This window comes from Alteraurantiacibacter buctensis (assembly GCF_009827655.1).
GTDB classification, from domain to species: domain Bacteria; phylum Pseudomonadota; class Alphaproteobacteria; order Sphingomonadales; family Sphingomonadaceae; genus Alteraurantiacibacter; species Alteraurantiacibacter buctensis.
In genome coordinates, this window is record NZ_WTYV01000002.1 from 342671 (window position 1) to 398485 (window position 55815).

Here is a 55815-nt window from a genome sequence, read left to right on the forward strand (position 1 = left end):
GAGATGTCGGCGATGGTGAACCGCTCCCCGGTCACGAAAGGGCGGCCATCGGCCAGCACGCTGTCGAGGTAAGCCAGCCGCTTCTCCACCTGGCCAAGCTGGTCGGCGATGGTGGCATTGGTGTGCTCGCCGCTGAACACGCGGGTGCGGAAAATGGTGCCGATGGGGGTGGCCAGGTCCGCCTCGCCGAAGTGCAGGAACTGCAGGTGGTGGGCATAGTGCGCGGCATCGGGCCGGGGGCCGACGGCGAGGGCAATGGCCCGCTCGTTCCCCGCCACCAGCCGCCGGCCGGTGATGTAGAGCAGGATGGCGATGCTCTCGAACATGGTGATCGGGTCATCCGCATCGTCGTCAACGATGGTGGGGACGCTGCCCAGCGGGTTTATGTCCAGGAAGCTCTCCGGCACCGGAATGCCGAACTTTTCGAGGGCGTAGGGCTCCTCCATCTCCTCCATCAGCCAGACGATCCGCTGGCTGCGCGAACTGGGCACGTGATAGATGGTGATCATCGTCTTACCCCTTTGCGTGCGGGCTGTTCTTCAGCAGGTCGTCCACCACACTCGGGTCGGCCAGGGTGCTGGTATCGCCCAGGTTGCCCACATCGTTCTCGGCGATCTTGCGCAGGATGCGCCGCATGATCTTGCCGCTGCGGGTCTTGGGCAGGGCGGGGGCGAATTGCAGCACGTCGGGCGTCGCGATGGGGCCGATTTCCTTGCGCACCCAGGCAATCAGCTCGCGGCGCAGCCCGTCGGTATCCTCCACCCCGTCCATCGTGGTGACATAGGCATAGATGCCCTGGCCCTTGATATCGTGCGGCATGCCGACCACGGCAGCTTCGGCCACCAGGTCATGCTCCACCAGCGCGCTTTCGATCTCAGCCGTGCCCATACGGTGGCCGGACACGTTGATCACATCGTCGATCCGGCCAGTGATCCAGTAGTAGCCATCGGCATCGCGGCGGCAGCCGTCGCCGGTGAAATACTTGCCGGGATACTGGCTGAAGTAGGTCTGGATGAAGCGCTCGTGATCGCCATAGACGGTGCGCATCTGGCCGGGCCAGCTATCGGTGAGGACCAGCGCGCCTTCGGTAGCGCCGTCCAGCACGTGGCCGTTGGCAGGATCGACCACCTGCGGCTGCACGCCGAACAGCGGGAAGCTGGCCGCGCCGGGCTTCAGCGCATGGGCACCGGGCAGCGGGGTGATCATGTGGCCGCCGGTTTCGGTCTGCCACCAGGTATCGGCGATGGGGCAGCGGCCATCACCCACCACGTTGTAGTACCATTCCCACGCCTCGGGATTGATCGGCTCACCGACCGAACCCAGCAGGCGCAGGGACTTGCGGCTGGTTCTTGTCACCCAGTCATCCCCTTCGCGCATCAGCGCGCGCAGGGCCGTGGGGGCAGCGTAGAAGATCTCCACCTGGTACTTGTCCACCACCTGCCAGAAGCGGGAGTAGTCCGGATAGTTGGGCACGCCTTCGAACATCAGCGTGGTGCCGCCGTTCATCAGCGGGCCGTAGACCACATAGCTGTGGCCGGTGACCCAGCCGATATCCGCCGCGCACCAGTAGATCTGGCCGGGCGAGTAATCGAAGGTATATTCGTGCGTCATGCTGGCCCACACGGCATAGCCGCCGCTGGTGTGCAGCACCCCCTTGGGCTTGCCGGTGGAGCCGCTGGTGTAGAGGATGAACAGCGGATCCTCGGCGTTCATTTCCTCTGCCGGGCACTCGGCGGGCAGGTCTGCCACGGCCTTGGCCCAGTCCACGTCGCGGCCTGCCACGAAGGGCACGTCCGCCCCGGTGTGGCGCAGCATGATCACGGTATCCACCCGCACCTTGTCGCAAGAGGCATCCACGTTGGCCTTCAGCGGTACCTTCTTGCCGCCGCGCAGGCCTTCATCGGCGGTGATGATGACGGTGCTGGCGCAGTCCTCGATCCGGCCCGCCAGCGCGTCGGGGGAGAAACCGGCAAAGACGATCGAATGGACCGCGCCGATGCGGGCGCAGGCGAGCATCGCCACGGCGGCTTCCGGCACCATCGGCAGGTAGATGGTCACCCGGTCCCCGCGCTTCACGCCGCGGTTCTTCAGCAGGTTGGCGAACTTGCCGGTCGCTTCGTAGAGTTCGCGATAGGTGAGCTGGCGGGCGGGGGTATCGGGATGGTCCGGCTCCCACAGGATCGCCACGGTATCGCCGCGCTCGGCCAAATGCCGGTCAAGGCAGTTGGCGGCCAGGTTCAGCGTGCCGTCCGCGAACCAGCGGATGCGGAAATCGTCAGCCGCGAAGCTGGTGTCCTTGATCTGGGTGGGGAGCTTCAGCCAGTCCAGCCGCTGCATTTCCTTGCGCCAGAACCCCTCCGGATCGGCGACCGACTGCGCGTACATCTGCGTGTAGCGGTCGGCAGTAATCTTCGCCCCGGAGGCCCATTCGGCCGGCACCGGGTGGAGGGCGTGTTCGTGCATTATCGGCTCCCAATTCCTGTGGGCGGACTGGTAGGAAATCTGCGGGCCTAGCGCCAGAGGGCATCCAGCGCGGGCAGCAGGTGATCGCGGTGTTCGGCGGGAACCCGGGCCAGCAGGTTCTGCTCGAATTCCTCGATGATGGCGTGAGCCTTGCCCACCAGCGTCTTGCCGCTGGCAGTCAGCGTCAGCCCCTGGCTCTTGCCGTCGATCGGGGTGCGGTCGATCCAGCCGGCATCTTCCAGCCGCTTCAGCAGCGGCACCATATTGGCCCGCTGGATATCCAGGTGGCGGCCGAGGGCGCTGGCGGTAATCGCGGGGTTCGCTTCCACCAGCAGCAGGACGGAGGCGTCCACCTGCTTCAACCCCAGGTCCGCCAGCCGCGCGCTGAGCTGGGCCGCCGTGGCGTGGGCTGCGCGGCGCAGGGCATAGCCGGGATACTGGGGCAGGGGATCACGCATGGCAGGCAGGCTAACAATTGCTGTTGCCCATAGCAATCCCGATAGCTATGAATGATAACAATATTCACCGCGACGGCGACTCGGGTCCGGGTGTCCGCCGCAATGAGGAGAGAGCACCATGGCCAAAGCCCCGTCGCAACCCGATCCCCGCCCGCAATCCGAAACCGTCAAGTACGAGATCGTCGATGGCGTGGCCTGGGTCTATTTCAACCGCCCCGACAAGCGCAACTGCATGAGCCCCAACCTCAACCGGCAGATGAAGATCGTGCTGGAAGAGCTGGAATTCCGCGATGACGTGCAGGTGCTGGTGCTGACCGGCGAGGGCTCCTCGTGGTCGGCGGGCATGGACCTGCTGGAATACTTCCGCCACGCCGAGCAGGAAGGCCTGCACAAGGTCCGTCAGCACCAGCGCGAAGCCTATTCGTGGTGGGAACGCCTGCGCTGGTACGAGAAGCCCACCGTGGCGATGATCAACGGCTGGTGCTTCGGCGGCGCTTACGGCCCGCTGTATGCCTGCGACCTGGCGTTCTGCGCCGACGAGGCCCAGTTCGGCCTGTCGGAAATCAACTGGGCCATCCTGCCCGGCGGCGGGGCCAGCAAGGTGGCGGCAGAGCTGCTGCCGTTCCGCGATGCCATGTATCACGCGATGATGGGTGAAAACCTCACCGGCCCGCAGGCCGCGGCGCTGCGCATGGTCAACGAATCGCTGCCGGCCGACAAGCTGAAGGCCCGCGTGCAGGAAGTGTGCGATGTGCTGAAGAAGAAGGACAGCCAGGCCGTGCGCGCCACCAAGTGGGCCATGCGCCGGGTCATGGAAATGACCTATGACAACGCCGAGGACTACCTGATCCGCGCGCAGGAAGCGCTGAACCAGTTCGGCGGCCTGGAATCGCGCAAGGAAGCGACCAAGCAGTTCCTTGACGAGAAGACCTTCAAGCCGGGCCTTGGCACCTTCGACAAGACGAAGCTGCAGAAGGACTGAGCCTGATCAATGAACGAAGCGTCACCCCTGCCCATAGGCGGGGGTGACGTTTTTCGCGTGCCGGTTTAGGACGCGCTGCCAATTCCAGGGAAGAGAACCGCCGATGACCACCCGCCGCTTCACTAATGAACAGATCGACCGCCTGCTGCGCCCCAAGTCGGTAGCGGTTATCGGCGCATCGGACCGGCACGGGGCCCTTGGCTGCACGCTGCTGAACAACCTGGTGCAATACAAGTTCGACGGGGCGATCTATCCGGTGAACCCCAAGCGCGACGAGTTGCAGGGCCTGAAGGTCTATCACACCGTCAACGACCTGCCGCACGGCGTGGACTGCGCGGTGCTGGCGATCCCGCGCCCCTTCGTGATCGAGACCGTGCGCGACCTGGCCAAGAACGGCTGCGGCGCCGTGGTGATCTATGCCGCCGGGTTCTCCGAAGCAGGCGAGGAAGGCGCGAAGGACCAGGCCGAACTGGCCCGCATCGCGCAGGAATACGGCATCGTGATCGAAGGGCCCAACTGCCTGGGCTGCACCAACTATGTCGAAGGCATCCCGCTGACCTTCGTGGAAACTAACATGAAGCAGCCCGGCCCCGGCCAGCGTGCCGTGGGCATTGCCAGCCAGTCGGGCGCGCTGGCGGCGGTGCTGGCCACCACCCTGCACCCGCGCGGCTGCTATGTCTCCACCTCCGTTTCCACCGGCAACGAGGCGGCTTCGGGCGTGGAGGACTATGTCGAATGGCTGGTTGACGATCCCGCCACCCACGTCATCGCCATGTATGTCGAGAACTTCCGCCGCCCCGCCGCCTTCCTGGCGGCAGCGCGGCGTGCGCGGGCGGCAGGCAAACCGATCGTGCTGCTGCACCCGGGCAAGAGCGCCAAGGCGCAGGAATCGGCCGCCACCCATACCGGTGCGATGGCGGGCGACTATGCGCTGATGAAGGCCAAGCTGACCCGCGAAGGGGTGATCTTCGCCAATACGCTGGAAGAGCTGGCCGACATCGCCTCCATCGCCGTCACCTGCAAGAGCCTGCCGGGCGCCAACATGGCGGTGCTGGGCGAAAGCGGCGCGCTGCGTGGCCTGGCCTTCGACATCGCTGACGAGATCGGGCTGGACCTGGTGGACCTGAACGATGCCAACAGCCCGAAGATCCGCGCCGTGCTGCCCGATTTCGTGCCGGTGTCCAACCCCACCGACATCACCGCCATCGGCCTGTCGGAGCCGGTGATCTACACCAACCTGCTGCGCGCGCTGCTGGAGGACGAGCGGATCGGCAGCGTGGTGGCCAGCATCATCCAGTCCGATCCGATCACCAGCAAGATCAAGTTCCCGCCGATCCAGGCAGCGATTGCCGATGGTGACCTGACCAAGCCGCTGGTCTTTGCCGGGGTGGACGAGGGCGCCAACGTGCCGCAGGAATACATCGACGGCCTGGCCGCTGCCGGCATTCCCTATTTCCGCTCCACCGAGCGGGCCTATCGCGCCATCGCGCGGCTGGCTGACCTGTCCAAGCGCGATCTGACCGACCGTTCGGGCGAACCCGTGGTGCTGCCGGCATTGGCGGACGAGCACGGCGTGATCCCGGAATACAAGGCCAAGGCCCTGCTTGCCCCGGCCGGCATTGCCTTCCCCAAGAGCCAGTTTGCCCCCGATGCCGATGCCGCCGTGGCCGCCGCCGAGGCAGTCGGCTATCCCGTGGTGATGAAGGCCCAAGCCGCCGCGCTCGGCCACAAGAGCGACGCGGGCGGGGTGATCCTGAACCTCAAGACGCCTGACGATGTGCGCGCCGCCTTCGAGCGGATGTATGCCAGCGTGGCAGCCTACAACGCCAGCATCGCGCTCGACGGCGTGCTGATCGAGGCGATGGGCAAGATGGGCACCGAGATGATCGTGGGTGCCAAGTCCGATCCCGAATGGGGGCCGGTGGTGCTGGCCGGCTTCGGCGGCGTGACGGCGGAAATCCTGAAGGACGTGAAGCTGTTCACCACCGACCTCGGCCGTGACCAGGTAGTCGAAGGGCTGCTGTCGCTGAAGCAGGCACCGATCCTGAAGGGCTATCGCGGCAGCCCTGCGCTGGATGTGGAAGCACTGGCCGATCTTATTGTGCAGGTGGGCCAGGTGATGGCGGGAAACCCCTCGATCCGCGAGATCGACCTCAACCCGGTGATCGTGCATCCCAAGGGTCAGGGCGTGGTCGCGCTGGATGCGCTGATGTTGGTGGATTGAGGCTTGCCCTGCGTCCTCATCATCCACGAGGTCGCCGAATACGCGCACTGGAAAGCGGCCTTCGATGCCGCCGTCGGCCTGCGCCGCGATGCGGGTGAACTGAGTTATCAGCTGCTGGCCTTCGATGATGATGCCAACAAGGTGGTCCATTTTTCGGAATGGACCAGCCTTGCCGCCGCGCGGGCGTTTTTCCAAAGCGAGGTAGTGGCCGAAGTCCGCCGCCGCGCCGGGGTGAAGGAACCGGAGTTCTGCTACCTTGAGCGGCTGGAAGCGGGCACGCTCTAGTTCGGCGCTGCCCGCCGCCCTTCGGTATAGCTGATCCTGATCCGCACCCAGGCGCCGATCAGGCTCTGGTTGCCCCTGCGCGGCGGGCGCACCTGGAATTGCCAGGCGGTGGCCAGAACCGCGTTCATCATGTTGGAACTGGTGGGATACTGCTCGATTCCCACGCAATCCGTCACCGCCCAGCGCGGCGCTGTCTTGCAGGCGATCAGCGCCCAGGCGGGCGGGTCCACGGTGGACAGCGCCGGGCCAAGCTGGGCATCGGTCGGCTCGCGATACCAGCGCGCGGCATAGAGCGGGCTGCCATCGGGCGCGGTGCCGACCACCTGGCTGTCGCCTTCGTTGCGCGCGGCGCTGCCCGGCGGGCCATAGGTGCCGCCACCCTGGCGGATCACGGCGCGCGGACGGTTGGGCGTGGGCGTGGCTTGCGGCTGCGGCTGGGGTTCCTCGGCGGGCGGTTGCGGCGGCGGTGCGGGCGTGCGGATGGGGCTGGGCAGCGGCGGCAGGGCCGATGGCAGCGGCTGTTCCACCGGCGCGGCACCGGGCGTCACCGGGCTGTCGGGCGTGGGTTCTTCCTCGCTGTCGGCCGGATCTGGGTTCTCGGTCTGGTCACCCACGTCAATTGTGGTGAGCGAGGAGAACACCGGCGGCTCCTCGCGCTTCGTCATCCCCAGCGTCAGCAGGATCGCCACCAGCGCCAGTTCCAGCAACAGCGTCAAGGCAATGCCCAGCGCCCTGTCGCCATAGCGGGTCCGCAAGCCGGCAAGGCCACGCGCAGGCGGCTGGTCAAGGTCCGGATCGGGTTGGGGAAGGCTCACAGGGGCGGTGCTCGGGAGCGGGGGATAGGGCAGGCGCGCGCTGGCGTAAATAGCCGCGCTTGGCTAGGTTGTGGCCATGCAGACTGTTCGCCTTGGCCGCACCGAAGCCTTCGTCTCCGTCGCCGGCCTGGGCTGCGGGGGGCACAGCCGCCTGGGGATGGCGCGCGGGGCCAGCGAGGGGGAGGCCGCCCGCGTGGTGAGCCACGCGATAGAGCGCGGGGTGACCTTCATCGATACCGCCCGCATCTATGGCACCGAGGGCGCGGTGGGCCGGGCCATTGCGGATCACGACCGCCCCAGCCTCTACATCTCCACCAAGAGCTGGGTGGGCGAGGGCGGCTCGCAGGAAAGGCCGCGCCTTTACTCGGCCGCAGAGTTCACCGCCAACCTGGAAGACAGCCTGCGCCGCCTTGGCACCGATTACGTGGACCTGTTCCACTTCCACGGGGTGAGCCTGGAGCAATTGCCCCACGTCCGCGAGGTGCTGCTGCCCGCAGTGCGCCGCCAGCAGGAACTGGGCAAGGTGCGGCATATCGGCCTGACCGAGATCTTCCGCTTCGATACCGGCCACGCCATGCTGCGCGAGGCCCTGCCGACGGGTGATTTCGATGTGGTGATGGTGGGCTTCAACCTGCTGAACCAGACCGCGCGCGCTACCGTATTCCCGGTAACGCAGGCACTGGACCTGGGCACGCTGATCATGTTCGCCGTGCGCCGGGGGCTCAACAGCGTGGCCCATGCGGCACAAGCCGTGGCCGAGCTGGTGGCTAAGGGCGAGGTGGACGAAGGCGCGCTCGATCCGGCGGACCCGTTCGGCGCTTTCACCCGACACCCCGACATCGCCGGCCAGCTTGACCTGGCCTACCGCTTCTGCCGCCACGAACCCGGCGCGCAGGTGGTGCTGACCGGCACCGGCAGCACCACCCACCTCGACGAGAACCTGGCCGCGATCCAGCGTCCGCCGCTGCCGGAGGAGGTGCGGGCCACGCTGATGCGTGTCTTCGCCCGCGCCACCTCTGCAAGCGGCGAGTAGCGGGGCCTAGAGCCCCACCACCCCGCCACCATCGCGGGTGATCACCACCACGCCCGAGCGCGGGCGGCCGCTGGCGGTGCCGGCCTGGCTTTGCGGCCAGTTGCTGCTGGGTGCTGCGGCGGAACCGTCTTCGCCCGGGTGTTGGATACCCACGAACAGGGTGCGGCCATCGGGCGTGGAGTCCACCCCGGTGATCTCGCATTCCTTCGGGCCAACCAGGAAGCGCTTCAGGTTGGCGGCAGTGGCCGCCTGGCCGATGAAGGTCGCCTGCTGGCGGGTGGTGCCGCCGGCATCGGTATTGGTGATCGTGCGCGCAGCCCCGTCACCCACGAAACCCGGCAGGGCCGCCAGCATCTGGTTGTTGGTCCGGTCGGTGAACGAACCGTCGTCGGTCTGGAGCCACAGCAGCGGGCGGACCTGGCCGGACACGTTCTGGCTGCGGGCGAACCACAGGCCATCTGGGCTGGCGAAGTCGTTATCGGCATTCAGGCCCGAAAGGTTCACCTGCGCCGGGGCATCGGCGCTGTCCGCCCCGAACAGGTAAATGTCCCACAGGAAGGTGGTGGCGGCCTGGTTGTCGCCGCCCTCGCGGATGCGGACGATGTGGCCATTGGGGTTGCCGGCAGAGGTGCCGCTGCCAACCTGCGAAACGTAGTGACGCGGGTTGGCTGCATCGGTGCCCGCCAGCGGCCGGCCCCCGGCATTGTTGTTGGTGAGGGTGAGGTAGACTTCGCCGGTCACCGGGTTGGTCGCGGTCCATTCCGGCCGGTCCATCGGGGTTGCGCCCAGCGCGTCAGCGGCGAGGCGGGCGTTGACCAGGATATCGGCCTGGCTGGCGAAGACATAGGCCGGTTCGCTGCCTACCGCAGGACGATCGGGCACCTGGCCATAGACCAGCGGCAGCCACTGGCCGGTGCCATCGGCATTGAACTTCGCCACGTAGAGCGTGCCTTCGTCGAGGTACTTGTCACCCACGGCGAGGCGATCGGCGCGGGTGGCGTCGGCGGCTTCCCAGGGGGCGGCAGAGACGAACTTGTAGAAGTACTCGCGGCGGGCATCGTCGCCCATGTAGATCGCCAGCCGCTGGCCGGGGATCGCGCGGCCGGGCCAGGCACCCTCGTGGCCGAAGCGGCCCAGCGCCGTGCGCTTGCGCGGGCGTGACGAGGGATCGTAGGGGTCGATCTCGACCACCCAGCCCATGGTGTTCGGCTCGTTGCGATAGTCGGCCGTGGCGCTGGCGCCCGTGGCGCGGGCATCCCAGCGGGCGAAATGGTCTGCCGTGGGCGTGGTCGAGGACCAGGCGTAGTTGCCGGTGGTGCTGTTGATGCCATAGCGGCGCAGCGCCGTCAGCTCGCGCGCGGTGCGGGCGGCGTTGTCAGTGCCGGCGCCAGAGTTGTCGCGGCGGAAGTAGCCGGCCCAGTTCTCCTCGCAGGTCAGGTTGGTGCCCCAGAAGCTGTGGCCGTTGGCGCAATTGTTGATGGTGCCGCGGCCCTGCGTTCCGTTGGTCGAATGCCTGGTGACCAGGAAGCTTGTGCCGCGCACCGGACCCTTGAAGTCCACCGGGGTGTTGGGGGTGATGCGGCGGTTGAAGCTGCTGTTGGTGACCACCGCCCAGTTGCGGTTGGCGGCTGCATCGCGCACTTCGATGATGCTCACGCCGTGCGCCTCGATCTCCTTGATCGCCTCGGCCGCAGGGCGCGGGCCGGCAGCCACGTTGGTCGGGCCGGAGGGGTGCAGGTACTGCACGCTCAGGTTCTCGTGGTTCTGCACCAGCAGGCCGCGCACGTTGCTGCCATCGTCGCGCGCGCCGGCGGCGTTGAGGCCGTAATAGTAGAGCGCGTCACCATGGTCGCCGATGCGGTTGGCGAAGTCGGTATCGGTGCCGTCGTTCTTGTAGGCGGGAGTGCTGGCGGTCAGCGGATCACCCAGCGCGGTCAGCACCATCGCGGTGTAGCCGGCGGGCACGGTGACCACGTCGCTCAGCGTCTTGGCCACGGCGCCGAAGCTGAGTTGCGCGGGGTTGACGGTGACCACGGTGGTATCGCTGACGCCGCCGCTGAGGATCTGGAAGGTCAATTGGGTGGTGGCGCTGACCGCCGGCGCGATGAAGCTGAGCTGGGTGGGGGTATTGGTCAGCAGCGGAACCGCAGGCCCGCCAATCTGGATGAAGGTGGTGCCGCCGGTCGCGCCACCGGTGCTGGTGGCGTTCAGCGTCACCAGATTGCCGGTAGTGGTCGTCACGTCGGCCCCGGCGTTGACCGCGGGATCGTTGGCCGGGTCGTGCCCGTCATCGCCGCAGGCGGCCAGGACCGAAGTGCCCAGGAAGGCCATGGCGCTGGCCTTCATGCTGCCCATGATCGTCTGGCGGCGTGAAAAGCGCTCATCGGCGAGCTGGTTGAGCGTCGGCAGGGCCGAGCGGTTGGTGTCGATATCGCCGTCTGAATAGCCGGTCACGATGCGATCCATTGTCTGTAATCCCCTGATCAAAAGCCGGTTGGGCCGGGGGGAGGACTAGGGGGGCTGCGTGAAACCTTCGGGTCGATTCCCTGACCGCCATCTGTGCGAAATGCTGCCGGATTGCTGCCGCGCCGCGTCCTTTCCGTGACAGGCCGGGCGGGATCGTTGACTGTCATCAAAGCGTCATCGATGCGGCGCACGCAGAAGACGGACGAGGGGCAGGCGGGGATCATGGGCCAAGATTCGGGCGAAAGGGTGAATGGCTGGCCGATGGGCCACAACCGGCCGGAGGTGACCGCCGGAGATGACCTGTGCCATCTGGCCGAGATTGCCCTGGCGCTGGAAACCTGGCCCGCCCGCAACCCGGTGATGCGCGCCGCGCTCGACCGGGCGAGGGACGAGGTCTTGCGGCTGGCGCAGCAGCAAGAGCGGGAGCCCGCCGCCTAGGCGAACAGGTCCGCCAGGTCAGCCGAGGGGCCCAGCACGTCGCCGATAACACCCGAGACATTGGTGGCGAAGGCCAGGGCAATGTGCAGATCGGGATAGACCACCAGGCTGGCGCGTGCGCCGATCATGCTGCCGCAGTGGTGCCAGCGCAGCCGCCCGCGCGAATCGGTGTCCACCCGCCAGCCCAGTCCCATTGCCGCGTGGGTGCCATCGGCCTGCGTGCGACAGGTGAACAGCACCTGGCGCAGGGCATCGCTGACGGGAGAGTGCGCTCCGGGCAGGTGGGCCGCGCCGAAGCAGGCAATGTCCGGCATTGCCGCAATCAGTCCCCCGCCCGCCCAGCTGTAGCCGGGGTTCAGCGGCAGGGCGGGGGCAAAGCCGTCCACCGCGTCGGGCCAGTTTGCCTGCGGGTTCGTCTTTTGCAACGCCGCCCGCTCCGCCGCACTGGAATAGGGGCGGGCGCGGTGCTTCAGCAGGCGGGCGCGATCGTCCGCCGCCAGGCTGGGCATGGCGAAGGGGCCGGCAATCTCGTCGGTCACAAGTTGCTGGAAACTGGCCCCGGCTGCCGCCTCCAGCACGATCGCGGCCAGCGAGTAGCCGAAGCTGGAATAATGCACGGCTGCGCCCGGAGGTGCGACCAGCGGATCGTTGATGAACAGGGCCAGCACCTGCGCGCTGTTCCAGGTGGAGCGGGTGTGGATCGAGCCGTAAGGCTGTGCCGGGTCGGTATCCCTGGGCAGGTAATGCCGCACCCCGCCACGATGGGTCAGCAGTTGTGCCAGCGTGGTGGCGCGGTGGTGGGCGGGCAGGTCCGGCAGCCAGTAGGCAATGGGGGTATCCAGATCGACCAGCCCGCGCGCGGCCAGGAGGGCGCTCAGCGTGGCGGTGATCGGCTTGCTGACCGAGGCGAGGCGGAAACGGTGGTGCGGCATGGCCACCACGTCATGCTCAAGGTCGACCGTGCCCAGTGCGCCCTGCCACACGATGCCCTGCGTCCCGGCCACTGCGGCCGACAGGGCGGGCACCCTGAAGCGGGCAAACATCCCCTCCAGCCAGCCCTGCGCGCCCGCCGTATCACCCATTTGCCCGCAGTCTCCCTCAGTGCATTACCCAGATAATACACCAGAGAGAGGGGAGCAAGGGCCGGTCATTAAAGCCCGCGCACCGGCTCCTCGCTGGGCCACATGCGCGGGGTGCCGATGGGCAGGAAATCGAACATCGCGTTGATCGCGTGGATCGATCCGCCCCACACCTTGAAGGCTTCCATCGTCACCAGCGCCCGGCCAGGGCCATAGCTGTCGGTGTAGCCGAAATTCATCCACATCAGCACGGTGCCGTTTTCCTCGTCCACTGCCACCACGCTGGGGATCAGGCCGGGGTGGACCATGATCCGCTGCAGGTTTAGGCCGCATTCGGCCCCGCGGCAGCCCTGTCCCGCGGTGATCACGCCGTTCTCCACCCGGTAGGTCTCGGGCGCAAAGGGCACGCCCGCATCTATGAAGTTGCCCGTCCGCAGCCCTTCGGCATAGCGCAGGGCCACGGCCACCATGTCGGCGCGCGACATCTGCATGCCCGCCGGCACCGGGTCATCCATCCCGCGCACCGGCTCGCCTAGCACGCGCGGCTGGAAGGGGCTGTCTGGCGTCACGTGGTGGACCACGGTCTCGATCCCGGCGATGCGCCCGTCCTCCACGTGCAGCGCCAGGTTGACCAGCACCGGCACGTCGCCCTGCAACAGGTGCACGTGCGAAGCGGCCACCTGCCGTTCCACGTCGAGGTAATCGTGCCGGAAGGTGCCCTTGCCGGTCACGCCCTGCCAGAAACCTTCACCCAGCCGGGAGGGGTTGCCGTCTTCGGTCACGCGCAGAGCGTCTGCCAGCGGCAGGCCTGAGGGATCGTGCGCCAGCACGGCATCGACATACTGCGTGACCAGGCCGCCCAGGCACGTGCGGTCGCATTCGCTGGCCGAGGCGGCACCCGGTGCGGCCAGCGCGAGCAGCCCGGCCACGGCGCCGGCAATGGTCCTGAAATACATCGTCTCTCCCCCTTGTCCCGTTATCGGGCGGGAGGATCAGTCCATCAGGCGATCATTTCAAGAAAAAACCATTTCAGAACGCCGCCAGCCCGGTAATCGCGCGGCCCAGGATCAGCGCGTGGATATCGTGCGTGCCTTCATAGGTGTTGACGGTTTCCAGGTTCAGCATGTGGCGCATCACCTGGTATTCCTCGGAGATGCCGTTGCCGCCGTGCATGTCACGCGCCAGGCGGGCGACATCGAGCGCCTTGCCCACGTTGTTGCGCTTGACGATCGAGATCATCTCGGGCGCGAAGCGGCCTTCGTCCATCAGGCGGCCGACCCGCAAAGACGCCTGCGCGCCCAGCGTCAGCTCGGTCAGCATGTTGGCCAGCTTCAACTGGTGGAGCTGGGTGCCCGCCAGCGGCTTGCCGAACTGCTTGCGGTCCAGGCCATACTGGCGCGCGGCGTGGAAGCAGAACTCGCCCGCGCCCAGGGCACCCCAGGAAATGCCATAGCGCGCGCGGTTGAGGCAGCCGAAGGGCCCCTTGATGCCTTCCACGCCCGGCAGCAGGGCATCGCCCGGCACGGCCACATCGTCCATCATGATCATGCCGGTGGTACTGGCCCGCAGCGAAAGCTTGCCGCCGATCTTGGGCGCTTCCAGCCCCTTCATCCCCTTGTCCAGCACGAAGCCGCGCACCTTGCCGCCGTGGGCCTCGCTCTTGGCCCAGACCACGAAGACATCGGCAAACGGGGAATTACTGATCCAGGTCTTGGCGCCGGAGATCCGGTAACCATCGCCGTCCTGCTTCGCCACGGTGCGCATCCCGGCGGGGTCGGATCCGGCATCGGGCTCGGTCAGCCCGAAGCAGCCGATCAGCTTGCCGCTGGCAAGGCCGGGCAGGTACTTCTGCCGCTGGTCTTCCGAACCGTAGGCATGGATCGGGTACATCACCAAGCTCGACTGGACGCTGGCCATGGAGCGATAGCCCGAATCCACCCGCTCGATCTCGCGCGCCACCAGGCCATAGGCAACATAGCTGGCCCCCGCGCCGCCGTATTCCGGCGGAATGGTCACGCCCAGCATCCCGGCCTCGCCCATCTGCGGGAACAGCTCGCTGGCATCGGCCTCCTTCGCGAAGTCCTCGATCACGCGCGGTTGCAGCACGCCTTGCGCAAAGCCGTGCGCGGCATCGCGGATCATCCGCTCCTCGTCGGTCAGCTGGTCATCCAGGTTCAGCGGATCGGCCCAGTCGAAGGGCACCATGTCGGCCATGCAGAAAGTCTCCTTTGAAACCGCCTTTAGCGATCTCCATCCGCCGCGCCAATGGGGCTGAAAGGTCAGTTGTTGCCGAAGCGCTGCGCGAAGGCGGCCTTGTCTCCTGCGGCCAGCAGCTTCGCCTGCTCCACCCAGCTTTCGCGCCGGATGCGGCCCTGAAAGCGGCCGAGCTGCGCGTCGATCCGATCGATATCGGCATCGGTCCAGGCGGCGATCTGGGCGAAGGTGGTGACTCCCTGTTCCGCCAGCAGAGCCTTGATCTTGGGCCCCAGGCCCTTGATCAGCAGCAGGTCATCCCCGCCGGAAGGGGCCGCGGTGGCAACTGTCGGGGCCTCCGGTCCGGGCAGCGTCACCGGGGTGGCATCGGGTTCCACCAGCGGGACGGCAGCCACATCGGTCGGAGCAAGTGTTACGCCGGGAACGACAGCAGGCGGGGCATCGATCAATGCCTGGTTGCGGCGGGCGGGGCCGTCAGCCTCGTCGGGCGTCAGCTCGATCCGCGTGCGCCGGTTGGCCATGACCAGCCACAGCACCACCACGGCTGCCACCAGCAGCGCCACCACCAGCAGCGCCATGTTAGATTGCACCAGATCGGCCATCGCCGTCTCTCCCTCGTCGCGGTTCAGGGCAGGGAATTAGAGGCAGCGCCGCCAGCCTGCAAGGATCAGGGGGCAGCGGGTGCCGCCGGCTCGTCGTCCGCCTTGATCTGGCGGCGGAACAGCACGCGGTCTTCCGGGCCGAAGCCCCATTTCCATATCACCCAGCCGTAGACGGCCAGGATCGCCGGGATGCCAAGCACCAGTTCCAGCCATTCGGGCAGGCGGATCGCCACCTGGCCCACCAGCACCGCCGCACCGACGGCCCAGACCAGCGGCCAGCGCCAGTTGTTGACCGGGTGGCCCAGGATGCGGCTGAGCATCACCGCCTTGATGATGGAGGCCACGCCCAGTGCCAGCATCAGCGCGGCAGCGGCGGCAGCGGCGCGGAAATACTCCACCCGCTCGGGCGAGTTGAACTCGATCCGCTCCACCAGCAGCATCAGGGCCACGGTCAGCACGCCTTGCAGCACGATGGTGCCGATGGAGACCCACAGGTTGCGCAGGCGCGCGACATAGACCAGCGCCGCCTCGCTCACCACGGCAGTGGCCGCCACCACCTCGGCCGCCAGCAGGAAAGCCAGCGCCCCGGTGCCGGGCACGAAGGTGCCGCCTGCGCCGAACAGGCCCATCAGCCCTTCGCCCGGAATGCCCAGCGCCAGGCCGATGCCCGCCTGCGCGGCCACGATCCAGAAGCCCACCTGGCACACCTGCCGGGCAATGGCGGCATAGTCCTTCTCCTTCAGCCGGGCGGTGATCACCGGGCCCAGCACCGGCTCGAAACTGGTTTTCAGCTTCTGCGGCAGGCTGGCGACCTGCTGGGCCATGTAATAGACGCCCACGGCCACCGGCCCGGCAAACAGGCCCAGGATGAAGATATCCAGCCGCCGCGTGCCCCATTCGATGGCATCGGCCACGGCCAGTGGCAGGGCGCGCACCGTCATGCGCCAGATGCGCGCCGGGTGCGGGCGATAGCGGCGCGGCAGGCCGTAGGTGCGGAAGAACGGCCACAGCGCCGCCAGCAGGCCGGCATAGATCGACGCGACATAGGCCAGCACCAGGCCTGACTGGCTGGTGGCCGGGATATAGAAGAACACCGCCGCCAGGATCGAGATGGTCCACGGCTCCACCACCGCCCGTGCGCGCACGGTGGTGCCCACGTCGTACTTGTAGGCCTGCGCGGCCAGCACGATCTCGGTCAAGGCAAAGCCGGGCAGGGCCAGCACCACCCAGCGATCCAGCGGGGTATAGATGCCGCTGGGAAACAGCGGGGCGGGAAACCAGAACAGCGCCAGCCCGCACAAGGCCGACAGCACCAGGCAAACCAGCACCGAATCGGCGATGAGGTTGGCAGGCCGGGCCACCCCCTCGGCCAGCCGCTGGGCGAGGCCGCGCTTCTCGCCGATCGAGCAAACCAGCGCGAGCAGCTCCACGATGACCAGGGCGGAGGCAAAGCGGCCCACGCTTTCCGCGCCATACAACCGCCCGGCCACGAACAGGAACGGGATGCGCGCCACCAGCCGCAGCACGAAGCCCATGACATTGGTGCGCCCGCCCTTGGCCAGCGCGGCAATGTCACCCTGTGGTGGCCCGGCCTTTGCCTCGTCCGAAGCGCGGCTCAACGCGGCGCCCCTTCGGCCTGGTTCTCGGCCTTCAGGGGCCGGGTGAGCATGTCCTGCACCACGTGGGCGGCCGATGCCCCGGCCAGCATGGCGCAAACCGCGTCCACGATGGGCATGTCCACGCCCTGGGCGGCGGCAAGCTGCTGCAGCACCGGCGCGGTAAAGGCGCCTTCGGCCACGGTGCGCCGGTCGCGCATCAGGGCTTCGGCAGCCTGGCCTTCGCCCAGCGCCTTGCCCAGGCTGAAGTTACGGCTGGAAGTGGACGAGCAGGTGAGCACCAGGTCACCCAGCCCGCACAGGCCCGACAGCGTGTCGCGGCGCGCACCCAGCGCCTCGCCAAAACGCAGCATCTCGGCATAGCCGCGGCTGATCAGCGCGGCGCGGGCGTTCTGGCCCAGCTTCAGGCCTTCCACCACGCCGCAGGCGATGGCCAGCACGTTCTTGACCGAGCCGCCCACTTCCGCGCCGGTCAGGTCATCCGAATAATAGGGCCGGAAGGCGGGCCGGGCGATCTGCGGGGCGAGCCGTTGCCACTGCTCCTCCCCGCCGCCGCAGGCCAGGGTGACGGCGGTGGGCAGGCCGGCGGCCACCTCATGCGCGAAGGTGGGGCCGGACAGGACGGCGATGGAGCTGGCGGGGCAGGCGGCGCTGGCCACGTGGTTCATCAGGCGGCCGGTACCGGCCTCGATCCCCTTGGAACACAGCACCAGGTCACGCGGAGCCTGCGGCAGCCGGGCTAGGACGCTGCCCAGGTGCTGCGCGGGGGTGACCGCCAGCAGCACCTCGCACGCGGCAAGATCGGCCAGTTCGGCCGTGGCGCGGATGGCGGGCGAGAGTGTGGCAGAGGGCAGGAACAGCTCGTTGCGGTGGGTGCGGTTGATCGCCCCGGCCAGCCCGTCCTCCAGCGCCCACAGCAGCACCGGGGTGCCGTCTGCTGCCAGCATCTGCGCCAGCGCCGTGCCCCACGCGCCAGCGCCGATGACGCCGATTTGCGATGCTGCATTCATGCCTTGTACCCCGCGCCGCGCACCAGTTCTGCTGCCGGATCGAGTGGCCAGCGCGGGCGGGCGGATACGTCCAGCGGATCGGCCGCGTGGCCCGCGGCCAGCTTCTCGATCCCCGCCCAGGCGATCATCGCGGCATTATCGGTACACAGCGCCATCGGCGGGGCGATGAACGGCAGGCCGTGGTCCGCCGCCAGCCCCTCCAGCGCGGCGCGCACCGCCTTGTTGGCCGCCACGCCGCCTGCCACCACCAGCGCGGTGACCGGTTCCATCGTGGCAAGGGCAATGCGGGTGCGATCCAGAACGCAGTCGATCGCGGCCTGCTGGAAGCTGGCGGCGATATCCTCGGGCCGGTGCTGGCCGCTGTCCACCGCGCGCAGCACCGCGCTTTTCAGGCCGGCGAAGGAGAAGTGCGGCTCGCCGCTGCCCACCAGCGGGCGGGGCAGGGGCACGGCCCTGGGGTTGCCGGTGGCGGCCAGCCGCTCCACCGCCGGACCGCCGGGATAGCCCAGGCCCAGCACCTTGGCGCTCTTGTCGAAGGCTTCGCCCAGCGCATCGTCGATCGTGGTGGCGAGGCGCTGGTATTGCCCCACGCCCGCCACCCGCAGCACCTGGCAGTGCCCGCCGGAGACGAGCAGCAGGGCATAGGGGTATTGCAGAGAGGCATCGGCCAGTCGCGGGCTCAGCGCATGGCCTTCCAGGTGGTTGATCGCCAGCAACGGCTTGTCCCCCGCCATGGCCAGCGCCTTGGCAGTGACCAGGCCGACCATCACTCCGCCGATCAGCCCCGGACCGGCGGTGGCGGCGATCGCGTCAAGCTCGTCCAAGCCAACTTTGGCTTCGTTCAGCACCTTTTCGACCAGCGGAACAAGCCGTTCGGCATGGGCGCGGGCGGCAATTTCGGGGACCACGCCACCATAGGGCGCGTGCTCGGCCTCCTGGCTGGCGATGGCCTGCGCCAGGATGCGCCGGTCACCGTCTACCAATGCGGCGGCGGTTTCGTCGCACGAACTCTCTATGCCCAGCACCAGCACCATCGTGCCGCTTCCACTGGACGCAATCGCCGTCTAGGGCAAGGCCGACGCTTATGACCGCACATGTGAAATTGAGGCTGGGCACCCGCAATTCGCCCCTGGCCATGGCCCAGGCCCACGAGGTGCGCGCACGCCTGTGCGCCGCGCACGGCTGGGACGAGAGCGCGATCGAGCTGATCCCCGTGACCGCCAGCGGCGACAAGGTGCAGGACCGCGCCCTGGCCGAGATCGGCGGCAAGGCGCTGTGGACCAAGGAACTGGACCAGTGGCTGGGCGAGGGGCGGACGGATATCTCGGTCCACTCGCTGAAGGACGTGGAAACGCAGCGCCCGGACGTTTTCGAACTGGGTGCCATCCTGCCGCGCGCCGACAAGCGTGACCGGCTGGTAGGTGCCAGTTCCATCGCCCTGATTCCGCGAGGGGCCACCGTGGGCACCAGCGCCCCGCGCCGGGCGGCGCAGCTGCTGAACCTGCGGCCCGATTGCAGGGTGGTGCTGTTCCGCGGCAACGTGGCCACGCGCCTGGCCAAGCTGGCGGCGGGGGAGGCGGATGCCACCTTCCTGGCGGCGGCGGGGCTGGAGCGGCTGGGGCAGACCGGCACCGGCCACCCGCTCGATCCGGCGGACTGGCTGCCCGCACCCTCGCAGGGAGCAATCGCGGTGGAATGCCGCAGCAACGATGCCGTCACCCGCGCGCTGGTCGCCGCCATAGACCATGCCCCCAGCCGCGCCGAGGTGATGGCCGAGCGGGCCTTGCTGGCCGAACTTGGCGGCAACTGCCATTCCGCTGTTGCCGTGCTGTGCGACCATGCCGATGGCGAGCTGGCGATGCGCGTCTTGTTGTTCAGTCCTGACGGGGCAGAGCGGGTGGCGGGCGAGGCACGGTTTTCCGCATCCGACAGTGAGGGACCCGCTCGCCTGGCGCGCGACCTGCTGGCGCGGGCCAGCGAGGCGATCACTGTCCATTTCGGGCACCACGGATGAAGCCGGTCGTAGTCATGCGGCCCGCACGGGGATCGGCCAGCACGGTCAGGCTGGCAGCGGCGCAGGGGCTGGAAGTGCGCGCATTTCCCCTGTCCACGATCGACCCGGTTGCCTGGGATCCGCCTGCGCCGGAAACCGTCGACGCCCTCCTGCTGGGCAGCGCCAATGCCCTGCGCCATGCAGGTCCGGCGCTGGCACTCTACCGCGACAAGCCAGCCTTCGTGGTGGGGTCGACCACCGCCATGGCGGCGCGGCGGGCAGGCCTGCGCGTGCAACTGGCGGGCGAAGGTGGCCTGCAACAGGTGATCGACGCCGTACCCCACCGCGATACGCGGCTGCTGCGGCTGGCCGCGCGTGAGCATGTGACGCTGGACCTGCCTCCAGGGATCAGCATGGACACGCGGATCGTCTACGAAACGCAGCACCTGCCGGCACCGCCCGGTCTGGCCGAGCTGCTTCGCACGCCCGCGCTGGTGCTGCTCCATTCTGCCGGCTTGGCCACCCATTTCGTTGCCGAGTGCGACCGGCTGGGGATCGCCCGCCAGCTCATCAGCCTGGCCGCGCTGGGCCCGCGCATCGTGGCGGCGGCGGGCGATGGCTGGGCCGAAGTCCGCTCTGCCGCAAAACCCGCCGAAGCCGATTTGTTGGCCTTGGCGCGGGAGATGTGCCAATAAACCGCCAGCCTGGGGCTGGGCCAACCGGACCGGGCCAACAGCACCACAGGGCTCGCAAGGGTAATTGATGGACGAAACCCGCTATACTCCCGGACAGACCGCCACCCGCCGGCGCGGATCGTTGCGCGGCCTGCTGCTGGGCCTGCTTGTCGCCTTCCTGCTGGGCATCGGCATCACCTTCCTGCTGGTCCGCGGCGGCGAGTTCCGCGTAAGCGACCTGATCAGCGTGGATCGCGCCGATCCCCCCGTGTCGCAGGCCCCGCTGACCGGCCCTGTCACCCCCACGCCCACCGTTCCGGCTGCTCCGGTATCGCCCGCGCAGGTGGCGCAGCGGATGCAGCAGGTGGAACAGCAGGCTGGCGGGATCGATGCCCGCGTGGCCGCGCTGGAGCAGCAGCTCTCGCACCTGCAGATGCAATCGCAGGCCGCCGCCAGCTTTGCCGCGCGCTCGGAGAACCTGCTGATCGCCTTCGCCTCGCGCCGGGCGCTGGAGCGGGGCCAGCCGTTGGGCTATCTGACCGATCAGTTGCGCCTGCGCTTTTCGGAAACGCACCCCAATGCCGTGCAGACGGTGATCGCGGCTTCTGAAAACCCCGTCTCGCTGGACGAACTGCTGGTGCGGCTCGATGCGCTGGACAGCCAGTTGCGCCAGGTACCGCAAGAAGCGGGGCTGCTGGCGCGGATTACGGGACAGGCATCGCGGCTGTTCTCGGTCCGCAGCGCCGATACCCCATCGCCACAGGCAGACCAGCGGCTGGCCCGCGCGCGGATGGCGCTGGCCAACGGCCAGGTGGAACGCGCGATCAGGGAAGTGGCGGCGCTGCCCGGTTCCTCCCGCGCGGCTGACTGGCTGATGCAGGCCCAGGCCTATGCCGATGCCCAGCGCGCGCTTGAGGTGCTGGAGGCTGCCTCGGTGGCCGAACCGCGTGCCTTGCCGACGGCGGCGACGGCGAGCGGGCAGGCGGCAGCCGGGACGGGTGGTTTCTAGCCCTTCAGCAGTGCCGGCACCTGGCCGGATACGCCGCGGGCCTCATCCATGAACCAGCGTTTCAGCGGCGGGGTGCGCTGCACGATGCCCATGCCCAGCCGTCGCACGGCGCTGGGCAGGCGGCCCGGAATGCCGAACAGCCGCGTCAGGCCATCGGTGGCGCTCATCACCATCAGCGAATCGAGCGCGCGCCACTTCTGGTAGCGGGCCAGCAGTTGCGCATCGCCGGGATCAAGGCCCAGCCGCATGCCTTCCACCAGCACCTCTACCAGCGTGCCCACATCGCGCAGGCCCAGGTTCAGGCCCTGCCCCGCAATCGGGTGCATGCCGTGCGCCGCATCGCCGATCAGGGCCAGGCGCTGCGCGGTGAGGGTAACCGTGTGCTGGAAGCTGAGCGGCCAGGAACTGATCTCGCCATGCAGGGCCAGCCCGCCCAGCACGCCGTGGGTGCGCTGTTGCGCTTCGGCCAGGAACATGGCGCGCGGCATGGCCAGCACGCCGGCGGCATCCTTTTCCGCCACGGTCCACACCAGTGCGCTGCGGTGGGTGCCATCTTCGGCATCAAGCAGCGGGAGCAGGGCGAAGGGACCGGCGGGATAGAAGATTTCCCACGCGGTGTTGTCATGCGGTTTCTCGTGGGTCAGCCCAACGATCAGCGCGCGGTGGGAATAGTCCCACTGCGCCATGGTGATGCCCGCCTCCTCGCGCGTGGGGGACATTCGCCCTTCGGCCCCCACCATCAGGCTGGCGTGCAGCACGGTGCCATCGGCCAGCGTGGCGGAAACGCCGTGTTCCCCGCGCTGCCTCTCGATCACCGTGGCGAGCATGTGCCGGGTGATCAGCGGCTCGCTGGCTGCCGCTTCGAACAGGGCCAGGCGCAATTGCCGGTTGTGAAACATGCGGCCCAGGCTGCCTTCATGCGGCTGTGGCTTGAAGTCGATCCGGCCCGGCTTCATCCCGTCGGTGACCGCAATGGCATCGATCGGGCAGCCATGCGGCTCCAGCGCATCGGCCAGGCCGATGTTGGTGAACAGGTTCCAGCTTGCGGTGGAGATGGCGCTGGCCCGCCCGTCGAACCCCTCTGCCGTCAGTTCCGCCGGGTCGGCCCGGTCAACCACGTGGCTGGACAGGCCCGCCCGGGCTGCCGCCAGGGCCATGGTCATGCCCACCAGGCCGCCGCCCAGGATCAGGAGATCGCGCTTGTCGCTCATGGCCATTGTCCCTAGATCGTGGGCCACGATGCGCGCAAGTCTCATGGCCTTTTATCGGTATCTGCTGCTGGTGCTGGCCGTGGCTCTTGCCCCGGCGGCGGCCGCGCAGGCCCAAGGCGTTTCTGGGCGTGCGAACAACATCGCTGCCGACCTGGTGGCCGAGCACCAGCCGGTGCCAGGCGAGACGCTGATGGCGGCGCTGGTGTTCCGCCCTGCGCCCGGCTGGCACGGCTATTGGTCGAACCCCGGCGATGCGGGTCTGGGGATGCGGCTGGACTGGCAGTTGCCTACAGGCTGGCAGGCGGGCGAGCCGCTTTATCCGGTGCCGCACCGGCTGCTGATCGCCGGGCTGATGAACCACGTGTACGAGGGCGATTACGCCGTCCTGGTGCCGCTGACGGTGCCTGCGGGCGGTGGGGCCGGACCGGTGACACTTGCTGCCCAATGGCTCGCCTGCACCGACAAGGTCTGCGTGCCGGAGCAGGCCAGCCTGACGCTGCGCTTTCCCGATGTGGCTCCGGGCCAGAACCCGTTCGATACATGGCGCGCGGCGCTGCCGCCGCTGATCGATCGCACGGCCACTTTCGAGGTCGAGGGCGACCTGCTGCGCATCGCCATTCCGCTGCCTGCCAGCATGGAACTGGCCGATCCGCACCTGTTTGTTGGGCAGGACCGGGTGAGCGCCGACCGCACTGTCGCCTATGCCCGGCCACAGGCCTTTGCCCGCGATGGCAATGTGGTGACCGCCGATATTCCACTGAAAGCGCTGGTGCTGCCCGCCGGATCGCCGCTGGCGCAGTTCACCCCGCCTGATCGCATCGAGGGGATACTTGCTTTCGGGGCCGAGGGAGAAGGTATCCGCTTCATGGCCGAGCCCGGCAATGTCACTGGCGGCGGCCGGCCGATCGGTGTTGGCCCGGGCGATTCGGCCCCCCTGTGGAGCCTGCTGCTGGCCGCGCTGGCAGGCGGCCTGCTGCTGAACCTGATGCCCTGCGTGTTCCCGATCCTGAGCCTGAAGGCGATGACGCTGGCCCGTGCCGGGGAGAGTGCGGCGGGGGCGAAGCGCGAGGCGCTGGCCTATACCGCAGGCGTGCTGCTGGCGTGCCTCGCCATCGGCGGCCTGCTGCTGGTGCTGCGGGCCGGGGGCGAGCAGGTGGGCTGGGCCTTCCAGTTGCAGGAGCCGGGCGTGGTGGCCGTGCTGACTGGGCTGGCCGTGCTGATCACAGCCAACTTCCTGGGGCTGTTTGAGCTTCCGGCACTGTCCTTCGCCGGATCGGGCGGCGCGCCATCTGCCTTCGGCACCGGCCTGCTGGCGGCCTTCGTGGCGACGCCCTGCACCGGCCCGTTCATGGCCGCCGCGCTGGGGGCCGCGCTGCTGCTGCCGCCGGTGGAGGCGATGCTGCTCTTCGCCCTGCTGGGGCTGGGGCTGGCACTGCCGTTCCTGCTGCTGGGCTTCGTGCCTGCCTTGCGCAGCCGCCTGCCGAAGCCGGGCAAGTGGATGGACACCTTCCGCAAAGTGCTGGCCGTGCCGATGGGGCTGACCGCGCTGGCGCTGGTGTGGCTGTGCTGGCGGCTGGGAGGTGCGAACTTCGCCCTGCTGGTGCTGGGCGCGGCGCTGGCGCTGATTTCGGCTGCATGGTCGCGGCGCAAGGGCCTGCGCGCTTCAGCTTTCGGCGGGCTGGTCGCCTCCGGTCTGCTGGCGGTGTCGGCGTACCAGTCGTTCGAGCGTCCCGCGACAGAGGCGCAATCAGTGCATGACACGGTGGCCTTCAGCGAGGCCGCGCTGGCCCGCGAGGCGGCACAAAAGCCCGTGTTCCTCTATTTCACCGCCGACTGGTGCCTGACCTGCAAGGTCAACGAAAGCGTGGCGATCGAGCGCGACGAGGTGCGCGATGCGTTCCGCGACGCGGGCGTGGTGGTGATGCGCGGCGACTGGACCGTGCGCGACGAGGCGATCACCCGCTTCCTTACCAGCCACGGCGCGGCGGGCGTGCCGCTGTACCTGTGGTATGATCCGAACCGCGAACCGCAGCAATTGCCGCAGGTGCTGACGCCGGACATGCTGGTGGAACTGGCCGAGGGCAGCGAGGGCTAACCCCCGTCAGACTCCGCTGCCGCCTGCCGGGCCATCTCGCGCCGCGTGGGCGGGCGCCGCGTTTCGTCGGGCGGCGGCAGGTCTTCCTCTCTCGGCAGCAAACCCGTTCCCCCCGCGCGGCACCACTCCAGGAAGGCCCCCGGCATCCGGCTGCCGGCAATATCCAGCGTGCCGCCGCCGGGCAGGGTAGCCAGCAACTGGCGCGAACCGGCAAACACGTTCCACCGCGCATCATCGGCGGGCAGCGCTACCTGCCAGCGCCATTCGCCGGCCACCTCGCGCGCATCGACGGGGAAGCGGCTGCGCTCGCCATTGCCGATCACGGGAAACAGTGCGGTCTGGCCGGGCAGGGCCGGGGCGTGGCGGATGATCGTCAGGCGCGGCGGCGTGGTCCGTGCCGCGCAGGCCAGCGTCAGCAGAGGCGCCGCGCCGCGGTTGCCATAGACCAGCGCCTGCCGGTCGGCCGAGGGTAGCCACAAGGCCTGCGAGGTATCTGGCGAGCGGGGCAGCACCACCGGCAGCACCGTGCCGCTGTCCTGCAGGTCCACCCGCTGCACCGGCCCGCCCTGCTCGCCACAGGCGGCGAGGAGGAGGGCGAGGGTCAACGCGGCTCCAGCCTTCACTTGCCCCATTTCTTCTGCACCTTGCCGAAGCGGCCCTTGCGGGTGCCGGGGCGGCCTTCGTTGCTGCGGCCCACCAGGGGGGCCTTCTTCTGGTCATCCGGCAGGCCCAGCTCCTCGTTCTCCAGCCGGCGGATTTCGTCGCGCAGCTTGCCGGCCAGCTCGAACTCCAGGTCGGCGGCGGCGGCGCGCATCTTCTTTTCCAGGTCCTCGATGTAGCTGCGCAGGTTGTGGCCGACCATGTTGTTGCGGCCACCTTCGGCATCGATGTCCACCAGCACGCCATCCTGGCTGGCGGTGTGGGCGACGATATCGGCGATGGCGCGCTTGATCGTCTGCGGGGTGATGCCGTGCTCCTCGTTATAGGCGCGCTGCTTTTCGCGGCGGCGGTCGGTCTCGGCCATCGCCCGTTCCATGCTGCCGGTGATGCGGTCGGCATAGAGGATCACCTTGCCATCGACGTTGCGCGCGGCGCGGCCGATGGTCTGGATCAGCGACGTTTCGCTGCGCAGGAAGCCTTCCTTGTCGGCATCGAGGATACAGACGAGGCCGCACTCCGGAATATCCAGCCCCTCGCGCAGCAGGTTGATGCCGATCAGCACGTCATACACGCCCATGCGCAGGTCGCGGATCAGTTCGATGCGCTCCAGCGTCTCCACGTCACTGTGCATGTAGCGCACGCGCACGCCCTGTTCGTGCATGAACTCGGTCAGATCCTCGGCCATGCGCTTGGTCAGGGTGGTGACGAGGGTGCGATAGCCATTGGCGGCGGCGGCCTTGGCCTCGGCAATGCAATCCTGCACCTGGTCTTCCACCGGGCGCACTTCCACCGGCGGGTCGATCAGGCCGGTGGGGCGGATCACCTGTTCGGCAAACACGCCGCCCGCCTGCTCCATCTCCCACCCGCCGGGCGTGGCGGATACGGCAAAAGTCTGCGGGCGCATCGCGTCCCACTCGTTGAAGCGCAGCGGGCGGTTGTCGATGCAGCTTGGCAGGCGGAAGCCGTATTCGGCCAGCGTCAGCTTGCGCCGGTGGTCACCGCGCGCCATCGCGCCCACCTGGGGAATGGTCTGGTGGCTTTCGTCGACGAACAGCAGCGCGTTCTCAGGCAGGTATTCGAACAGGGTGGGGGGCGGTTCGCCGGGCAGGCGGCCAGTCAGGAAGCGGCTGTAGTTCTCGATCCCGTTGCAGCTACCGGTGGCGGCGATCATCTCCAGGTCGAAGTTGGTCCGCTGTTCCAGCCGCTGGGCTTCCAGCAGGCGGCCCTCGGCGTGCAGCTCCTTCAGCCGCTCGGTCAGCTCGAAGCGGATCGCCTCCGCCGCCTGCTTCATCGTGGGGCCGGGGGTGACATAGTGGCTGTTGGCATAGACGCGCACCTTGTCGAGGCTTTGCCCCTTGGTGCCGGTGAGCGGGTCGAATTCACAGATCTCCTCGATCTCGTCACCGAAGAAGCTGATCCGCCAGGCCATGTCCTCGTAATGGCTGGGGAATATCTCCAGGCTGTCACCCCGCACGCGGAAGTTGCCGCGCGCAAAGCCGGCATCGTTGCGCTTGTATTGCAGCGCCACCAGCTTGCGGATGATCTCGCGCTGGTCCTGCGTGTCGCCCTTCTTAAGGTCGAAGATCATGGCGGAATAGGTTTCCACCGAGCCGATGCCGTAAAGGCACGAGACCGAGGCCACGATCAGCACGTCGTCCCGCTCCAGCAGGGACCGGGTGGCGCTGTGGCGCATCCGGTCGATCGCCTCGTTCACCGAGCTTTCCTTCTCGATGTAGGTGTCCGACCGGGGCACATAGGCTTCCGGCTGGTAGTAATCGTAGTAGGAGACGAAATACTCCACCGCGTTCTCGGGAAAGAAGCTCTTGAACTCGCCATAAAGCTGGGCGGCCAGGATCTTGTTGGGGGCCAGCACCAGGGCCGGGCGCTGCAGTTCCTCGATCACCTTGGCCATGGTGAAGGTCTTGCCGCTGCCGGTAACACCCAGCAGCACCTGCGTCTTGTCGCCGGCCCGCGCGCCCGCCACCAGGTCCGCAATCGCAGCCGGCTGGTCCCCCGCCGGCTGATACTCGCTGACCAGCTTGAACGGCCGGCCGCCCATGCTCTTGTCCGGGCGCAGCGGCTTGTGCGGGGTGAAGCTGCCGGAAGTATCGGGTTCTTCCAGCCCTCTGCGGATCACGAGTTCGGCCATGCCGGAACATATGGGGAATGACTCGAGTCAACGCAATGCGATTGGCAGGCCGCAGGCGCTCGGGTAACCTGATCTTATCGATTTGGGGCCGACGGTGCCTCGCAACCTTGGGGGGAAATCACATGCGTTATTGCCATATCCTGCCGCTGGCCGCCGCGCTGGTTATTGCCGGCTGTTCGGGCAGCGAGGATGCCGCCGATGCCGGTGGCAGCGAGGCCGAGGAAATGGCCGCCGCGGCCGAGGATGGCCCCACCCCGCAGGCAGGCCAGTACCGCACCACAATGGAACTGCTGGAGATCAGCGTGCCCGATGCGCCGCCGGAGATGGCCCAGATGCTCCAGCAGGGCTTTGGCGAAGGGGCGCAGCAGGCCAACACCTATTGCGTGACGCCCGAACAGGCCGCCCAGTCCACCAGCCGCGAGGAAGTGCTGAAGAACCTGGCCGACAGCAACTGCACAGTTGACGAGTTCAACCAGTCCGGTGGGGATATCGATGCCCTGCTCACCTGCTCGGGCGATGGCATGATGAACGGCCAGGTCACGCTCAACGGCACGATGACCGAAACCGGATCCGACATGGAGATGAGCTTCAAGATGCAGGTCCCGCAGGCCGGCGAAGCGACCATGCGGATGCGCATGGTATCCGAACGGATCGGAGAGTGCAGCTAAGGCCGCGCCTTTGCCTTTGCGTCCCGCCCGCGCTGCTGCTGGCCGCGCTGGCGGGGTGCGCCCCCGATCCGCCTGACGAGCAGGAGATTCTGGCCAGCGCCGCCAGCTTGCCGAAGCCGCAGCCCGGCCTCTATCGCAGCACCACGCGGCTGACTGCCTATGACCTGCCGCTGGCCAGCCCGCAGGAGGCGGCGGCCATGCGTGAACGGTTTGCCACGCTGGAACCGGCGGTTGCGACATCGTGCCTGACCCCGCGACAGGCGGAGGAGGGCTGGGTTACCCTGGTCCGCAGCCTGGGCGAGGGGACTTGCCAGGTGGAGCGCTTCACCGCCGATGGTGAAGGAATGCAGGCCAGTGTCGCCTGCCAGGCCCCCGGCGGCGGCACCAGCCGCATGGCGATGACCGGAACGGCCGGCACCACCAGCAGCACTATGGAGATCCGTATCGTCCAGCAGGGCGAAGCCATCCCCGGCGGCGAGCAGACGATCAGCATGGCCATTGCCAGCCAGCGGGTGGGCGACTGCCCGGCGGAACCACCGGCAGCCCCGCAGGTTGGTCCTGCGCCGGACGGTTGATCTGGCCGGAATTTGACCCCGGTCGATCGTTCATGGCAGAACAAGGCAGTTTTGTTACAGTCAGCCCATGAACGTCATGCAACTGAAACAGATCGGGCTCAGCCACCCCAGGTTCGCCGCCGCCTCGGCAACGGCCCAGGAACTGGCGGGTGCCGTCCAGCGCCGGGTGGTACTGATGCGCGCCCAGCCGCCGGCGCATTCCTCGCGCCCGCCGCAGCAACTGTTCCTGGCCGAGTCGCTCAGCGTGCTGGAACCGGCCATCCGCCAGATGCGCCCGGCGCTGCACCTATCACAGGCGCGCAACCCGCGCGTGGTCATCCTGATGCCCGGCTTCGGCACCCACCCCGTCCGCATGCGCTACATGGCCGAGCGGCTGGAAGAGGCGGGCCACACGGTCAAGCGCTGGGGCACCGGCTTCAATATGGGGGCCACGCCGGAAAACTTTGCCCTGGTGGCCCAGCGCGTGGTGGACGTGCATCAGCGTTATGGCCAGCAGGTGATGCTGGTGGGTTGGAGCCTGGGCGGCATCTTCGCGCGCGAAGTGGCCAAGCTGCACCCCGAAGCGGTGGCGCGGGTGATCACCATGGGTTCGCCCTTCAGCCACACGCCCTATTCCAACAATGTCTGGCGCCTGTACCAGCTCGTCACCGGCTATTCGGTGGAGCAGCCTCCGTTGCCGCTGAACCTGGCGGCAAAGCCGCCAGTGGAAACCATTGCCCTGTGGAGCCCGCGGGATGGCGTGGTGGCCTGGCGCAGCGCCTGCGGCCGGCGCGGAGAGCGGGACCGGGCGCGCGCCCTGCGTTGCTCGCACATGGGCTTTTCCAACTCGCGCGAAGCGATCCTGGCCGTGGCCGAGGAACTCGACGCCGACTGACTGCCAATTCTCCTGCCGCGCGGCTGTGAAATCTGCCGTTTGACAAGCGCTGTAATCGTGCCATGTTGCACTGCGGCAAAGACAGGGCGCGATGAACCTTCCACCGGCAGACAAGTTCGACGAGATGCATGCACCCGATGGATCGGTGCGGCCAGCTTATCACGAATATTGCCGCTGGCTTGACCAGCAGGATACCGCCCAGTTGCGCAAGAAGGGCGCGGAGGCGGAAAGCGTGTTCCGCCGCACCGGCATCACCTTCAACGTCTATGGCGAGGATGACGCGGAAGAGCGGCTGATCCCGTTCGACATGGTGCCGCGCATCATCACCGCAGCCGAATGGCGGCGCGTTTCGCGCGGGATCGAGCAGCGGGTGAGGGCGCTCAACGCTTTCATCCATGACCTGTATCACCGGCAGGAAATCATCCGCTCGGGCCGACTGCCCTTGCGGGTGCTGCGCGACAACGCCGTGTGGCTGCCGCAGATGGTCGGCTTCACCCCGCCGGGCGGGGTCTATACCCACATCGTGGGCATCGACCTGGTGCGTACCGGTCCCAACGATTTCATGGTGCTGGAGGACAATGCCCGCACCCCCAGCGGCGTCTCCTACATGCTGGAGAACCGCGAAACGATGATGGCCATGTTCCCGGAACTGTTCACCCGGGCCAAGGTGCGGCCGATCAGCGACTATCCGCGCAACCTGGCGGCCAGCCTGGCGGCCTGCGCGCCGGAGTTTTCCGGATCACGCCCCACCATCGCCGTGCTGACACCGGGCATCTACAACTCCGCCTATTTCGAGCATGCCTTCCTGGCCGACCAGATGGGCGCCGAACTGGTGGAAGGCAGCGACCTGAGGGTGGTGGATGGCCGGGTGCAAATGCGCACCACCGACGGGTTCCGCCCGATCGACGTGCTTTATCGCCGGGTGGATGACGAGTATCTCGATCCGCTCACCTTCAACCCGTCTTCCGTGCTGGGCGTGCCGGGCATTTTCGACGTCTACCGCGCGGGCCGCATCACCATTGCCAATGCGCCGGGCACGGGGGTGGCGGACGACAAGGCGATCTATTCCTTCATGCCCGAGATCGTCCAGTTCTATACCGGCGAGCAGCCGATCCTGCCCAACGTGCAGACCTGGCGCTGCGCCGAGAAGGAGAGCCTGGCCTATGTGCTGGCGAACCTGTCGGAACTGGTGGTCAAGGAAGTCCACGGCTCCGGCGGCTATGGCATGCTGATCGGTCCCACCTCCTCGAAGAAGGAACTGGAGGCTTTCCGCGCCAAGCTGGTGGCCAAGCCGGAAAACTACATCGCCCAGCCCACGCTGGCGCTCAGCACCTGCCCGATCTTCACCGCCAAGGGCCTGGCCCCGCGCCACGTGGACCTGCGCCCGTTCGTGCTGTGCAGCCCCAATGGGGTGGAGATCACCCCCGGCGGCCTGACGCGGGTGGCGCTGAAGAAGGGCAGCCTGGTGGTCAATTCCAGCCAGGGCGGCGGGACCAAGGATAGCTGGGTGCTCGATGATTGAAGCCGAACGCCCTATGCTGGGCCGCGTGGCCCACGGCATCTTCTGGATGTACCGCTATCTGGAGCGGGCGGAGAACATCGCCCGCCTGCTGGCCGCCGCGCACCGCATGGCGCTGACCCGCGGGACGGACGAGGCGACTCAGGAGTGGCGGTCTGTCCTGACCACGCTGGGCCAGCTCCAGGCCTATGACAACCAGTACACCGTCTACGGCGGCGCGCAGGTGTGCGACTTCGTGCTGCGCGCGCGCGGCAACCCGCAAAGCGTGCTGTCGATGTTCGAGCGTGCGCGGACCAATGCCCGCGCCTGCCGCAGCGCCATCACGCGCGAGGTGTGGGAAGCGATCAACGAAGGCTGGATGAACCTGAAGGAGCAGCTCAGCCGCCCGATCCGCGAGGGCAACCTGGAGACGGTTCTGGCCTCGATCCGCCGCGAATCGACGCTGGCGCGCGGGGCCACCCACGGATCGATGCTGCGCAACGAGATCTATGCTTTCGCGCGGCTGGGGACGTTCCTGGAACGGGCCGACAACACCGCCCGCATCCTCGATGTGAAGTATTTCCTGCTGCTGCCCAGCCTGTCCTACGTCGGCACCGCGCTTGATACCGGTCAGTGGGACAACGTGCTGCGCTCTCTATCTGGCGAGCGGGCCTATTCCTGGCTCAATGCCGGGCGCATGGATGCGCGGGGAATCGCCCAGTTCCTTATCCTGGACGAGCGCTTCCCGCGCAGCTTGGCATTCTGCCGCCTGGCCCTGCGCGAGAACCTGTCGGCGCTGGCCCGGTTGCGCGGACACGACGGGCTGCCGCACGCTGCGCTGGACCGGGTCGATGCCCTGATGGAAGGCCGCCGGGTGGAGGAGATCTTCGACAACGGGCTGCACGAATTCATCGTCAAGTTCATCGGGCTCAACGCCGGCATTGCCGATGCCATCGCGCGCGAATACCGTTTCATTGCCTGATTAGACCGGAAAGCCGATCCATGCGCCTCGCCATCAGCCACACCACGCGTTATCGCTTCGAAGGGGCGGTGCTGCACGGTGTGCAGCGGCTGCGGCTGACGCCAAAGAGCACGCAGGGCCAGAAGATCATCGACTGGCGCATGGCCTATGACGGCGCGCACGAGGAACTGGCCTACGATGACCAGAACCACAATCACGTGACGCTGGTATCCGTGGTGCCGGGTGCGGCCGAAGTGGTGATTTCCTGCTCGGGCGTGGTGGAGACCGAGGACAAGGCGGGTGTCATCGGCCATCACGCCGGTCACCTGCCGCTGTGGTCGTTTCTCAGCCATACCCGCCTGACCCGGCCCGGTCCGCGCGTGCGCCAGGTACTGGCCCAGGTGGACCGACGCAGCGGGGACGTGCTGGCGGCGATGCACCAGTTGTCCGCCGCGGTGCGCGGCCAGGTGGATTACATGGTGGGCGCAACCCAGGTCGAAACCACGGCCGAGGAGGCGCTGGCTGCCGGGGCGGGCGTGTGCCAGGACCATGCCCACGTGTTCATCGCCGCCGCCCGCGCGATGGACGTGCCGGCCCGCTATGTCAGCGGCTACCTGATGATGGATGACCGGGTGGACCAGGAAGCCACCCATGCCTGGGCCGAAGCCTGGGTTGAGGGGCTGGGCTGGGTCGGCTTCGATGTCGCCAACCAGATTTCACCCGATCCGCGCTATGTGCGGGTTGCCACGGGCCGCGATTATCGCGATGCCGCCCCTGTCACCGGCGTCAGCTTCGGCGCGGCCATGGAAGACCTGCACGTGGCGCTGGCGGTGGAACAGCAATTCGTGGAACAATAGCCGCGCCGGCAAGCGAAGCGCGCGGCGAGGGGAGCGGAACGACAAGCGATGACCTATTGCGTAGGCATGATCCTCGACAAGGGGCTGGTGTTGATGAGCGACACCCGCACCAACTCGGGCGTCGACAACATCTCGGTGTTCCGCAAGATGTATCGCTGGAGCGTGCCGGGCGAGCGGGTGATCGCGCTGATGACGGCGGGCAACCTGGCCACCACCCAGGCCGTGGTCAGCAAGCTGCAGGAACGTACCAAGGCTCCCGCCGAGCGGCAGAACTCGCTGCTGGAACTGCCCACCATGTTCCAGGCCGCGACGGAAATCGGCAAGCTGCTGCGTGAGACGGTGCAGCAGACCCAGGCCGCCAACGGGCAGGAAGCCAGCGGGCGCTTTACGGCCAGCATGATCCTGGCCGGGCAGATCGCCGGCATGGAGCCGCGCCTGTTCATGATCTACCCGGAGGGCAACTTCATCGAGGCCAGCTTCGACACCCCGTTCTTCCAGATCGGCGAGACCAAGTACGGCCGCCCGATCCTGATCCGCGGCTATGACCGCGACATGAGCTTCGAGGATGCGGTGAAGCTGATGATGGTCAGCTTCGATTCCACGCTGAAGGCCAACCTCTCCGTCGGTCTGCCGCTGGATACCCTGGTGCTGGAACGCGATAATTTCGAGCCGGTGCACGAGCGGCGGATCGAACATGACGATCCATACTTCGTTTCGATCTCCAACAGCTGGAGTAACGCGCTGCGCAATGCGTTTCATTCGCTGCCGGACTATAGCTTTTCGTCAACTAGGGATTAACCATTAAGGCGCCCTGAAAAGCTGGGGATAATACCGTGATACTAGGTATTGCTACAGAGTTCCGGGAACATAAGTAATCTCGCCATGCGTGATATTGCGCAATTCCGATCCAATCTGGATGGAATTTCGCCATGGTTTTACGAGCGCTTTCCCCGTTTGAACCCCTGATTTCGCTTTATAATGGCGGCATGTCCGCATGCATCGGGCGCTGTGATGAGGCAGTGTCATGAGCATGGAACAGCGCCTCAAACTTCACATCACCGGTGGCGACAGCCGCCTTCGCGCAGAACAGTCCCGCCTCGCGTTCGAGATGGGGCACCACGCGGAAGTCTATTCCGACCTGGCGGAACTGATCGATGCTTCACCCCGGGAAGGGGTGATCATCGCCTGCCAGAGCGTGCTGGTGGGCGGGGTTGACCGGCTGCTCGACCGGCTGGGGGAAGCGGGCATGTGGCTGCCGGTAATCGCCGCCAGCCAGGACCCGGATGTTGACGACGTGGTCCAGGCGATCCGCGCCGGTGCGCTGGACTACCTGCGCCTGCCGCTGACGCGCGAGGAATTCGCCCGCATGGCCGCCCACGTGATTGCCGATGGCGGCCGCCACGCCGAAGCCCGCCGCCGCCTGATCGAGGCGCGCCAGCGCATCGGCCTGCTGTCCCGCCGCGAGCGCGAGGTGCTCGACTGGCTGAGCGAGGGCTGCTCGAACAAGGCCATTGCCCGCGCGCTCGATATCAGCCCGCGCACGGTGGAAATCCACCGCGCCAACATGATGGACAAGCTGGGGGCGACCCACGCGGCAGACGCGGTGCGCCTGCGGATGGAAGCCGGCATCCTCTGCACCGTGGATACCGTTAACGCGCCTGTGCTCAGGGTAAGCAACTAAGGTAAACGGCTGTTCCGCAGCCGTTTACACCTGGCTTCACCGGCAGAACGAATTGCCTTCCAGCACCCCTTCCACATGGAAGTGGTCATGGTGGGCGGCGTTGTAGGCCGGGCCCAGCACCGTATCGAACCGGCGGCAGGCGCTCTGCTGAACGGTGCGCAGGAACTGCTTTTCCGCCGCCGTGCCATTGTTCCAGTCCTGCGAGATGACAATCCGGCGGCCGTCCTCCAGCACGAAGCCCGAGATATCGATCGCGCCTGCGGTGGCATGGGCCGACATGCGCTGCGATCCGGCCACGGTGCGGCAGGAATAGGAACCGAAGGTCTCGATCCGCGCCAGCGGCGATCCCAGGATCTGGCGCGCCGCGCGGTCCACGCCATAGCGCGCCCAGGCGGCAAAGGCGGTGCCCACGCCGCACTGCACCGGGCCGATGTTGCTGACGCCGAGGCGCGCATTGTCGCCCGAGAGGGCCGCCAGTTGCACCGTGCCCACCGTGCTGCACCCGTTGCCGAAGTAGGCATCGTTAACCGGGGTGAATTGCGCGCCGGCCTGGTCGAGCTGGGTCAGGCATTGCGCGGCTTCCGGTCGCACGGCCAGCGGCCGCTGGGTCAGCGCCGGACCACGCGGGGCAGGGGCCGAAGCCACCTGCGCCGAGCCCGAGTCGCGCCGCGCGGTGGTTTCCGGCACCACGGTACAGGCGGAAAGCAGGCCGGTTGCAGCGAGCAGGAGGGCGAGGTTCTTCATGCCTGAAAGACTAAGTATTCAAGGTTAAACTTCGTCGAAGCGAAATGGTTAACAGTGCGGCAACAATTTGCCGCAGCGGCAGAATTCTGCCGTGCCTGGTCCCCCGTTATGCTGCGGCCCACCTTAATCGCGCTTGACTAAGCCGTGGCTGCCACTAGAGCCGCCGCCGGGCCACGCGGTCCCAACGCCGCGCGTGCTCTCTGAAAGGAGAGAATACAGTTATGACTACCGAACCCACGCTCCGTCCGGAGCGCCCCTTCTTTTCCTCCGGCCCCACCGCCAAGTTTCCTGGCTGGTCGCTGGACAAGATCGACACCCGCAGCCTCGGCCGTTCGCACCGCGCGTCCTATCCCAAGGGTCGCCTGAAGTATGCGATCGACCTCAGCAAGGAATTGCTGGGTGTGCCGGATGACTATCTGGTGGGCATCATGCCGGGTTCGGATACCGGCGCGCTGGAATGCGCCATGTGGACCATGCTGGGCGCGCGCGGCGCGACCGTGGCCGCCTGGGAAAGCTTCGGCAACGTGTGGATCCAGGATGCGGCCAAGCAGCTGAAGCTGCCGAACCTGCAGATCCTCGATGCCGACTACGGCCAGATTCCCGACCTGTCGCAGGTGCCGCAGGACAACGACGTTGTCTTCACTTGGAACGGCACCACGTCCGGCGCCAAGATCCCCAACACCGACTGGCTGGCCCCCGGCCGCGCCGGCCTGGCGATCAACGATGCCACCAGCGCCGTTTTCGCGATGGAGATGGACTGGGCCAAGCTGGATGCCACCACCTACTCGTGGCAGAAGGTGATGGGCAGCGAGGCGCAGCATGGCATGCTGATCCTCAGCCCCAAGGCGATCGAGCGGATCGAAAGCTACGACCCCGAGTGGCCGCTGCCCAAGCTGTTCCGCATCAAGAAGAAGGGCAAGCTGGACCGCGCCATCTTCGAAGGCAGCACCATCAACACCCCGTCGATGCTGGCGACCGAGGACTACATCGCCGCGCTGGAATGGGCCCAGGCCCTCGGCGGCCGCCAGGCGCTGTTCGCCCGTTCCAACGCCAATGCCCAGGCCGTGTTCGATTTCATCGAGGAGAAGGACTACCTGCGCAACATGGTGGCGGACCCCGCGATGCGGACCAACACCGGCGTGTGCATGGTGTTCCAGGGTGACTGGTACGAGAGCCTCTCGGCCGAAGACCAGGCCAATGTGCCCAAGAAGATCGCCTCGACGCTCGAGAAGATGGGCATCGGCTATGACTTCAACGGCTACCGCGATGCCCCGCCGAGCCTGCGCATCTGGTGCGGCGCGACCGTGGAAGCCGAGGACGTGAAGCGCCTGCTGCCGTGGATCGACTGGGCCTATCACCAGCTGAAGGACGGCAAGCTCTAAGCTTCGCCCGCAATTGTCACCCCCGCTGCGGCGGGGGCGACGCTCTCCATTTTTCTTAATTCTTGCCGGTCGACGCCCGAAAACCGTTTCGCGCACCGGCAATCTAACGGAGGTCACCATGACCAAGCCCAAGGTTCTTATTTCCGACAAGATGGATCCCAATGCCGCCCGCATCTTCCAGGAGCGCGGCTGCGACGTGGACGTGAAGCCCGGCATGACCAAGGACGAGCTGATCGCCTGCATCGGCCAGTACGATGGCCTGGCGATCCGTTCCGCCACCAAGGCCACTGCCGAGGTGCTGGACGCCGCCACCAACCTTAAGGTGATAGGCCGCGCCGGCATCGGCGTGGACAACGTCGACATTCCCCACGCATCGTCCAAGGGCATCGTGGTGATGAACACGCCGTTCGGCAACTCGATCACCACGGCCGAACACGCCATTGCCATGATCATGGCGCTGGCCCGCCAGATCCCCGCCGCCGACCGCCGCACCCAGGCGGGCGAATGGCCCAAGAACGATTTCATGGGCGTGGAAGTGACCAACAAGACGCTGGGCCTGATCGGTGCCGGCAACATCGGCTCGATCGTCGCCAGCCGGGCCATTGGCCTGCGCATGAAGGTGATCGCCTATGACCCGTTCCTGACGCACGAACGCGCCGTGGAAATGGGCGTGGACAAGGTGGACCTGGGCGCGCTGATCGAGCGGGCCGATTTCATCACCCTGCATACCCCGCTGACCGACGAGACGCGCAACATCCTCAGCCGCGAACGGCTGGCCCAGTGCAAGAAGGGCGTGCGCATCGTCAACTGTGCGCGTGGTGGCCTGATTGACGAGGTGGCGCTGAAGGAAGCGCTCGATTCCGGCCAGGTGGCAGGTGCCGCGCTGGACGTGTTCGAGCAGGAGCCGCCGGCCAAGGATCACCCGCTGTTCGGCACCCCCAACTTCATCTGCACCCCGCACCTTGGTGCATCGACCACCGAAGCCCAGGTCAACGTGGCCCTGCAGGTGGCCGAGCAGATGGCCGATTTCCTGGTCAACGGCGGCGTCACCAACGCGCTCAACATGCCCTCGCTCTCGGCCGAGGAAGCGCCCAAGCTGCGTCCCTACATGGCGCTGGCCGAACGGCTGGGCAGCCTGGTGGGCCAGCTGGCCCATGGCGACCTGCCCAAGATCAGCATCGAGACCGAAGGCGCAGCCGCCCAGCTCAACAACAAGCCCATCGTGGGCGCGGTGCTGGCGGGCCTGATGAAGCGCTATTCGGCCACGGTGAACATGGTCAACGCCCCGTTCCTGGCCAAGGAACGCGGCATGGAAGTGCGCGAGATCCGCAACGAGCGGGAAGGCGTGTATCACACGCTGGTGCGCGTGACCGTGGAAACCAGCCAGGGCAGCCGCTCCGTCGCCGGCACGCTGTTCGCCAACGGTGCGCCGCGCCTGGTGGAAATGTTCGGCATCTCGATCGAGGCCGACCTCGAAGGGCAGATGCTGTACATCTCCAACCTCGACATGCCCGGCTTCATCGGCTCGGTGGGCGCGATCCTGGGCGAGGCGAACATCAACATCGGCACCTTCCACCTGGGTCGCCGCGAAGCCGGTGGCGAGGCGATCCTGCTGCTGAGCGTTGACAGCAAGGTGCCGCAGGACCTGATCGACAAGATCTGCCAGGTCCGCAACGTCAAGCGGGTGCAGCCGCTCAGCTTCTGAGCCCTTCCACCCCGCATTGTGACCCGCTAGGGGGCAGGGATGAACGATCCGACGTCAGACCTGCTCCCCGAGGGGCTTGAGGACCGGCTGCCGCAAAGCGCGGCGGCCGCCGCCCGCATCGAACGCGCCGCTATGGCAGTGCTGCACGCCCACGGGTTCGACCGGGTGCGCCCGCCGCTGATCGAGTTCGAGAAGAGCATGGCCGCGCGGATGGACGGCCTGATGACGCGGGCGATGTTCCGCTTCGTCGATCCCAAGAGCCTGCGGACCCTGGCCCTGCGCAGTGACATGACTGCGCAGGTCAGCCGCATCGCCGCCACCGCGCTCAGCCAAGCGGCGCGCCCGCTGCGGCTGTGCTATTCGGGCCAGGTGGTGAAAATCGCGGGTGACCAGCTCGAGCCCCGGCGCGAGAACCTGCAGATCGGCGCGGAACTGATCGGCAATGACAGTGCGGCTGCTGCCGGCGAGATGGTGGAACTGGCCATCGCAGCGCTGGAAGCGGCGGGCGCGTGCAATATCTCGGTCGATTTTACCCTGCCGGACCTGGTCGATACGCTGGCGGCGGAGGAATTCCCGCTGGACGAAAGCCAGCGCGATGCCGTGCGGCGCGAGCTGGATGCCAAGGATGCCGGTGGGCTGAAGGAGGCAGGGGGCGAGGCGTACCTGCCGCTGCTCTATGCCACGGGCGAGTTCGAGATGGCGGCGGCCAAGCTGGCGGCGCTCGATACCAGCGGGGTGCTCGCCACCCGTATCGTCCGCCTGCGCGAAATCGCTGCCCGGGTGGGTGGCCGCGCCCGGCTGACGCTGGACCCCAGCGAGCGGCACGACATCACCTACCAGACCTGGTTTGCCTTCACCCTGTTTGCCGAAGGCGTGCGCGGCGCGCTGGGCCGCGGCGGCACCTACCGCATCGGCGGCTCTGGCGAAGTGGCGACGGGCTTCTCGCTCTATCCCGAGGAACTGGTGGAAGCGGTCAAGGCCGCTGAGGATCTGGGCCACAAGGTGTTTCTGCCGCTGGGCCATGACCGGCACCTGGCCGCCCTGGCCCGGGGCGAGGGCTGGCGCACGGTGGAAGCGCTGGACGAGGCCGACGATGCGGCGGCGCTGGGCTGCACCCATGTGCTGCGCGATGGCGGGGTGCAGGCGCTTTAGCGCCGGATCAGAATTCGGCTGACGGAGGCGATTGGGCCTTGAACCCTTCCGGCACCGGCAGGGTTCTCAGCCCGTGCCCCAGGCTTACCCGCTCGTCGAACACGAAGCAGCCGCCGCGCCACAGGCTCTCTTCCTCTGGGATGTCTTCCAGGTACTTGAGGATGCCGCCAGCCAGGTGGAACACCTCCTCTACCCCTTCCGCCTTGAGGAAAGCGGTGCTCTTTTCGCACCGGATGCCGCCGGTGCAGTACATGGCTACCCTGGGGTTGGGACCAAGGGCATCGCGGTTGGCGCGGAACCAGGCGGGAAAATCGCGGAAGGTTGGCGTCTGCGGGTCCACCGCACCCTCAAACCGGCCCAGCACCACCTCGTAATCGTTGCGCGTGTCGATCAGCACCACGTCGGGCTGGCTGATCAGGGCGTTCCATTCCGCCGGCGGGACATAGGTGCCGACCAGCGCGGTGGGGTCAACGTCCGGCACGCCCATGGTCACGATCTCGCGCTTCAGCTTCACCAGCATCTTGCCGAAGGGCATGGCAGCGGCGGTGGACCACTTGACCGCGATGTCCGCGCAGCCGGGCAGGGCGCGGATATGGGCAATCACCGCGTCCAGCCCTTCCTTCGGCCCGGCGATGGTGCCGTTCAGCCCCTCGTGGGCCACCAGCAGCGTGCCCTTGATGCCCTGCGCCAGCGCCAGCGCCAGCAGCGGCCCGCGCACCGCCTCCCGATCAGGAAAGCGGGTGAACTGGTACAGCGCGGCAACGTGGATGGGGGCAGGGTCCATAGGCGGAGCCTTTAGGGCAGGGGCAGGCGTTCCCACAAGGGCACGCGGCGGCCCTTGGTGCGGCTGGTCAGGTGCCACTGGAGGCAGCGATCACATTTATAGGGGCGCAGGATCAGACCGCTCGCCTGGGCCACTGCCATTGCTTCCGCTGCCGAAGCGTAGGCGGCCTTTCTGCGGCAGATGCTGAGGCGGGTGCGCATGTTACCCGTCCTAGCACAGGTTCAGCGGCGCAGCACGCGCGCCAGGAAGGCATCCACCACGGGCGTTGCAGGATAGTCCGCCTCGCCCAGGTTGCGGTTGATCTGCATGTGGCCGCGCAGGCCCCGGCCATCGAATCCTTGCACCATGGCGGGGGTGCCCGCACGCTCCAGCGCTGCGGCCAGTTCACGGCTCTGGCGTGCGCCGTCCGCGCGCTGAACGTGGAGAATCAGGAATTCCGGTGCATTCGGTCCGCCTGCGTGGAAGGTGGGGGAAAGCGCCCGCTGGCGCGCGGGATCGGTGCCGAAGGCTTGGGCATAGGTATCGCCCATCAGGCGGGCGTTCTCGTCCATCTGGTCGGGCACGTTGTATGCTGCACCGTCCAGCGGCACGATCCCGCGCACGGCATCCATCGGCAGCCCGGCGGCGCGAAAGTATTGCGGGTCCGTCCCCACCAGGGCCACCAGGTGTGCGCCCGCGCTGTGGCCCACCAGCGCGATGCGATCCGCATCGAAGCCCAGCCGCGCGGCGTTGGCGCGCAGCCACGCCACGGCCCCAGCCACGTCCGCAGCCTGTTGCTCAACCGTGGCATCCGGGACCAGCCGGTAATTGATCGAGGCAACCGCATAGCCCGCCGCCTGCCAATGCTCCAGCTTGGCCGATCCGCGCATCATCTGCTTGTCGCCGCGCTTCCAGCCGCCGCCGTGAACGAAGACCACCAGCGGCGCACCGGCGCTGGCACCCGGCCAGTAGTCGAGCGCCTGCAGCGGATCGTTGCCATAGGCCATGGTCTGCATCGCCGGGTCCGGCGCGCTGCGTCCCGCGCGCCGCGCGCCATCGTTTCCTGCCCGCTGCTGGACCAGCGAGGCGATCTGCTGGCGGCACGGCTCGCTGAGGTTCTGCCGCTGCTCCACCAGGCAGGCGCGCACGGCGGCTCGATCGGTGCCGCACAGCGCGCGCACTTCCTGCCGGCAGGCGCGCGGCAGACGGTCCTGCGCCTGGGCGAAGGTGGCAAATCCGGTCGCGGTTACGGCAAGGGCGATAAGCGGGATCAGGATGTGGCGACGGGGCATGGCACAAGGTCTCGGGCAAAGGACTGTTACCGGCATGACGCGGCACGCCGGAAAAGCCTTTGCGCGGGAATCAGAAAATCACGAGATGTGCCAGACGTCCACGCCGCTGCGGGTGATGCAGCACAGCTTCTGGGTGCCCTCCCACACTGTCGCGCGGTCGTGCTGGGGGTGCTGCTCCAGGATGGTCAGCGCGGTGCGCGGATCGTGGGCCGTGAAGCGGATCGCGTTGTTGTCCTGCGGGGTGGTGGAACTGAAGGTGAGAGTGAAAGTGCGCATAAGCAGGGCCTTTGCAGGCGCCGGAGTCTTACCCTCCCCAAAGGGCGTGAGTGGCAACCGATTGTCAGCAAATCGCGAGAAGCGGACGGGTCGTGGGCAAAAACCGGGACCACGAAAAGCCGATATGTGGGAACATCCACAACCGGTCACCGTTGTAACAGGTTCTGCCGGAAACTTCAGGCATTTTTTAAGAATTCTGGAACCTTTTCAAAAGGTCGCTTGATTCCAATGGGGAAATCTTGCCTTTCAGGTCAATATTCCCGCAGCGTGAATTTGCCGGGCGGGCGCAAAGCCGCGCTGTCCTACAGCGTAGCGAATCACCTTTAACCTGCCGGATGATGCAGGATTCGCCGGTACGGAAAACGCCGATACGGGGGCGGCAGGGATGGTGCCGGGAGCGTCTTGCCGGGCGTGGCGGCTTTGCCGTTCGGACCTTGTTCCAGGTGTTCCAGGTTAGTTGGATTTGCCCCGTGCCACCGACCTCGCCGGTTGACTCTGGGGGCCACGGCGTTAGGTGCGCCACCGCAAGGGCAAGCCTCCCTTGCATGACCAGTCCGCTTGCCGAGTCCTGTCGAAGGGCAAGCCGGATCCATCGGGCAGGTGAGGACACGCATCCATGGCCAATGTGACCGTGATCGGCGCCCAGTGGGGCGATGAGGGCAAGGGCAAGATCGTCGACTGGCTGGCCTCGCGGGCCGACGTGGTGGTGCGCTTCCAGGGCGGCCACAACGCCGGCCACACGCTGGTGGTGGGCGAGACGACCTACAAGCTTTCGCTGCTGCCCAGCGGCATCGTCACCGGTACCCTGTCCCTGATCGGCAATGGCGTGGTGCTGGACCCGTGGGCGCTGAAGGCCGAGATCGAGCGGCTGGAAGGGCAAGGGGTGGCGATCACTCCCGAGAACTTCGGCATTGCCGACAACTGCCCGCTGATCCTGCCGGTCCACCGCGAGCTGGACGGCCTGCGCGAGGCGGCGGCCGGCTCCGGCAAGATCGGCACGACTGGCCGCGGCATCGGCCCGGCTTACGAGGACAAGGTGGGCCGCCGCGCTATCCGCGTGTGCGACCTGGCCCATCTGGATGACCTGACCCCGCAGCTTGACCGGCTGTGCGCGCACCACGATGCGCTGCGCGCCGGGTTCGGCGAGCCGCCGGTGGACCGCGCCGCCCTGCTGGAGGAACTGCGCGCCATCGCCGGCTTCGTGCTGCAATACGCCCAGCCCGTGTGGCGCCGCCTCAACGCCGCCAAGAAGGCTGGCAACCGCATCCTGTTCGAAGGCGCGCAGGGCGTGTTGCTGGACGTGGACCACGGCACCTATCCGTTCGTCACCAGCTCCAACACGGTTAGCGGCACGGTGGCCAGCGGCAGCGGCATGGGGCCGGGCGCGGCGGGCTTCGTGCTGGGGATCGTCAAGGCCTACACCACCCGCGTGGGCAGCGGCCCGTTCCCGACCGAACTGGAGGACGAGACCGGCGAGACGCTGGGCCGGCGGGGCCACGAGTTCGGCACAGTCACCGCGCGCAAGCGCCGTTGCGGCTGGTTCGATGCCGTGCTGGTGCGCCAGACCTGCGCCCTCTCCGGCGTCACCGGCATTGCGCTTACCAAGATCGACGTGCTCGACGGGTTCGAGACGATCCGCATCTGCACCGGCTACCGCCTGCGCGGGGAAGTGATCGACTACCTGCCCGCCAATGCGCAGGACCAGGCCGCGTGCGAGCCGGTCTACGAGGAGATGGCCGGCTGGGAAGGCACCACCGTGGGCGCACGCTCATGGGCGGACCTGCCCGCCCAGGCGATCAAGTACATCCGCCGCATCGAGGAACTGATCGAATGCCCGGTGGCCAGCGTCTCCACCAGCCCGGAGCGGGATGACACCATCCTCGTGCGCGATCCCTTCGCGGACTAGTGCCCGTTGAAGCCGACAATCCTGTTCCAGAGTTCGGGGACCTTGGCGGCATAGGGGGCGATCCGCAGTTCGGCCCCGTCGAAGAAACCGATGCGGACCGGGCCGAATCAGGGGCGGTGCATGCCGGCCACCTTGGCCAGGTCGCGGGCAAGGCGGGGGCCGCCTCCCACGGGCTGCCATCTCAGCCGCGTGCCGCACCAGCGGGCATCGGTGCGCACGATCTGGCGCATGTGCCACAGGCACACCCCGGCGCTCACCCAGAAGGCCGCTACCAGCAGCCATGGCATCCGCATCTGGAACACGGCATCGGCCCGTGACGAGCCGATGAACAGGCCGACATAGGCCATCAGGGAGACGATCGCTCCCGCTCCCACCAGGCCGATCCAGTGCATCTGGCCGGGGCGGATCACCGCCCAGCCGGCGGGGTGCTCCTGCTCGCCAAGCCAGCGCCTTGCGAAGGCACGCGTGGCCCACCCGCCCAGCGCGGCGGCGGCGAAGGGGCCCGGGAACTCCAGGTCGATTGCCATGGCTCGCCATCATGCCGGCTGCCGGTGAACAGAGCGCCACCACTCCATTCTTGACACGATCTCTATATGTTCTCATTCTGTTCAAGCGAATCAGCGGGGATGATTATGGGCCAAGCACAGTTCCTGTACGACACGGCACCGGATGCCGCCTTTGGCCTTGCTGCCTCGATCTTCGCAGATCGGGACGATGTTCGTATCCAGATGCGTGACGATGCGTTCGATTCCGGACTGGTCCTGCGCGAATGCGCGTCATTGCACGCCGTGCTGGCTGACGATCCCCGCCCGTTGGGAGACGTGGTGCTGCTCGACTGTCCGGCGCCGGACGGATCGGGGCTGGCGGCGCTTGCGCGGCTGGACGAGCGGGCGGCCCGCTCCGGTGCGGCGCTGGTGGTTTCTACCACGGTCGGCGGGCTGGAGGACGTGTTCGGCTGCCTGTCGCAGTCGGGTGCGCAAATCCTGGTCAACGCGCGGCGGGCAGATCGGGTCATCGCCCTGGGACAGGCCCTGGCCGGTGGTCGGGGGCACAGGGTGCGCGAGCTGTCGGACGAGGACCGGTTGACCCTGCTGCGGTTGACCGAGCAGGTCCATGCCATTTCCGAAAAGCTGGAGCGGCTGTCAGAAGAGGTTGATGAGGCTGCCGTTCGCAGCCCTGCCACTGCGTTCCGCTTTGGTGATGGCGCAGCGACTGCGGCATCTCCGGGTGATCGGCTGGTGCGGGCAGCGCGGCCGGCCTTACCTGATGCACGGCTGGTGCGGCGGATCATCCACCAGCGCCAGTTGCGCGCCCGGTTCTTCGATGGCGAGCTGTTTGCCGATCCCGCCTGGGACATGTTGCTCGACCTGACCGCCGCCCGCGTGGAGCACGCCCGGGTTTCGGTCACCTCGCTGTGCATCGCCTCGTCCGTGCCGCCCACCACGGCGCTGCGCTGGATCAGCCAGTTGACCGAGGCCGGGCTGTTCGAGCGAGTCGAGGACGAGACTGATCGGCGGCGTGCCTTCATCCAGCTGACCGACAAGGCCTGTGACGGCATGGCTCGCTACTTTGCCGAACTGGGCAAGAGTGCCGCCGCGCTGGTCTGAGAAGCGCGCGGTTCTTCCTGGTGGGTGGTTGAGACCTGCGCTGGCGCGATTGGCGATTCGCGTTGCCTGTTCGGTCGGTTGCGCAGTTACCTTGCGATCGGGGCCCTATGCGCCCGGCCGGCGGCAGGCCGGATCAGGCGGGCTTGGCCTGCTCCATCAGGTAGCGCAGGACGAACTGTTCCGAATGCCCGTCTGCCTGCCGCTGCATCCTGGGCGGCGGCGGTTCTCCGCTGCTGCCGAGTTCGCGCAGTAAAGGCACCAGCGTGCCGCTGAAGTCGCGCACCAGGTCCTCATAAGCCAGCGCCCTGGATGATCCCGCATGTGCCAGCAGATTGCGCCAATGTGCGTTGCTCCAGTCGGCATAGGCGATCTGGCGGCTGATCGCTTCGGCATCGTAGACGGGATCGGCGCGCCGCTGCATTTCAGCACCGGGAATTGAACGCCATTGTCCCGTCTGCTCCGCCACCACCCCGGACACGGCCTGCCGCACCCGGTCGCGGCGGTAGAGATGGATAAAGGCGGGATTGGGCAGCAATTGCCCGATCAGCGCCAGCAGATCGCGGTAGGATTCGGGCGACAGGGTTTGTGGGTCGGCCTGCCCGAGGTGACCAAATCGGCCAGGAGCAAGTTCGCAGGCAACGTCCACCACGTCGCGCCACATCAGTTTTACCGAGAGAACCCCGGAAGGGTCGGTCCGGTTGCGCCACAGGGCTTCCACCAGACCCTCAAGCCCGGTGACATCCCAGATCTCCTCGAAGCGCGGCCGAAAGCCGGCATGGAGATATTCGAGCGGGCAGCCCAAGCCCCCAGCGAAGTACATGGCCTCGCCCAGCAGGGTGGAGCCGGATCGCGGTAGGGTGCAGATAACAAGACTGCGGCGCGGAGGACCCCTCCACGCCGCATAATCCCGTTCACGAGACGTCAGATCGTAATGTTTGCGCGCTTCAGCTGCCAAAGCCGGACTCCGACAGCAATGATCACAAACTCAAACCAACGTATTCGCAACCTGATCCAAAAATCAGGCGGTAAGGTTCACAGTGCCGTCGCCCACCTTGCCGGTGTTGTCGCCTTCAGCGGCTTCCACCGGCTTCAGCGAAACGATCTCGGGCTTCACCCACAGAGCCGAATCAGACTGTTGGTTGTTCTTGATCATCATGGTTCCCCAATTAAACCTCATTATCGAACCGCACTCATGTCCGGCCGGAGTAGTTTGTCTCGGCTATCGCACTAGCATTGCTCCGATTTAGGGTCAATGCGCAGTGTGCCTAAGGGTTCCTGCCGAGGTAAGAAGGCAACTCTGTCACTAGATATTGGCAGGCTGGAAAATTGATCGCCTTGTCGTTGCGCGCGGCTGATTCGCCTTTATGCGGGCGGACTTGGCCGGAACGGGAGCAAACGGTGGAAACGATTCGCGTAGCACCCTGGATAAGCTGGGTACCGGACGCGGCCAGCCTTGTGCTGTTCGACGAGCGCGACTCAAGCTACCATGTGCTCAACGAGTCCGCTTCCCACATCTGGCGTTTGCTTGCCGCCGGGGAAGAGCAGGAGATGATCGTGGCTGCGCTTGGTGCCGATCACGGTTTGCCTGCCGATCAGGCTGCCGAAGCGATCGGGGACTTCGCAACCGCTGCGCTTGCCAAGGGGCTGCTCGTTGCCGAATAGGTTACCGCTTCGCCCGGCAGGCCGGTGCGCCACAGCCAGACAAGGCCGGGTTTTGCCAGGATGAGTGCGATCGCCGGGATCCTGGCACTGGATGAGCGGCCCATCGGCCAGGAGATGCTGGCGCGGATGCGCGCCGCAGCCCCGCCCCGGGGACTCGATGGCACGCAGGTGTGGCTGGAGGCCAATTTCGGCACGATCCGCCAGGCGAATGCCACCACGCCGCAAGCCGTTGGCGAACAGCAGCCCTTCACGGGTCCGTCGGGGGCCGTGGTCATGTTCGACGGGCGGCTGGACAACCGGTCCGATGTCCTTGCCCTGCTGGGACCGGCAGGTGGGCGGCTGGCGGAAGCACCCGACGGTGCGCTGGTTCTGGCGCTTTACGAGAAATTGGGCCGCGATTTTGTGCGGTCGCTGGTGGGCGATTTCGCCATCGCTATTTGCCATCCGCTCGAACGCCGCCTCGCCCTGTTCACATCCCCCCTCAACTGGCGACCGCTGCACTGGACCCGGCATGGCGCGCTGGTCGCCTTTGCCACCGACATGCGCACCCTGGTGCTTGGCCTGGGGCTTCAGCGGCAGGTGAACGAGGGGGCCTTTGCCGAGTTCATGAGCGGCGTGATGATGTCGCCAACCGAGACCTTCCTCGCTGGCGTGGAGCGGGTGGAGCAGGGTTCGGCCGTGTTTTTTGAAGGCGAACGGACCGACGTGTGGCTGTGGCACGATGGCCCGTTCGAAGACTGGACCGGCCGGAGCATGGCGGACCACGTCGAGCATTTCAACGCGCTGTTCGATCAGGCCGTGGCGGCCGCATTTCGCAGCCATGGCGATGTTTCCGCGCAACTATCCGGCGGCCTCGATTCGTCCTCGGTCGTGTGCCGCGCCACCGAGCTTTACCGGGCAGGCCGGCTGGACCGGCAGGTGCGGGCAATCTCTGCCCGCTTCCCGGGTATGCCGCAGGACGAGACGCGCTGGTCGTCGGCGGTGGAGGACCATCTGGGGATAAGGGCCGAGGTCGCCACGGCCAAGCCATTCTCGCTGGAAGCGGCGCGGCAATGGACCGCCAGCACCTGGCACCTGCCGCTGCGGCCCAATGCCCTCGACACGATGGGTGGGGTCGTCGACATCATGCGCGCTGATGGCCGGCGGGTGCTGCTGGGAGGTGAGGGCGGGGATGACTGGCTGAACGGTTCGCTGGCGCACCTGCCCGACCTGCTGCGTCGCGGCCGGCTTGGCGGGCTGGCTGAGTTCGGTCGCACCTATTTTCCGCGCGATTCGGTGCCCGTGCAATGGGCCAAGGCGCTGGTCCTGGCCGGGCGGCCCCTGGTAATCCCGGAATACCGGCGCGAGATCCTCTATCCCGCAATCGACTGGAACCGGGCCAGCGCACCCTGGCTACGGCCGGAATGGACCCGCAACACGGACCTCGCCGACCGGCTGCAGGGCACCCCAACCCGCCCCGGGCTGCAGGGGTTTACCCAGCGCTCCCGCTATTCCACCTATGCCAATGGCGTTCGCCAGATGCTCGCCGCGCCGGTCGTGGCCTACATGGAGCAGTTCGGGATTGAGTGGCGCCACCCGCTGCACGATGCGCGCCTGACGGGCTTTTGCATGGGCGCATCGGGCAACCATCTGCGCAACCGGGAAACGCGCAAGATGATCCTGCGCGAAGCCATGCGCGGCACCTTGCCGGAAGTTGTCCGCATGCGCTCGGACAAGGCGGCCTTCTACGTCAACACGATAGCGGCCATGGAGGACATCCTGCGCGAACGGCCGTTCCGAGACACCCTGCCGGCCAGGATGGGCTGGGTCGATGCAAAGCAGTTGGAGGCGCTCTACGCACCTGTCCGGGCCTGGGATCCTGGCGGTGACCGGGCAAACTTGCCATCGGCGCCTTATGGGCCGATCTGGTTTGTGCTTGCGGCCGACATGTGGTTGGATCAGGCATTCGGTTCAACAATCTGATACTGCGGTAGATTATGACAGATACCATTGACCTGAACCCGGGCACCCAAATCAGCCGCAGCGACAATATCGCCGCCGTCGACGTGTCCGAGGAGGCGATCCTGCTCGACGTCGACAGCGGGTATTTCTTCCAGCTCAACCGGACGGCGGCCAGCATCTGGCGGCTGGTCGAGGAGCCGCGCTCGTTTGCCGACCTGTGCGTCGCGCTGCAGCAGGAGTTTCCCGGTGCCGGTGATGCGCTGGCAGAGGATGTGCACGGCTTCGTGGTTGACTTGGCTCAGCGGCGTGTCCTGCACCTGGCGTGACAACGGGACATTAGGGCTGCGCCGGATGCCCTCGCATTGACACCGCCGGTCCAATGGTCGATCCGGCAGGCCTGCCCGATCGATTGGTTGTAGCCTTTCATGAAGTTCCGTACCGGCCTGTTATCCCTCGTGATCGCGCAGCGGCGCCACCTGCCGCTGGTGGCGGAAGCTCTGGTTGCGGTGACGCTGGCGGGGCTGGCCATCCGGTTATGGTCCTTCAGCCGCATCCTTGAATCGATGGGCAGGGCCCCATCCGCTGCGGCGCTGTCAGCCGCAGAGCGCGCGGCGGTCGGCGCGCGGATCGGCTGGGCGGTGCCTGCTGCGGCGAAGCGCCTGCCCTGGCGGGCGACCTGCTTTCCGCAGGGCCTGGCCGCGCAGTGGATGCTGCAACGGCGGGGGATTGCAGGCACCTTCTATTATGGCGCCTCGATCACCGGAGCGAGCCTGGACGCGCACGTGTGGGTGATGGACGGCGAGCGCGCGATCGTGGGGTTTAGGGAGGCATCGGCCATGCGCACCCTGGTACAGGTGACAGCCGGTGAGCGCCCGGCACCGGAAGGCCGCGTGGCGTGAGCGTGCCAGTGGACGCAGGCCCGGTTGCGGTGGCCGATCCGGCGGCGCTGCTGCTGCTGGGCTGCTCGCTGCCGCAGGACCTGTTCGCGCCGGGCCGGTTGCGCGAACTGGCAGGGCAGGTGGACGACTGGGACAGCCTGCTTGTCCGGGCCGGCGGGCACCTTGCCATTCCCTTCCTCCACGCCCGGCGTGGTGAACTGGCGGACCTTGCCCCGGAAGGCTGGAGCGAGCGGCTGGAGCGGGCCTTCCGCGTGGGCGCGGCACAGAACCTGCGGATCGCGGCCCTGCTGGTCCGTCTGCACCGGACCCTCTTCGTACCGCAGGGTATTGCCTATGCCGCAGTCAAGGGGGTGACCCTGGCGCAGCGCTATTACGGCGGCCTGCCGGCCCGCGCCTGCCGCGATCTTGACCTGCTCGTCGATCCGCCGGCCTGCCCGGCCACCATCGGCTGGATGCTGGACAACGGCTTCCGCCTGGTCGGCTCGCTGGAGGTTACCGGCGAGGGGGCTGAGCGCGAGCGCCAGATTGTTGCCATGTGCGATCTCAACCGCGAGATTTCGCTGCGCTCGCCCGATGGCGACCTGGTGGATGTGCATTCCACGCTGGACCTCACCGGGGCTGACTTCCCGACCGCGCGCCTGCTGGCCGGTGCGGAGCAGATGACGCTGCTGGGCACCCCGGTCTTCACCCTGTCGGGGCCGGACCTGCTGGTTTACCTGTGCTATCACCACAGCCGCCACAACTGGACGCGGCTGCACTGGGTGTCGGACATGGGACAGGTTGCCCGATCGCCGGACATTGCGCCCGAGGCCCTGCGGGCGAGCGCCGCGCGCAGCGGGATGGAGGAGCTGGTCGAGGCCTGTCGGGCGATGATCCCGCTGCTGGCAGCGGTCGTCAACGGCCAGCAGCCGCAGCTGGCCGGCCTGGCCGGCACCATGGTGCAGGAATGCCTGACCTTCCTGGCGCCCGATGCCGTGGCCCCGCTGCTGGAATACAACCTGCGATTGCAGGACAAGGGTTTCCGCTGGCGCTACTGGTTTGCCCAGACTGCCACCGAATGGCGCCAGCGCAAGGGGCTGGTGCGCAAGGGGCGGGCGCTGGTGCGCAGCGCCACTCCGTCGTGGGACATGTACCAGGCCATGCCCCTGCCACGCGGATTGCGCTGGCTGTACCTGCCGCTGCGGGCAGGCGCACAACTGGTGCGGCATACACCCCTTGGGGCGTTATTCGGGCGGAAGAACTAGGCGTTCGCGTCCAGCGCTGCCTCGATTGCTTCGGACACCGCCCCGTACCCTGCAAAGCCCGGCGGATAGCGCAGGGTGAAGGCGGGCACCGCGCCCAGCATGCTGTTCAGTTCGGTAAGCGAGAAAACCCGCTCCGCGTTGCCCGATCCACTGGGATTGAACAGCACCAGTTGCTGCATCGCCTGGCGCATGGCTTCCCCCCGGCTGATGGGAATCGCCACCGGCGCGGGACAATCTGCCCGCTCCACGAAGAACACCCCCCGCACCGGAGCTTCCCCGTCACCGGGACGTGCCATGCAGTCGAGCCGCACTGCGTTTTTCCCGGCGTAGCCCTGCAGCGGGGTGAAGCTGGCGGGCGGCAGGGCAAAGTTGTCACTGCTTTGCGGCCAGACGGCCACGTCCGATCCGGCGGGCTCGATCAGCCAGCGCCCGTTGTCGGGCCAGACCAGCGCCATGTCGTCCCCCAGGATCCGCCAGCCTGCGGTAAGGCCCAGGCCCAGGGTCATGGTGGACTTGCCGGCACCCGAATGCCCCATCAGCAGGATGCCGCGCCCGTTTCGGACCAGCGATCCCGCATGATAGGTGTGGCCGCCGTGCAGCTTGACCACGCGCGGAAGGACCCGGCGCGAGACGAGATCCTTGAAGAACACCTCGTCCTGCCCCTCGATGAACAGGTGCAGGCTGCGCCCGTCGCGCGAGATGCGCAAGGCGCCTTCAGGGATGTGCACGCGCCAGTCATTGCCGGTGGTGCCAAGGCGCATCCCGAAGCGGCCGATGAAGGCATAGACGCAGGTATCTTCGGGCGGAGCGGCTCCGTCAGCGCGCGTCATCGCCAGTTCGCTGCGGGTTACGGCCCCGGGAACAGTCTCGTGCAGGCGCGCAAAGGGCGTGTCGGAGGTGATGGCGATGCCGCCGAAGTGATACCGGAATGTCACCCAAGGCTCCGCCGCAAATGCCCCCGGTGGGGGACCGGGGTGGTGGGCGGTAACGGGCTCGAACCGCTGACCCTCTCGGTGTAAACGAGATGCTCTACCAACTGAGCTAACCGCCCGGACCCCAGACGCGGGCCATTTGTGCGCCTTTGGCAGCGCGGTCAAGGGGGGCTGTCATTGCGGCAGGGCGAAGGTCACCAGTTCCTCGCCGTTGAGGGGCCGCCCGTCCGCCCCGCGCGGAACGCCGCCCACCGGGGCGCTGGCGGCAACCACGGCCACATACTGCCGCCCGTCCCGCCCCTGGTAGGTAATGGGCACGGACTGCGCGGCATAGGCAAGCTGCTCGCTCCACAGCAGCCGCCCGTCACGGCTGTCGAAGGCGCGGAACATGGCATCGGTTGTGCCGCCGATGAACACCAGCCCGCTGGCGGTGACGATCGGGCCGCCGAAGGTGTTGTCCGATCCGGTATCACGACGGCCTTCGGGCAGGGCCTTGCTGGTGCCCAGCGGAACCGACCACAGCACCTCGCCCGTGCTGGCATCCACGGCGTTGAGGTTGCCCCAGGGCGGGCGGATGCAGGGCAGGGTGGCCTGGCTGCCATCGGGTGCGGTGAAGCTGGCCTGGAACGAGGTATAGGCACCGGGGCCTGCCAGGCTGCCTCGGTCATAGGGCTGGTTGGTGCCCACCGTCGCCCGGCCATAGTCGCCTCCGGCTACGCGGTCTTCCACCCAGCCGATCGCTCCGCTCTCGGTGGTGTTGACGTAGACGATGGCGTGCGCCGGGTCGGCCGCGCTGCCGCCCCAGTTGCTGCCGCCGTTATGCGGCATGTTGATCGAGGCGCGCGGCGGATCGCCCGCCCGCCGGTAGAAGAAGGGGGTGAACGGCCCGGCGTTGAAGAAGCTGCCGCCATAGCTGTCCAGCAGCGCGCGGCAGGCGACGGCATGTTCGGGCGTCGTGTCGTCCGCCGTCACCACGTCGCGCGGGTTCCACCACATGCGGCTGAGCGGGCGCGGGGCCACGGGCATGGGTTGGGTGGGGGAGTACCATTCGCCCGGCACGTCACCCGGGCCGGCCAGAACCTCGTTGACGCCATGGATCGGCTCGCCGCTGCGGCGATCGAGAATGAACATCAGGCTGTTCTTCCCGGTCAAGGCCAGAGCAGGGACGGCCTGCCCGTCCTTTGTCACGTCAAGCAGCACGGGCGGGGCGGGCAGATCCCAGTCCCACAGGTCGTGATGGACGGTCTGGAAATGCCACTTGTAGGCCCCTGTCCGCAGGTCCAGCGCGACGAGGGAATTGCCGAACAGGTTGGCACCCGGCCGGTCACCGCCGTAATAGTTGGGGCTGGGGCTGCCCAGGGTGATGTAGACGATACCGGCGGGCACATCGGCGGTGGTGTACCAGATCCACATGTTGGTGCCGCTGCGGCCCTGCCAGCCATCGCCTTCCCATGTTTCGTGGCCCACTTCGCCCGGCTGGGGTACGGAATTGAACTCCCACAGCTTGGCCCCCGTCACGGCGTCGTAGGCGCGGGTGTTGCCGCTGGGCCCGCGCGGCGTTTCGGCCGTGCTGGCGCCGATCACCAGCACGTTGCCGAACACGCTGGGGGGATAGGCATAAGGCGTGCCCTCGATTGCCACGGTGCCGCCTTCCCCGAAGCCGGGATCGGGCTGGCCGGTGCGCGGGTCCAGCGCGTGGAGTGCGCCGCCGGTCGAATAGAACAGCCGCGGCCGGTGCCGCCGGTCGCCCGGCCACCATGACACCGCGCGGCGCGCCAGCCCGCCAGTCACCTCGTGTCGCCAGAGTTCCCGCCCGGTATGCGCTTCCAGCGCCACCACGGCATTGCCCAGCGGCAGGTACATGGTGCCGTCGATTACGATGGGCACTGCGCCGCCCAGCAGCGCGGCCCCGCCTTCAGGGCGCAGGCGGAAGCTCCAGGCGCGCTGCAATTGGTCGACATTGCCGGGATCGATCTGGGCCAGCGGGGAGAAACGCGTGCCCGCCTCGTCGCGGGCATAGCGGGGCCAGTCGCCATCCGATTGAGCCTTTGCGGACAGCGGCAGCAAGGCGGCGAAGCCTGCCGTAAGCATAAGGCCCAAACGCATGTTCATCCCGCTCCCATTATTTCCGGCAGCAGGTCTAGAATGCTTATCGGATCAAATCAATTTACCGCCGTCACTTCGGCCAGCAGGGCGCGGGCTTCCTCGCTCTCCCAGTCGTAGGCGCCGATCACCCGCCACACTTCCTTGCCCTGCGCATCGTACAGTACGGTCAGCGGCAGGCTGCCGCCGCCGCCGAAAGCAAATGCCAGGTCATTGTTCTGGTCCAGCCATTGCGGCAGGTGCTCGAAGCCCTTCTCGGCGAAGAAGGCGGGAACGGCGGTGGTCCCCTCCAGATCCTCGCTGACGGTCAGCACGGTCAGCCGCTCTCCCATCTCGCCCGCGATCCGTTCGAGCATCGGCATCTCCGTCACGCAAGGCACGCACCATGTGGCCCACAGGTTGAGCAGCACCGGCTTGCCGGTCGGCTCGCCCAGCGCCAGCGTGGCACCCTGGGGATCGGTCACGGTCACATCGGGCATCTCGTCACCGGCGAACGTGCGGTCGACAAAGCCGGTAAGAGCCTCGTCCGTGGTTTCGGCAGTAACCGTTTCACCGCCTTGCGCCCCTTGGTCATCCTGCGTATCGCAACCCGCGACAAGCGCCGCCAGCAGCATGGCCGGCAGCAGGATACGGAACTGGGTCTTGACCAAGGGTAGTGCCTCCAACGCGATGTGGGGTGGACGTTTCGCCGAAGGGCCGTCCGCCATCATGCGCGAGATTAACGCGTCGATTCCGTTCGACAAGGCACTGTGGCGCCAGGACATCGCCGCCAGTCGTGCCCACGTGGCCATGCTGGCCGCCTGCGGGATCGTGGCCGATGCCGATGCGGAGACAATCCTGGCGGGGCTGGAGCAGGTCGCCGCCGAATACGAAGCAAACGGGGTACCGGAGAACTGGGATCTCGAAGACATCCACATGACCACCGAAAGCCGCCTGGCCGAGCTGATCGGTCCTGTGGCGGGGCGCCTGCACACCGCGCGCAGCCGCAACGACCAGGTGGCGACCGACTTCCGCCTGTGGGTGCGCGATGCGATCGACCAGGTGGATGCAGGGCTTGCGGCGCTGCAACGCGCGCTGGTCATGCAGGCGCAGGCCCATGCGGACAGCATCATGCCCGGCTTCACCCACCTGCAGACCGCGCAGCCGGTGACGCTGGGCCATCACCTGCTGGCCTATTACGAGATGATCGCGCGCGACCGCAGCCGCTTTGCCGATGCGCGCACGCGGATGAACGTCAGCCCGCTGGGCAGCGCGGCGCTGGCCGGCACAGGCTTTCCGATCGACCGGCACATGACCGCGCAGGCACTGGGCTTTGCCGCGCCGATGAGGAACAGCCTCGATGGCGTGTCGGACCGCGATTTTGCGCTCGATTACCTCCAGGCCGCCGCCCAGTGCAGCCTGCACCTGTCGCGTCTGGCCGAGGAATTCGTGATCTGGGCCAGCCAGCCTTTCGGCTTCGTGCGCATGGCCGACAGCCTTTCCACCGGTTCCAGCATCATGCCGCAGAAGAAGAACCCCGACGCCGCGGAACTGGTGCGCGGCCACGCCGGGCGCATCGTCGGCTGCCTCACCAGCCTGATGGTGACCATGAAGGGCCTGCCGCTGGCCTATTCGAAG

At 67.3% G+C, this 55815-nt stretch carries 54 protein-coding genes and 1 tRNA gene (2 of these 55 only partly in view); 28 read left to right on the forward strand and 27 right to left on the reverse strand.

The genetic code is table 11. From position 1 onward, the window contains the following. The 3 genes in view from GRI99_RS06115 to GRI99_RS06125 are tightly spaced (at most 47 nt apart) and all read right to left on the reverse strand, a layout consistent with a single transcriptional unit that may run on beyond the window. Nucleotides 1–509 carry the 5' portion of a glutathione S-transferase family protein gene (locus GRI99_RS06115; protein ID WP_160771154.1) on the reverse strand. Its footprint begins 124 nt before the window's first position, so only the first 509 of its 633 coding nucleotides appear in the window; it begins with the start codon at nt 507–509; its stop codon lies off the left edge, out of view. Nucleotides 510–513: 4 nt separating this feature from the next. Beyond that, nucleotides 514–2463 carry an acetate--CoA ligase gene (acs, locus tag GRI99_RS06120; protein WP_160771155.1) on the reverse strand — a complete coding sequence of 650 codons (1950 nt, stop codon included), beginning with the start codon at nt 2461–2463 and terminating at the stop codon, nt 514–516. A 47-nt stretch (nt 2464–2510) separates the two neighbouring features. Then, nucleotides 2511–2921, reverse strand: coding sequence for a MarR family winged helix-turn-helix transcriptional regulator (locus tag GRI99_RS06125; protein WP_160771156.1), 411 nt, complete (start codon nt 2919–2921; stop codon nt 2511–2513). Nucleotides 2922–3039: 118 nt separating this feature from the next. On the opposite strand from GRI99_RS06125, the gene GRI99_RS06130 reads away from it, so the two are divergent. The 3 genes from GRI99_RS06130 (at nt 3040) to GRI99_RS06140 (ending at nt 6412) form a co-directional block, all read left to right on the forward strand. Next, nucleotides 3040–3903, forward strand: coding sequence for a p-hydroxycinnamoyl CoA hydratase/lyase (locus GRI99_RS06130; RefSeq protein ID WP_160771157.1), 864 nt, complete (start codon nt 3040–3042; stop codon nt 3901–3903). A 103-nt stretch (nt 3904–4006) separates the two neighbouring features. Then, nucleotides 4007–6127, forward strand: coding sequence for an acetate--CoA ligase family protein (locus GRI99_RS06135; protein ID WP_160771158.1), 2121 nt, complete (start codon nt 4007–4009; stop codon nt 6125–6127). A gap of 3 nt (nt 6128–6130) precedes the next feature. Further along, nucleotides 6131–6412, forward strand: coding sequence for an antibiotic biosynthesis monooxygenase (locus tag GRI99_RS06140; protein WP_160771159.1), 282 nt, complete (start codon nt 6131–6133; stop codon nt 6410–6412). Here the strand turns inward: GRI99_RS06140 and GRI99_RS18450 are convergent. Continuing rightward, complete coding sequence (locus tag GRI99_RS18450; RefSeq protein WP_202392965.1) at nt 6409–7227, reverse strand: hypothetical protein; 819 nt, start codon at nt 7225–7227, stop codon at nt 6409–6411. The two genes, GRI99_RS06140 and GRI99_RS18450, sit on opposite strands and share 4 nt — an antisense overlap. Before the next feature lie 76 nt (nt 7228–7303). Here GRI99_RS18450 and GRI99_RS06145 point away from each other — a divergent pair, with 76 nt between their 5' ends. Further along, nucleotides 7304–8260 carry an aldo/keto reductase gene (locus tag GRI99_RS06145; protein ID WP_160771160.1) on the forward strand — a complete coding sequence of 319 codons (957 nt, stop codon included), beginning with the start codon at nt 7304–7306 and terminating at the stop codon, nt 8258–8260. Nucleotides 8261–8266: 6 nt separating this feature from the next. Here GRI99_RS06145 and GRI99_RS06150 read toward each other — a convergent pair whose 3' ends face one another. Then, entirely contained in the window at nt 8267–10726 is a 2460-nt protein-coding gene (locus GRI99_RS06150; protein ID WP_160771161.1) for a PhoX family protein, read from the reverse strand. A gap of 180 nt (nt 10727–10906) precedes the next feature. Between GRI99_RS06150 and GRI99_RS06155 the strand changes: the two genes are divergently transcribed. Continuing rightward, nucleotides 10907–11164 carry a hypothetical protein gene (locus GRI99_RS06155; RefSeq protein WP_160771162.1) on the forward strand — a complete coding sequence of 86 codons (258 nt, stop codon included), beginning with the start codon at nt 10907–10909 and terminating at the stop codon, nt 11162–11164. On the opposite strand, the gene GRI99_RS06160 is transcribed toward GRI99_RS06155, so the two are convergent. The 7 genes from GRI99_RS06160 to tsaD all read right to left on the reverse strand — a co-directional run bounded on the left by GRI99_RS06160 (nt 11161) and on the right by tsaD (nt 18719). Further along, nucleotides 11161–12246: a serine hydrolase domain-containing protein gene (locus GRI99_RS06160; protein WP_160771163.1), complete on the reverse strand. Its 1086-nt coding sequence runs from the start codon at nt 12244–12246 to the stop codon at nt 11161–11163. The two genes, GRI99_RS06155 and GRI99_RS06160, sit on opposite strands and share 4 nt — an antisense overlap. 68 nt (nt 12247–12314) lie before the next feature. After that, complete coding sequence (locus GRI99_RS06165) at nt 12315–13199, reverse strand: DUF8021 domain-containing protein (protein ID WP_160771164.1); 885 nt, start codon at nt 13197–13199, stop codon at nt 12315–12317. Nucleotides 13200–13272: 73 nt separating this feature from the next. Next, nucleotides 13273–14448 carry an acyl-CoA dehydrogenase gene (locus tag GRI99_RS06170; RefSeq protein WP_160771656.1) on the reverse strand — a complete coding sequence of 392 codons (1176 nt, stop codon included), beginning with the start codon at nt 14446–14448 and terminating at the stop codon, nt 13273–13275. A gap of 74 nt (nt 14449–14522) precedes the next feature. Further along, nucleotides 14523–15059, reverse strand: coding sequence for a helix-hairpin-helix domain-containing protein (locus GRI99_RS06175; RefSeq protein ID WP_160771165.1), 537 nt, complete (start codon nt 15057–15059; stop codon nt 14523–14525). Between the two features lie 65 nt (nt 15060–15124). After that, the gene (locus GRI99_RS06180) at nt 15125–16678 is read right to left on the reverse strand and encodes a lipopolysaccharide biosynthesis protein (protein ID WP_439098425.1); all 1554 of its coding nucleotides are present in this window, start codon (nt 16676–16678) and stop codon (nt 15125–15127) included. Further along, the gene (locus tag GRI99_RS06185) at nt 16675–17685 is read right to left on the reverse strand and encodes an NAD(P)H-dependent glycerol-3-phosphate dehydrogenase (RefSeq protein ID WP_160771166.1); all 1011 of its coding nucleotides are present in this window, start codon (nt 17683–17685) and stop codon (nt 16675–16677) included. The genes GRI99_RS06180 and GRI99_RS06185 overlap by 4 nt, the downstream gene beginning before the upstream one ends. Continuing rightward, a complete protein-coding gene (gene tsaD / locus GRI99_RS06190; protein WP_160771167.1) occupies nt 17682–18719 on the reverse strand; it encodes a tRNA (adenosine(37)-N6)-threonylcarbamoyltransferase complex transferase subunit TsaD in 1038 nt (345 codons plus the stop codon). The genes GRI99_RS06185 and tsaD overlap by 4 nt, the downstream gene beginning before the upstream one ends. A 50-nt stretch (nt 18720–18769) precedes the next feature. On the opposite strand from tsaD, the gene hemC reads away from it, so the two are divergent. The 3 genes from hemC to GRI99_RS06205 all read left to right on the forward strand — a co-directional run bounded on the left by hemC (nt 18770) and on the right by GRI99_RS06205 (nt 21361). Then, complete coding sequence (hemC, locus tag GRI99_RS06195) at nt 18770–19699, forward strand: hydroxymethylbilane synthase (RefSeq protein ID WP_160771168.1); 930 nt, start codon at nt 18770–18772, stop codon at nt 19697–19699. Beyond that, entirely contained in the window at nt 19696–20373 is a 678-nt protein-coding gene (locus GRI99_RS06200; protein WP_160771169.1) for a uroporphyrinogen-III synthase, read from the forward strand. Before hemC ends, GRI99_RS06200 begins: the two co-directional genes overlap by 4 nt. Before the next feature lie 67 nt (nt 20374–20440). Beyond that, a complete protein-coding gene (locus GRI99_RS06205; protein ID WP_160771170.1) occupies nt 20441–21361 on the forward strand; it encodes an MICOS complex subunit MIC60 in 921 nt (306 codons plus the stop codon). Here GRI99_RS06205 and GRI99_RS06210 read toward each other — a convergent pair. After that, entirely contained in the window at nt 21358–22572 is a 1215-nt protein-coding gene (locus GRI99_RS06210; RefSeq protein ID WP_160771171.1) for an FAD-dependent monooxygenase, read from the reverse strand. The two genes, GRI99_RS06205 and GRI99_RS06210, sit on opposite strands and share 4 nt — an antisense overlap. A 28-nt stretch (nt 22573–22600) precedes the next feature. Between GRI99_RS06210 and GRI99_RS06215 the strand changes: the two genes are divergently transcribed. Further along, complete coding sequence (locus GRI99_RS06215; RefSeq protein ID WP_237438171.1) at nt 22601–24667, forward strand: protein-disulfide reductase DsbD family protein; 2067 nt, start codon at nt 22601–22603, stop codon at nt 24665–24667. Here the strand turns inward: GRI99_RS06215 and GRI99_RS06220 are convergent. Continuing rightward, the gene (locus GRI99_RS06220; RefSeq protein ID WP_160771172.1) at nt 24664–25272 is read right to left on the reverse strand and encodes a hypothetical protein; all 609 of its coding nucleotides are present in this window, start codon (nt 25270–25272) and stop codon (nt 24664–24666) included. The genes GRI99_RS06215 and GRI99_RS06220 overlap by 4 nt on opposite strands. Before the next feature lie 14 nt (nt 25273–25286). After that, nucleotides 25287–27476 (reverse strand): excinuclease ABC subunit UvrB, encoded by a 2190-nt coding sequence (gene uvrB, locus GRI99_RS06225; protein WP_160771173.1) that lies wholly within the window; start codon nt 27474–27476, stop codon nt 25287–25289. A gap of 122 nt (nt 27477–27598) precedes the next feature. Here uvrB and GRI99_RS06230 point away from each other — a divergent pair, with 122 nt between their 5' ends. From GRI99_RS06230 to GRI99_RS06265, 8 genes are all read left to right on the forward strand, one after another. After that, nucleotides 27599–28144 carry a DUF3617 domain-containing protein gene (locus GRI99_RS06230; protein ID WP_160771174.1) on the forward strand — a complete coding sequence of 182 codons (546 nt, stop codon included), beginning with the start codon at nt 27599–27601 and terminating at the stop codon, nt 28142–28144. Next, entirely contained in the window at nt 28135–28719 is a 585-nt protein-coding gene (locus GRI99_RS06235) for a DUF3617 family protein (protein ID WP_160771175.1), read from the forward strand. The genes GRI99_RS06230 and GRI99_RS06235 overlap by 10 nt, the downstream gene beginning before the upstream one ends. A gap of 67 nt (nt 28720–28786) precedes the next feature. Beyond that, nucleotides 28787–29593: an alpha/beta hydrolase family protein gene (locus tag GRI99_RS06240; protein WP_237438172.1), complete on the forward strand. Its 807-nt coding sequence runs from the start codon at nt 28787–28789 to the stop codon at nt 29591–29593. A 91-nt stretch (nt 29594–29684) separates the two neighbouring features. Continuing rightward, nucleotides 29685–31115 (forward strand): circularly permuted type 2 ATP-grasp protein, encoded by a 1431-nt coding sequence (locus tag GRI99_RS06245; protein WP_160771176.1) that lies wholly within the window; start codon nt 29685–29687, stop codon nt 31113–31115. Between the two features lie 13 nt (nt 31116–31128). Further along, nucleotides 31129–32073 (forward strand): alpha-E domain-containing protein, encoded by a 945-nt coding sequence (locus GRI99_RS06250; protein WP_160771660.1) that lies wholly within the window; start codon nt 31129–31131, stop codon nt 32071–32073. Nucleotides 32074–32093: 20 nt separating this feature from the next. Further along, nucleotides 32094–32909 carry a transglutaminase family protein gene (locus GRI99_RS06255; RefSeq protein ID WP_160771177.1) on the forward strand — a complete coding sequence of 272 codons (816 nt, stop codon included), beginning with the start codon at nt 32094–32096 and terminating at the stop codon, nt 32907–32909. Between the two features lie 48 nt (nt 32910–32957). Continuing rightward, nucleotides 32958–33707, forward strand: coding sequence for a proteasome-type protease (locus GRI99_RS06260; RefSeq protein WP_160771178.1), 750 nt, complete (start codon nt 32958–32960; stop codon nt 33705–33707). 232 nt (nt 33708–33939) lie between these two features. Then, entirely contained in the window at nt 33940–34590 is a 651-nt protein-coding gene (locus tag GRI99_RS06265) for a response regulator transcription factor (protein WP_160771661.1), read from the forward strand. Between the two features lie 36 nt (nt 34591–34626). On the opposite strand, the gene GRI99_RS06270 is transcribed toward GRI99_RS06265, so the two are convergent. Continuing rightward, nucleotides 34627–35334 carry an extensin family protein gene (locus GRI99_RS06270; RefSeq protein WP_160771179.1) on the reverse strand — a complete coding sequence of 236 codons (708 nt, stop codon included), beginning with the start codon at nt 35332–35334 and terminating at the stop codon, nt 34627–34629. Nucleotides 35335–35555: 221 nt separating this feature from the next. Between GRI99_RS06270 and GRI99_RS06275 the strand changes: the two genes are divergently transcribed. From GRI99_RS06275 to GRI99_RS06285, 3 genes are all read left to right on the forward strand, one after another. Beyond that, nucleotides 35556–36716, forward strand: a complete 1161-nt coding sequence (locus GRI99_RS06275; protein ID WP_160771180.1) for a phosphoserine transaminase — start codon at nt 35556–35558, stop codon at nt 36714–36716. 118 nt (nt 36717–36834) lie between these two features. Then, nucleotides 36835–38421 (forward strand): phosphoglycerate dehydrogenase, encoded by a 1587-nt coding sequence (serA, locus tag GRI99_RS06280; RefSeq protein ID WP_160771181.1) that lies wholly within the window; start codon nt 36835–36837, stop codon nt 38419–38421. 39 nt (nt 38422–38460) lie between these two features. Further along, entirely contained in the window at nt 38461–39573 is a 1113-nt protein-coding gene (locus GRI99_RS06285) for an ATP phosphoribosyltransferase regulatory subunit (RefSeq protein WP_160771182.1), read from the forward strand. 7 nt (nt 39574–39580) lie between these two features. On the opposite strand, the gene trhO is transcribed toward GRI99_RS06285, so the two are convergent. The 4 genes from trhO to GRI99_RS06305 all read right to left on the reverse strand — a co-directional run bounded on the left by trhO (nt 39581) and on the right by GRI99_RS06305 (nt 41904). Next, the gene (trhO, locus tag GRI99_RS06290) at nt 39581–40357 is read right to left on the reverse strand and encodes an oxygen-dependent tRNA uridine(34) hydroxylase TrhO (RefSeq protein ID WP_160771183.1); all 777 of its coding nucleotides are present in this window, start codon (nt 40355–40357) and stop codon (nt 39581–39583) included. Nucleotides 40358–40368: 11 nt separating this feature from the next. After that, a complete protein-coding gene (locus tag GRI99_RS06295; protein ID WP_160771184.1) occupies nt 40369–40557 on the reverse strand; it encodes a hypothetical protein in 189 nt (62 codons plus the stop codon). A 21-nt stretch (nt 40558–40578) separates the two neighbouring features. After that, the gene (locus tag GRI99_RS06300) at nt 40579–41352 is read right to left on the reverse strand and encodes an alpha/beta hydrolase (RefSeq protein ID WP_160771662.1); all 774 of its coding nucleotides are present in this window, start codon (nt 41350–41352) and stop codon (nt 40579–40581) included. A gap of 354 nt (nt 41353–41706) precedes the next feature. Beyond that, nucleotides 41707–41904 (reverse strand): hypothetical protein, encoded by a 198-nt coding sequence (locus tag GRI99_RS06305; protein WP_160771185.1) that lies wholly within the window; start codon nt 41902–41904, stop codon nt 41707–41709. A 616-nt stretch (nt 41905–42520) separates the two neighbouring features. Here GRI99_RS06305 and GRI99_RS06310 point away from each other — a divergent pair. After that, on the forward strand, nt 42521–43810 hold the full coding sequence (locus GRI99_RS06310) for an adenylosuccinate synthase (protein ID WP_160771186.1): 1290 nt from the start codon (nt 42521–42523) through the stop codon (nt 43808–43810). Nucleotides 43811–43917: 107 nt separating this feature from the next. On the opposite strand, the gene GRI99_RS06315 is transcribed toward GRI99_RS06310, so the two are convergent. Then, nucleotides 43918–44337: a hypothetical protein gene (locus GRI99_RS06315; RefSeq protein ID WP_160771187.1), complete on the reverse strand. Its 420-nt coding sequence runs from the start codon at nt 44335–44337 to the stop codon at nt 43918–43920. A gap of 105 nt (nt 44338–44442) precedes the next feature. Here GRI99_RS06315 and GRI99_RS06320 point away from each other — a divergent pair, with 105 nt between their 5' ends. Continuing rightward, the gene (locus GRI99_RS06320) at nt 44443–45417 is read left to right on the forward strand and encodes a winged helix DNA-binding protein (RefSeq protein ID WP_237438173.1); all 975 of its coding nucleotides are present in this window, start codon (nt 44443–44445) and stop codon (nt 45415–45417) included. A gap of 133 nt (nt 45418–45550) precedes the next feature. Here GRI99_RS06320 and GRI99_RS06325 read toward each other — a convergent pair whose 3' ends face one another. Both GRI99_RS06325 and GRI99_RS18845 read right to left on the reverse strand, forming a co-directional pair. Beyond that, nucleotides 45551–46372 (reverse strand): Stf0 family sulfotransferase, encoded by an 822-nt coding sequence (locus tag GRI99_RS06325; protein WP_160771189.1) that lies wholly within the window; start codon nt 46370–46372, stop codon nt 45551–45553. 63 nt (nt 46373–46435) lie between these two features. After that, nucleotides 46436–46570 carry a hypothetical protein gene (locus GRI99_RS18845; protein ID WP_272917387.1) on the reverse strand — a complete coding sequence of 45 codons (135 nt, stop codon included), beginning with the start codon at nt 46568–46570 and terminating at the stop codon, nt 46436–46438. Nucleotides 46571–46815: 245 nt separating this feature from the next. Between GRI99_RS18845 and GRI99_RS06330 the strand changes: the two genes are divergently transcribed. The 5 genes from GRI99_RS06330 to GRI99_RS06350 all read left to right on the forward strand — a co-directional run bounded on the left by GRI99_RS06330 (nt 46816) and on the right by GRI99_RS06350 (nt 51163). Next, a complete protein-coding gene (locus tag GRI99_RS06330; RefSeq protein ID WP_160771190.1) occupies nt 46816–47079 on the forward strand; it encodes a PqqD family peptide modification chaperone in 264 nt (87 codons plus the stop codon). A gap of 60 nt (nt 47080–47139) precedes the next feature. After that, nucleotides 47140–49041: an asparagine synthetase B family protein gene (locus GRI99_RS06335; RefSeq protein ID WP_160771191.1), complete on the forward strand. Its 1902-nt coding sequence runs from the start codon at nt 47140–47142 to the stop codon at nt 49039–49041. A 14-nt stretch (nt 49042–49055) separates the two neighbouring features. Then, a complete protein-coding gene (locus GRI99_RS06340) occupies nt 49056–49346 on the forward strand; it encodes a PqqD family protein (RefSeq protein ID WP_160771192.1) in 291 nt (96 codons plus the stop codon). A 99-nt stretch (nt 49347–49445) separates the two neighbouring features. After that, on the forward strand, nt 49446–49919 hold the full coding sequence (locus GRI99_RS06345) for a lasso peptide biosynthesis B2 protein (protein ID WP_160771193.1): 474 nt from the start codon (nt 49446–49448) through the stop codon (nt 49917–49919). Continuing rightward, complete coding sequence (locus tag GRI99_RS06350; RefSeq protein WP_160771194.1) at nt 49916–51163, forward strand: nucleotidyltransferase family protein; 1248 nt, start codon at nt 49916–49918, stop codon at nt 51161–51163. The genes GRI99_RS06345 and GRI99_RS06350 overlap by 4 nt, the downstream gene beginning before the upstream one ends. On the opposite strand, the gene GRI99_RS06355 is transcribed toward GRI99_RS06350, so the two are convergent. From GRI99_RS06355 to GRI99_RS06370, 4 genes are all read right to left on the reverse strand, one after another. Further along, the gene (locus GRI99_RS06355) at nt 51160–52098 is read right to left on the reverse strand and encodes a hypothetical protein (RefSeq protein ID WP_160771195.1); all 939 of its coding nucleotides are present in this window, start codon (nt 52096–52098) and stop codon (nt 51160–51162) included. The two genes, GRI99_RS06350 and GRI99_RS06355, sit on opposite strands and share 4 nt — an antisense overlap. A gap of 40 nt (nt 52099–52138) precedes the next feature. After that, nucleotides 52139–52214 (reverse strand) — tRNA-Val (locus tag GRI99_RS06360). A 55-nt stretch (nt 52215–52269) separates the two neighbouring features. Next, nucleotides 52270–54201, reverse strand: a complete 1932-nt coding sequence (locus GRI99_RS06365) for an outer membrane protein assembly factor BamB family protein (RefSeq protein WP_160771196.1) — start codon at nt 54199–54201, stop codon at nt 52270–52272. A 56-nt stretch (nt 54202–54257) separates the two neighbouring features. After that, nucleotides 54258–54848 carry a TlpA family protein disulfide reductase gene (locus tag GRI99_RS06370; RefSeq protein WP_160771197.1) on the reverse strand — a complete coding sequence of 197 codons (591 nt, stop codon included), beginning with the start codon at nt 54846–54848 and terminating at the stop codon, nt 54258–54260. 19 nt (nt 54849–54867) lie between these two features. Between GRI99_RS06370 and argH the strand changes: the two genes are divergently transcribed. Beyond that, nucleotides 54868–55815, forward strand: the 5' portion of a protein-coding gene (gene argH, locus GRI99_RS06375) for an argininosuccinate lyase (protein WP_160771663.1). The gene runs 429 nt beyond the window's last position; the window shows 948 of its 1377 coding nt (coding positions 1–948); the start codon lies at nt 54868–54870; its stop codon lies beyond the right edge, outside the window.

Coding starts and splice junctions, on each gene's coding strand:
- acs (WP_160771155.1), bottom strand. CDS start 2,463: ATGCACGAACACGCCCTCCACCCGGTGCCGGCCGAATGGGCCTCCGGG.
- GRI99_RS06125 (WP_160771156.1), bottom strand. CDS start 2,921: ATGCGTGATCCCCTGCCCCAGTATCCCGGCTATGCCCTGCGCCGCGCA.
- GRI99_RS06130 (WP_160771157.1), top strand. CDS start 3,040: ATGGCCAAAGCCCCGTCGCAACCCGATCCCCGCCCGCAATCCGAAACC.
- GRI99_RS06135 (WP_160771158.1), top strand. CDS start 4,007: ATGACCACCCGCCGCTTCACTAATGAACAGATCGACCGCCTGCTGCGC.
- GRI99_RS06145 (WP_160771160.1), top strand. CDS start 7,304: ATGCAGACTGTTCGCCTTGGCCGCACCGAAGCCTTCGTCTCCGTCGCC.
- GRI99_RS06150 (WP_160771161.1), bottom strand. CDS start 10,726: ATGGATCGCATCGTGACCGGCTATTCAGACGGCGATATCGACACCAAC.
- GRI99_RS06155 (WP_160771162.1), top strand. CDS start 10,907: ATGCGGCGCACGCAGAAGACGGACGAGGGGCAGGCGGGGATCATGGGC.
- GRI99_RS06160 (WP_160771163.1), bottom strand. CDS start 12,246: ATGGGTGATACGGCGGGCGCGCAGGGCTGGCTGGAGGGGATGTTTGCC.
- GRI99_RS06165 (WP_160771164.1), bottom strand. CDS start 13,199: ATGTATTTCAGGACCATTGCCGGCGCCGTGGCCGGGCTGCTCGCGCTG.
- GRI99_RS06170 (WP_160771656.1), bottom strand. CDS start 14,448: ATGGTGCCCTTCGACTGGGCCGATCCGCTGAACCTGGATGACCAGCTG.
- GRI99_RS06175 (WP_160771165.1), bottom strand. CDS start 15,059: ATGGCCGATCTGGTGCAATCTAACATGGCGCTGCTGGTGGTGGCGCTG.
- GRI99_RS06185 (WP_160771166.1), bottom strand. CDS start 17,685: ATGAATGCAGCATCGCAAATCGGCGTCATCGGCGCTGGCGCGTGGGGC.
- tsaD (WP_160771167.1), bottom strand. CDS start 18,719: ATGGTGCTGGTGCTGGGCATAGAGAGTTCGTGCGACGAAACCGCCGCC.
- hemC (WP_160771168.1), top strand. CDS start 18,770: ATGACCGCACATGTGAAATTGAGGCTGGGCACCCGCAATTCGCCCCTG.
- GRI99_RS06200 (WP_160771169.1), top strand. CDS start 19,696: ATGAAGCCGGTCGTAGTCATGCGGCCCGCACGGGGATCGGCCAGCACG.
- GRI99_RS06205 (WP_160771170.1), top strand. CDS start 20,441: ATGGACGAAACCCGCTATACTCCCGGACAGACCGCCACCCGCCGGCGC.
- GRI99_RS06210 (WP_160771171.1), bottom strand. CDS start 22,572: ATGAGCGACAAGCGCGATCTCCTGATCCTGGGCGGCGGCCTGGTGGGC.
- GRI99_RS06215 (WP_237438171.1), top strand. CDS start 22,601: ATGCGCGCAAGTCTCATGGCCTTTTATCGGTATCTGCTGCTGGTGCTG.
- uvrB (WP_160771173.1), bottom strand. CDS start 27,476: ATGGCCGAACTCGTGATCCGCAGAGGGCTGGAAGAACCCGATACTTCC.
- GRI99_RS06230 (WP_160771174.1), top strand. CDS start 27,599: ATGCGTTATTGCCATATCCTGCCGCTGGCCGCCGCGCTGGTTATTGCC.
- GRI99_RS06240 (WP_237438172.1), top strand. CDS start 28,787: ATGAACGTCATGCAACTGAAACAGATCGGGCTCAGCCACCCCAGGTTC.
- GRI99_RS06245 (WP_160771176.1), top strand. CDS start 29,685: ATGAACCTTCCACCGGCAGACAAGTTCGACGAGATGCATGCACCCGAT.
- GRI99_RS06250 (WP_160771660.1), top strand. CDS start 31,129: ATGCTGGGCCGCGTGGCCCACGGCATCTTCTGGATGTACCGCTATCTG.
- GRI99_RS06255 (WP_160771177.1), top strand. CDS start 32,094: ATGCGCCTCGCCATCAGCCACACCACGCGTTATCGCTTCGAAGGGGCG.
- GRI99_RS06260 (WP_160771178.1), top strand. CDS start 32,958: ATGACCTATTGCGTAGGCATGATCCTCGACAAGGGGCTGGTGTTGATG.
- GRI99_RS06265 (WP_160771661.1), top strand. CDS start 33,940: ATGGAACAGCGCCTCAAACTTCACATCACCGGTGGCGACAGCCGCCTT.
- GRI99_RS06270 (WP_160771179.1), bottom strand. CDS start 35,334: ATGAAGAACCTCGCCCTCCTGCTCGCTGCAACCGGCCTGCTTTCCGCC.
- GRI99_RS06275 (WP_160771180.1), top strand. CDS start 35,556: ATGACTACCGAACCCACGCTCCGTCCGGAGCGCCCCTTCTTTTCCTCC.
- serA (WP_160771181.1), top strand. CDS start 36,835: ATGACCAAGCCCAAGGTTCTTATTTCCGACAAGATGGATCCCAATGCC.
- GRI99_RS06285 (WP_160771182.1), top strand. CDS start 38,461: ATGAACGATCCGACGTCAGACCTGCTCCCCGAGGGGCTTGAGGACCGG.
- trhO (WP_160771183.1), bottom strand. CDS start 40,357: ATGGACCCTGCCCCCATCCACGTTGCCGCGCTGTACCAGTTCACCCGC.
- GRI99_RS06295 (WP_160771184.1), bottom strand. CDS start 40,557: ATGCGCACCCGCCTCAGCATCTGCCGCAGAAAGGCCGCCTACGCTTCG.
- GRI99_RS06300 (WP_160771662.1), bottom strand. CDS start 41,352: ATGCAGACCATGGCCTATGGCAACGATCCGCTGCAGGCGCTCGACTAC.
- GRI99_RS06305 (WP_160771185.1), bottom strand. CDS start 41,904: ATGCGCACTTTCACTCTCACCTTCAGTTCCACCACCCCGCAGGACAAC.
- GRI99_RS06310 (WP_160771186.1), top strand. CDS start 42,521: ATGGCCAATGTGACCGTGATCGGCGCCCAGTGGGGCGATGAGGGCAAG.
- GRI99_RS06315 (WP_160771187.1), bottom strand. CDS start 44,337: ATGGCAATCGACCTGGAGTTCCCGGGCCCCTTCGCCGCCGCCGCGCTG.
- GRI99_RS06320 (WP_237438173.1), top strand. CDS start 44,443: ATGGGCCAAGCACAGTTCCTGTACGACACGGCACCGGATGCCGCCTTT.
- GRI99_RS18845 (WP_272917387.1), bottom strand. CDS start 46,570: ATGATCAAGAACAACCAACAGTCTGATTCGGCTCTGTGGGTGAAGCCC.
- GRI99_RS06335 (WP_160771191.1), top strand. CDS start 47,140: ATGAGTGCGATCGCCGGGATCCTGGCACTGGATGAGCGGCCCATCGGC.
- GRI99_RS06340 (WP_160771192.1), top strand. CDS start 49,056: ATGACAGATACCATTGACCTGAACCCGGGCACCCAAATCAGCCGCAGC.
- GRI99_RS06345 (WP_160771193.1), top strand. CDS start 49,446: ATGAAGTTCCGTACCGGCCTGTTATCCCTCGTGATCGCGCAGCGGCGC.
- GRI99_RS06365 (WP_160771196.1), bottom strand. CDS start 54,201: ATGCGTTTGGGCCTTATGCTTACGGCAGGCTTCGCCGCCTTGCTGCCG.